Here is a 57,671-nt window from a genome sequence, read left to right on the forward strand (position 1 = left end):
CGCCCATCACAAATTGTTGCCTCACATCATCGGGTCATCCTATGATTTCCGGGTGACAGCAACTCTCTCGGAAACCCCCACGCGCACCGAAATCGCCACCTCCCGCCTCGACCACACCCCGGTCGAGGCACCTTTCGACGTGCGCAGACGGGGGCTGGTCGAGGGTCGGTTGCTCGTTCTGCTCGCGATCGTCATGTCGGCGCTCACGCTGCGCGTCGCGGTCACCGCCTTCAGTCCGCTGGCCGAGCGGATCGGCGACGACATCGGCTACTCGACCGCCGTCATCGGCGTCTTCGGCATGATCCCGGCCGCGATGTTCGCGCTGTCCGGCCTGCTCACCCCGATCATGGTGCGCCGCCTCGGGCTGGAGCGCACCGTGCTCGCCGCGATGGTGCTGGCCGGCGGCGGCATGCTGATCCGCGCCGTCGTCCCGAACACCGGCGAACTCCTGGTTTTCTCCGCGCTGGCCCTGGCCGGCATGGGTATCGGCAACGTGGTGATCCCGCCGCTGGTGAAGCGCTACTTCTCCGATCGGCTCGCGATCGTCAGCTCGCTGTACATCACCATGGTGCAGCTGGGCACGGTGATCCCGGCGCTGATCGCGGTGCCGGTGGCCAACGCGCACGGCTGGCGGATCTCGATCGGCCTGTGGGCCGCGATCGGGTTCGCCGCGGCGCTGCCGTGGATCTGGGTGCTGCGGATCCGGCGCGGCCACGATCTGGCCGACACCACCGCGCTCCCGGCCGACGAGGAGCCCGCGGGCCAGGTCTGGCGTTCGCCGCTGGCCTGGGGCATGGCCGCCATGTTCGGCGTGACCTCGCTGATCACCTACGCCATGTTCGCCTGGCTACCGCGCATCCTGGAGGACGCGGGCGCCAGTGACGCCTTCGGCGGCACCATGGTCGGGCTGTTCGCGCTGGTCGGTCTGTCGGCGGCGTTCACCGCGCCGACGCTGGTGGCCAAGGTGCGCAACCCGTTCCCGTTCGTGCTGGCCTTCGCCGCCTGCTTCTTCGTCTCCTTCGCGGGTCTGCTGATCGCGCCGATGAGCGTGCCGCTGCTCTGGGTGGTGCTGCTGGGCCTGGGCCCGAGCACCTTCCCGATGGTGCTCACGCTGATCAACATGCGCACCCGCAGCCCGCGCGGTTCGGCCGCGCTGTCGGGCTTCGCGCAGGGCGTCGGTTACGCCATCGCGTGCTCGGGCCCGCTGCTGTTCGGCATGCTGCACACCGCCACCGGCGGGTGGGGCGCCCCGTTCGCGATGCTCGTCGTCGCGGTGCTGGTGCTGCTGGCCGGAGCGTGGAAGGCGTGCAAGCCGCAAATGCTCGAGGACACCTGGAACTGATTCGAGTTGCGGCCCGTGTGGCGTGACCGCATGATGGTGCGCGTCACACCTCACGGGTCTTTCTCGTCGATGTCGGGTCTTGTTCACCCACGGAAATCGTTGTGACACACAGCGGAAACATTCGAGCGGAACTCACCCGGCCCGTCGGGCACACGTGAGCAACCGTTGATTTAGCGGCAATTCAGGGCAGCATTTCGGCAATACCAATTTCCTACCGTTGGGCCTAACCGAAATTGGGAGGGCCCTTGTTGAGCACGCTGACGCGTAACCGCAACATCGAGCACTGGGATGCCGAGGATGTCACCGCCTGGGAAGCCGGCGGCAAGCACATCGCCAAGCGCAACCTGATCTGGTCCGTGGTGGCCGAGCACGTCGGATTCTCGGTGTGGTCGATCTGGTCGGTGATGGTGCTGTTCATGCCCACCGACAAGTACGGCATCGACGCGGCGGGCAAGTTCTTCCTGATGGCGGTGCCGACGCTGACCGGCGCGGTGCTGCGCATCCCCTACACCGTGGCCACCGCCCGGTTCGGCGGGCGCAACTGGACCGTCTTCTCCGCGCTGCTGCTGCTCATCCCGACGCTGCTCACGCTGTACTTCGTCAATCAGCCGGGCACCTCGTACACCACCTTCCTGATCGTGGCGGCGTTCGCCGGCTTCGGCGGCGGCAACTTCGCCTCCTCGATGACCAATATCAACGCCTTCTACCCGCAGCGGCTCAAGGGCTGGGCACTCGGCCTGAACGCGGGCGGCGGCAATATCGGCGTGCCGGTCATCCAGCTGATCGGCCTGCTGGTCATCGCCACCCTCGGCAACGGCTACGCCTCGCTGATCTGCGCGATCTACCTGGTCGCGGTGGCGGTCGCCGGCCTGGGCGCCGCGCTGTTCATGGACAACCTGACCAACCAGCAGGCCGACCTGTCCTTCATGGTCTCGGCGCTGAAGGTGCCGCAGTCCTGGGCGATCGCGTTCCTCTACATCGGTACCTTCGGGTCGTTCATCGGCTTCAGCTTCGCCTTCGGCCAGGTGCTGCAACTGAGCTTCAAGGCCGGTGGCGATACGGCGGTGCAGGCCACCCTGCATGCCGCGCAGATCGCCTTCATCGGCCCGCTGCTCGGTTCGCTGGCCCGCCCCTACGGCGGCAAGTGGGCCGACCGGATCGGCGGCTCCAAGGTCAGCCTCTATGTCTTCGGCGCCATGATGGCGGCCGCGGTGCTGGTGGTGGCGGCCAGCTCGCTCGGTGACCGCAACGGCGGCGTCCCCTCCGGCGGCGCGATGGTCGCGCTGGTCATCGGTTTCATCGCGCTGTTCGTGCTCTCGGGCCTCGGCAACGGCGCGGTCACCAAGATCATCCCGTCGGTCTTCGAGGCCAAGTCCCGCGGCCTGGACCTGTCCGAGAACGCCCGGGCCGCCTGGTCGCAGAACTGCTCCGGCGCGCTGATCGGGTTCGTCGGCGCCATCGGCGCGCTGGGCGGCGTCGGCATCAACCTGGTGCTGCGCTCCTCCTACGCCTCGACCAACTCCGCGACCACCGCGTTCGTGGTGTTCATGGGCTTCTACGTGGCCTGCGCCGCGGTGGTCTGGCTGGTCTTCCTGCGCCGCCCGGTCGCCCCCGATCTCGAAAAAGACCCAGCCGACATCGTCGCCGAGGCCGAAGCACTGGTCCTCGCGGCCGAAACCACCACCTCGTCGGCTCGCGCCTGACACCCGACCCCCTCCAGGGAGGACATCTCATGAACAACGAATCCCGCAAGACCGCGGTGGTCGTCGGCCATGGCATGGTCGGGCACCGCTTCGTCGAAGCCCTGCGTGCCCGCGACGAGGCCGCGCAGTGGCAGGTCATCGTGCTCAGCGAGGAGGCCCAGCCCGCCTACGACCGGGTCGGCCTGTCCTCCTACGTGGGCACCTGGGACCCGAACGGCCTTGCCCTGCAAGGCAACACCTACGACGGCGACGAGCTGGTCGACCTGCGCCTCGGCGTGCGGGCCGACACCATCGACCGGGCCACCCGCAAGGTCACCACGTCGGCCGGCGAGGTGCTCGCCTACGACGCGCTGGTGCTGGCGACCGGGTCCTACGCCTTCGTGCCGCCGGTGCCCGGCCACGACTCGGCGGGCTGCTACGTCTACCGCACCCTGGCGGACCTGGACGGCATCCGGGCCGCGGCCGAGGCGGCCGGTCCGGGCGCGGTCGGCATCGTGGTCGGCGGCGGCCTGCTCGGCCTGGAGGCGGCCAACGCGCTGCGCCTGCTCGGCATGACCCCGCACGTGGTGGAGTTCGCGCCGCGGCTGATGCCGGTGCAGGTCGACGAGGGCGGCGGCGCCATCCTGAAGAAGCTGGTCACCGATCTGGGCCTGCACGTGCACACCGGCGTCGGCACCTCGGCGATCGCGGTGCTGCCGGACGCCCCGGCCGCGGAACGGCTCGAGGTCACCCTGTCCAACGAGACCGCGGTCCGCGCCGCGGTGGTGGTCTTCGCCGCCGGTATCCGCCCGCGGGACCAGATCGCCCGCGACGCCGGCCTGGAAGTGGGCCCGCGCGGCGGTGTGATCACCGACCTGGGGCTGCGGACCTCCGATCCGAACATCTACGCCGTCGGCGAGGTCGCCGCGATCGAGGGCGTCTGCTACGGCCTGGTCGCCCCGGGCTACACCACCGCCGAGATCGTGGCGGACCGATTGCTCGGCGGCGCGGGCGAATTCCCGGGCGCGGACCTGTCGACCAAGCTGAAACTGCTCGGCGTGGACGTGGCCAGCTTCGGTGACGCCTTCGGCAGCACCGAGGGCGCGCTGTCGGTGGTGCTGCACGACGCCGCCAAGGGCACCTACGCGAAACTCGTTGTCTCCGACGACGCGCAGACCCTGCTCGGTGGCATCCTGGTCGGCGACGCGTCGGCCTACGCGGCGCTGCGCCCGCTGGTCGGGTCGCCGCTGCCGGCCGATCCGGCCACGCTGATCTCTCCGGCCGGCGCGGAACTCAGCGCGGACGCGCTGCCCGACGACGCTCAGATCTGCTCCTGCAACAACGTTTCCAAGGGTTCGATCTGCGGCGCCATCGCCGAGGGCGCCTGCGACGTGCCGGGCATCAAGAGCTGCACCAACGCCGGAACCTCGTGCGGCGGTTGCGTTCCCATGCTCAAGAAGCTGCTGGAGCAGTCCGGTGTCGCGGTCTCCAAGTCGCTGTGTGAGCACTTCTCCCAGTCCCGCGCCGAGCTGTTCCACACCGTGCAGTCCACCGGCATCCGCACCTTCTCCGAGCTGATCGCCAAGCACGGCAAGGGATCCGGCTGCGATATCTGCAAGCCGACCGTCGCCTCCATCCTGGCCTCCACCTCCAGCGAGCACATCCTGGACGGCGAGCAGGCCGCGCTGCAGGACACCAACGATCACTTCCTGGCCAACCTGCAGAAGAACGGCACCTACTCGGTGGTGCCGCGGATGCCCGGCGGCGAGGTCACCGCCGAGCAGCTCATCACCATCGGCGAGGTGGCCAAGGAATTCGGCCTGTATGTGAAGGTCACCGGCGGTCAGCGGATCGACCTGTTCGGCGCGCGCGTGGAGCAGTTGCCGCCGATCTGGAAGCGGCTGGTCGAGGCGGGCATGGAATCCGGTCACGCCTACGGCAAGTCGCTGCGCACGGTGAAGTCCTGCGTCGGCTCCACCTGGTGCCGCTACGGGCAGCAGGACTCGGTCGGCATGGCGGTGCTGCTCGAAAAGCGTTACCGCGGTTTGCGTTCCCCGCACAAGCTGAAGCTGGCGGTGTCGGGTTGCGCGCGCGAGTGCGCCGAGGCGCGCGGCAAGGACGTCGGCGTGATCGCCACCGAGAACGGCTGGAACCTCTACGTCGGCGGCAACGGCGGCCTGACGCCCAAGCACGCGGTGCTGCTGGCCGGTGAGCTCGACGACGAGACGCTGATCCGCTACATCGACCGCTACCTGATGTTCTACATCCGCACCGCTGATCGTTTGCAGCGCACCGCGCCGTGGCAGGAAGCGCTGGAGAACGGCCTGGATTATCTGAAGCAGGTCGTCTGCGAAGACAGCCTCGGCATCGCCGCGGATCTGGAGGCGGCGATGGCTCAGCATGTCGATGGCTACCGTGACGAGTGGGCCGCGGTGCTCGACGACGAGCAGAAGTTGTCGCGCTTCGTGTCCTTCGTCAACGCCCCCGCGGAGGCCGATCCGACGATCTCCTTCGACGACAGCGGCGAGCGGAAGGTTCCTGTGCTGTTGGGCACACCGCAGTTCCCGGCCGCTACGCCTGGGAAATGACCGCTTAACCGCATAGAAACAGGACGCCGGTACCAATGGGTAAGGCGTTTGGAGGATGACACCGATGACCGTGATCGATACACCCGGCATTGCCCCAGCTACCACCGCTGGGTGGACGCAGGCCTGCCGCTTCGACTACCTGATTCCCGGCCGCGGCGTTGCGGTGTTGCTGAGAGGTGGCCAGCAGGCCGCCCTGTTCCTGCACACCGACGGTGTTCTCTACGCCGTCGGCAATATCGACCCCTTCGGACGCGCGGCGGTGATGTCCCGCGGACTCGTCGGTGACCGCGGCGGTGTGCCCGTCGTGGCCTCACCGCTGCTGAAGCAGGCGTTCTCGCTGCTGGACGGGCGCTGCCTGGACGACGCGAGCGCCGCGCTGCCGGTCTACGCCGTGCGCGTGGACGACGGCATCGTGTCGGTCTCCAACAACCCGGCGGAAGCCCCATGACCGCCCCCGATCAGGGTGCGTGTCTGGCCGGTTTCACCATCGGCATCACCGCGGCCCGGCGCGCCGAGGAATTCGGCACGCTGCTGACCCGCCGCGGCGCGAATATCGTCTCCGCCCCGGCCATCCGGATCATTCCGCTGGCCGACGACACCGAGCTGGAGCGGGTCACTCGCCGGCTCGTCGAGCAGCCGCCGCAGATCACGGTGGCCACCACCGGCATCGGCTTCCGCGGCTGGATGGAAGCCGCCGAAGGCTGGGGGCTGGCCGAGGAACTGCGCGCCACCCTGGCCTCGACCCGGATGCTGGCCCGCGGCCCGAAGGCCAAGGGCGCCATCCGCGCCGCCGAACTGCGCGAGGAGTGGTCGCCGGCCTCGGAGTCCTCCGCCGAGGTGCTCGACCATCTGCTCGCCGAGGGCGTGGAGGGCGTGCGCATCGCCGTCCAATTGCACGGCGCCACCACCGAATGGGAGCCGGTTCCGGACTTCTGTGAGGTATTGCGCTGTGCCGGTGCGGATGTCGTGCCGGTGCCGGTGTACCGGTGGACGCCGCCGGAAGATCAGGGTCCGATGGATCAGCTGATCGAGGCGATCGTCACCGCCAACCTGGACTGCGTGACCTTCACCAGTGCCCCCGCGGTGGCCTCACTTCTGATGCGCGCCAAGGAAACCGGGCTCCTGGAGGGCGTGCTGCACGCCCTGCGCGGGCGGGTGCTGCCCGCCTGCGTCGGCCCGATCACCGCGGCGCCGCTGGAAGAGCTCGGCGTGGCGACCTCGATGCCGGGCCGGGCCCGGCTGGGCGCGCTGGCGCGGCACGTCGCCGAGGAACTTCCCCGGCGCGCCAACCGGATTCAGGCCGCGGGCCATCACCTCAGCGTGCGTGGCGCGTGTGTCGTCGTCGACGGGACGGTGCGCCAGCTGGCGCCCGCGCCGATGGCGCTGATGCGGTCGCTCGCGCGCCAGCCCGGTCGCGTGGTGTCCCGGGAGGACCTGCTGGCCGCACTGCCCGGCGGTGGCGACGACACGCATGCCGTGGAAACCGCGATCGCCCGCCTGCGGGCCGGCCTCGGCACCCCGAAAGCCATTCAGACCGTGGTGAAGCGGGGCTATCGGCTCGCGCTCGACGCGGCCGAATGCGCCGATGACAATGTGCGGCCGGAGGTGCCCGCGCCCCGTGCGCACGGCATCGCCAGTCCGCTGCGCGCGCCGCGCTACGCCCAGACGCTGGGGACCTGGTGAGTACCCCGGCGCTGGTGCTGGTGGCGCACGGTACCCGCAGCGCGCGCGGCGTCGAGATGATCGCCGCGCTCGCCGAGGCGGTGGCCGCCGAATTGGGCGCCGCCACCGCGGTGCGCACGGCGTTCGTCGACGTGCTCGGCCCGTCGCCGGCCGAGGTCCTGCGCGGGCTGGACGCCGACGGGGAAGCCGTTCCCGCCGTGGTAGTTCCGGCGTTCTTGGCCTCGGGTTATCACGTCTATCAGGACGTGCCGCGCGAGGTCGCGGAGAGCTCACATCCGGCCGTGGTCGTCACCCCGGCCATGGGCCCCGATCCGGCGCTGGCCCGGATCATGGCGTTGCGCCTGCGGGCGGCGGGCTGGCGGCGCGGTGACGCGGTCGTCTTCGCGGCCGCGGGCTCCTCGGACGCCCGGGCCCGGCACGACGTCCGGCGGGCCGCCGCCCTGCTCACCGAGCAGCTCGGCGCGCCGGTCCGCATCGGTTATGTCGCCACGGGCGCGCCACGCGTCCCGGAGGTCGTGGCCGAGCTGCGCGCCGCGGGCAGCGGACGCGTGTTCATCGCCTCCTACCTGCTGGCACAGGGCCTGTTCCAGCAGCGCCTGCACGACGCGGGCGCGGACGGCGTCGCCGAACCCATCGGCGTGCACCCGGCCGTCGTCCGGCTGCTCGCCGACCGCTACCGCGCCGCCGCGCGCCACCTGGTCCGGACGCGCTCGGCCTCATGACTTGTCGGTGCCCTGGTCCACACTGAGCTATGGCATACGACGAAGAGCTGGCCGAGCGGATCCGGGAGCTGATCGAGCCCGGCCCGCACCTGGCCGAGAAGAAGATGTTCGGCGGTCTGGCGTTTCTGATCCACGGCAACATGGCCGTCGCCGCCAGCGGCAAGGGCGGCCTCCTGGTCCGCGTCAGCCGTGAAGTCGAAGACGACCTGCTCGAGGCCGACTTCGTCGAGATCATGGTGATGGGCGGCCGTGAGGCGCACGGCTGGCTCCGCGTCACTTCGCAGGGCCTCACCGAGGACACCGCCCTCGCCCAGTGGATCGCCCACGGCGTCGCCTACGCCCGCTCCCTGCCGCCGAAGCAGAAGTAGCGCTTCTTCAGCGGCGCCACTCGTGCACCGTGTTGGGCCCGCCGGCCATGTCGTCGAGCCAGCGCTCCGCATCGCCGGCGGTGCCCATCCGAATGCCGTCGATTCGCATGGCGTCCAGGACGAGCTGCGTCTGGTCGCCGAAGGACAGCTCCAGGCACCGGATCCGGCCGCGCGCGAGGTCGGACTCGCCGTTGGTCCAGTACCGCAGCCCCGTGCACCGGGCCGGCAGCACGCTGCCGAGGAGCTGGGTCTCGATGCTGCACAGGATCAACTCGTTATCGTCCTGTACCCAGTCTTCCTCCGGCACCACCTCGGGGGTGACGCTGAGCAGCAGACTGCCGTGATCGTCGGACATCCGCACCTGTAGATAGCCGAGGTCGGTCGCGAGGTAGGCGGTGAAGAACCACGGCGCGGCCAGCGGGATCGGCCGATCCCGATCGAGATGGCAGGGCAGGAGCAGATCCTCGAACCGGGCCTGCCGCAGGAACGCGAGCATTTCGTCCCAGTCGAATCCTGATGCCACAGGTGAGAGCCTACTTTCAGCGCCGAAAAAAGATTCTTCGAAGATTTCGGGGAGATGTGTCGAAGGCCGGGGATCGGCTCCGACCTATGGGTGACAGCAGGTCGGAAAACACACACCCAAGGAGCACATCATGACCGTCACCACGTTTTTCTGGTTCGAATCCGCCGCCGAGGAGGCCGGGCAGCGGTACGCCGAGATCGTTCCGAACTCGCGGGTGCTGGGCATCACGCGCCAGGCCGACGGGTCCGCGTTCATCGTGGATCTCGAGCTGGACGGGCAGCGCGTCACGCTGATGAACGGCGGGCCGGGGCATCCGCTGACCGACGCGGCCTCGATCCAGCTGATCGTGGACACCCAGGAGGAGCTCGATCGGCTGTGGGACGCGCTGGTCGAGGGCGGCGCGCCGGGGCCGTGCGGCTGGCTGACCGATCGCTTCGGATTGAGCTGGCAGGTGGCGCCGTCGGTGCTGATGCAGCTGATGGCCGGTACGGATCCGGCGAAGACCGCCGCGGTCGCCGCCGCGCTGCGGTCGATGTCGAAGATCGACACGAAGACGCTGCAGGACGCCTACGACCACGCGTGACAAGCGAATACGGAATCCGCCCACACTCCGGCCGGGGTATGGGCGGATCCGCTCGTTACGAGCGCCAGCGTTCCGGGGTGACCGGGGCGTCCCAGGCGCGGGCATAGCGCCGGGTGTCGGGCGCGTTGGATTCCTTGGCGCGGTAGACGATGTAGGGCCGGGTCAGGTAGCCGATGGGCGCGCTGAACATGTGCACCAGGCGGGTGTAGGGCCACATGCCGAGCAGGGCCAGGACGACCAGGCCGTGCGCCTGGAAGGTCCACGGCGTGCCGACCATCAGCTCCGGCTCCGGGTTGAGCGTGAAAAGGCTACGGAACCAGGGGGATACGGTCTCGCGATAGTTGTAGGTGCCCCACAGCAGGTTGCTGCCCCAGGTGTTGAGCAACCCGGTGACCAGGGCGGCGGTCAGCAGCAGGTACATCAGCTTGTCGTTGCCGGTGGTCGCCTTGCGCACCGCGACCGTGGTGACGCGGCGATACAGCAGGATGCCCACGCCGGCCAGCACCGCGAGGCCCGCAACCGATCCCGCGCCGACGGCGATGACGTGATAGGTGTGCTCGGAGATCCCGACGGCCGCGGTCCAGGACTCCGGGATGAGCACACCGAGCACGTGCCCGCCGAACACGCCGACCATGCCGAAGTGGAACAGCGGGCTGCCCAGGCGCAGCAGCCGGCTCTCGTAGATCTGCGAAGACCTGGTGGTCCAGCCGAACTGGTCGTTGCGATAGCGCCAGATGTGGCCGAGCACGAACGAGGTGAACGCCACGTAGGGAAGGATCAGCCACAGCTCCGTGGGCAGGTGCGGGACGAAGTTCATCGACGGCCTCCGGCGGTGTCGAACAGGGCGGGGTCCATGCTGAAGGGGTCGAGGCCGACCTCCTCGTCGGGCGGGCCCTGGGCGGCGAGTTCGGCGATCTTGCGGCGGTCGGCGGTGGTCAGCGGCGGCAGCGTCGCCACGACGGCGCCGAGGATCCCGGCGTAGGGAGATCCGGTGTCGGACAGCGACAGTCGCAGTAGTTCGACGACCGGCAGGTGCTCGCCGAGCAGGCGTTCACCGCCGATCGGATCGACCGTCGCCGCGAATTCCAGCAGCACCGGCAGGTGGTCCGGCAGTTCGTGGTCGCCGAGTTCCACGCCCGCGTGCTTATAGGCGTGCTTGAACCGCAGCAGCGCCATGCCGCGCTTACGGGTGTCACCGTAGGCGTAGTACGTCAGGTGCAGGCTGGCGCGGCGGCGCAGGTCGAAGGTCTCGACGTAGGACGCGGCCAGTTCCAGCGGCGGCGTCGCCCGCAGGTGGTCCAGCAGTCCGGCGAACAGTGGCCGCACATGATCGGGCAAACCCGTTGCCGCACTGTCGAGCTGGTCGAGCATCGCCAGCGCCCGCTCGTCGGGATAGTCCAGCAGCAGCGCCGCCAGCCGCCAGATCAGCCGCCGCTGGTGCTCGGAGACCGGGATCGCCGGCTCGGGCCGGCGCCGCACTTTCAGCAGACTCATTGCGCTACCCCGTTGACAGTGACGGACGGCGACCCCGGCCCGGCGCCGTTGCCGGCCGGGATCGTCGTACCGTTCGCGGCAGCGCCGTTGCTGCCGTTGCTTCCGTTGCCGTTGCCCGACCCCCCTGCGGTCGGCAATAGGCCACTGGTGCTCTTCCCATCCCAATTCAGCAGATTGATCCGCCCCGACTTCTCCTCCGGCGCAGCACCATTGGTGTCGGTGAGATGGAACTTCTCCACCATCTGATCGAACGCGGTCATGCCGGGCCCGCCGTCGGTGTCCAGGCTGCACCCGGTGGCGAGCGCGTCCAGCTGGTGCGCCTCGGAACCGGCCCCGTTCGGAATCACATACCGGTCTTCGTATTTCGCGATCGCCAGCAACCGGTACATGGCCTCGATCTCCTCGGGCTCGAGCCGCACGTTCGGCGCGATCGAGGGATCGGGCTCCACGCCGAGGTTCACCGACCGCATGAACGCGCGCATTCCGGCCAGCCGTTGCAACGCGGCCCGGACCGGGCCCACCTCACCGGCGGTGAAGAGTTCGGCCAGGTATTCCACCGGAATGCGCAGGGCGTCGATGGCGCCGAACAGGTTTCGCGCGTCCTCACCGTCGTGCCCGGTCTCGGAGAGCACGTCGACCACCGGCGACAGCGGCGGCACGTACCAGACCATCGGCATGGTGCGGTATTCCGGATGCAGCGGCAAGGCGATCTGGTAGTCGACGATCAGCTTGTAGCACGGCGAGTTCTGCGCGGCCTCGATCCATTCCGGCGAGATGCCCGCCCGTTCGGCCTCGGCGACGACCCGCGGATCGTGCGGGTTCAGGAACACTCCGAGTTGCGAGGGGTAGAGATCCCGGGTGTCGGTGACCGAGGCCGCTTCCTGCACCTTGTCCGCGTCGTAGAGCATGACGCCGATGTAGCGCAGCCGCCCGACGCAGGTCTCCGAGCACACCGTCGGAATGCCCACTTCCACGCGCGGATAGCAGAACGTGCACTTCTCGGCCTTGCCGGTCTTGTGGTTGAAGTAGATCTTCTTGTACGGGCAGGCGGTGACGCACTGGCGCCAGCCGCGGCACTTGTCCTGGTCCACCAGCACGATGCCGTCCTCGGCGCGCTTGTAGATCGCACCGGAGGGGCAGGCGGCCGCGCACGCGGGGTTCAGGCAGTGCTCGCAGATACGCGGCAGGTAGAACATGAAGGTCTCTTCGAACTCCAGTTTCACCTTGTCCGAGAGCCGCCCGAGCAGCGGGTCCTTGCCCACCTGCTCCGGGCCGGAGCCGAGGTCGTCGTCCCAGTTGGCGCCCCAGGTGATCTGCGTATCCTCGCCGGTGATCAGCGATTTCGGCCGCGCCACCGGCACGGTGTCGGTGGCCGGGCTGGACAGCAGGTTGTCGTAGTCGTAGCTCCAGGGCTCGTAATAGTCCGCCACCGTGGGCATATCGGGGTTGGCGAAGATATTGAGCAGCCGCTTCATCCGCGAGCCCGACTTCAGGGTCAGCTTGCCGCGTTTGGTGAGCGTCCAGCCGCCCTTCCACTTCTCCTGATCCTGGTACTGGCGCGGATAGCCTTGTCCCGGACGGGTTTCCACATTGTTGAACCAGATGTACTCGGTGCCACCGCGATTGGTCCAGGCCTGCTTACAGGTGACACTGCAGGTGTGGCAGCCGATGCACTTGTCGAGGTTCATCACCATGGCCATTTGAGCCATAACACGCATAACTAGTACTCCACCTTCTGCGAGCGTCTACGAATCGTGGTGACCTCGTCGCGTTGATTTCCGGTGGGGCCGTGGTAGTTCAGCGCGAAGGACTGCTGGGCGTACCCGCCGATGAGGTGCGAGGGCTTGATCATGATGCGGGTCAGCGCGTTGTGGATACCGCCGCGTTTGCCCTTGCCGGCCTTGGTATCCGCCGCTCCTTCGATGCGCGGGACGTCCACGGCCCGGTCCTGGGCGTGGTACATGAACACCGTGCCCTCGGGCATGCGGTGCGAGACGATGGCGCGGGCCACGACGATGCCGTTGCGGTTGATCGCCTCGATCCAGTCGTTGTCCGCGACACCGATTTTCGCGGCGTCCTTCTCCGACATCCAGATCGACTGCCCGCCCCGCGACAGCGTGAGCATGTGCAGGTTGTCCTGGTAGGCGGAGTGGATCGACCACTTGGAGTGCGGCGTCAGATACCGCACGGTGACGCCGTTCTCGCCGACAGCGCCCACGCCGGGCTCGCTGAACAGTGCGGTCATGTCCAGCGGCGGCCGGAAGATCGGCAGCTGTTCGCCGAGTTCGATCATCCAGTCATGGTCGAGGTAGAAGTGCTGACGGCCGGTCAGGGTGTGCCAGGGCTTCAACCGCTCGGTGTTGATGGTGAACGGCGAGTAGCGCCGGCCACCGGTCTCGCTGCCGGACCACTCCGGGGAGGTGATCACCGGAACCGGCCGTGCCTGCGTGTCTTTGAAGGTGACCTGTTTGCCCTCGTGCTCGGCGGCCAGGTCCGCCAGCTCGGTCCCGGTGCGCCGTTCCAGCGCTTCGAAACCCGCCACGGCCAGCCGGCCGTTGGTGGTGCCCGACAGCGCCAGGATGGTCTCGGCGGCGTGGGTGTCCTTGGCCAGCGACGGACGGCCCTGTGCCACACCGGAAACCACGGTGCCGTTCACACCGGCGAGGTAGCCGATCTCTTTCTCCGGGTAGGTGGTGATGCCCTTGGTGGTGAGGCCGAGCTTTTCCACCAGCGGCCCGAGCGCCGCCATCTTCTCGGCGATGTTCGGGTAGTCCCGTTCCACCACCACGATCTTCGGCATCGTCTTGCCCGGAATCGGTTCGCACTCACCGGCTTTCCAGTCCAGCACGCGCCCGCCGGCCTGTGCCAGAGCGTCCGGCGAATCGTGCTGCAACGGCACCGCGACGATGTCCTTGCGCTTGCCCAGGTGTTTTTCGGCCATCCAGGAGAAACCGCGCGCGATCCGGTGGAAGGCGTCGAAATCGGTCTTGGCCTCCCAGGGCGGTGAGATCGCGGGGGAGAAGGCGTGCACGAACGGGTGCATGTCGGTGGAGGACAGGTCGTGCTTCTCGTACCAGGTCGCGGCGGGCAGCACGATATCGGAGAACAGCGTGGTGCTGGTCATCCGGAAGTCCAGCGACAGCAGCAGATCCAGCTTGCCGGTGGGTGCTTCCTCGCGCCACACCAGCTCCTGCGGCCGGATGCCGGTGTCGTCGGTGGTCTGCACGTTGGAGTCCGCGCCGAGCAGGTGCTTGTGGAAGTACTCGTTGCCCTTGCCGGAGGAGCCGAGCAGGTTCGCGCGCCACACGGTCAGCACGCGCGGAAAGTTCTCCGGTGCGTCGGGATCCTCACAGGCGAAACGCAATTCCTCGGACTTCAGCCCGTCCACCACGTGGTCGGCCGCGGACTTGCCCGCGGCCTCGGCCTCGTCGGCGAGGTCGAGCGGGTTGCGGTTGAACGTCGGGTAGCTCGGCATCCAGCCGAGCCGGCTGGCCAGCGCGATGTTGTCGGCCGCGGTGCGGCCGGCGAAGACGCCCTTGCCCAGCGGCGAGGCGAACGACTGCGAGGTGAACGGGTCGTAGCGCCACTGGTCGTTGGTCAGATACCAGAACACCGTGCCCTGCATCTGCCGCGGTGGCCGCTGCCAGTCGAGCCCGAAAGCCAGTGTGGCCCAGCCGGTTACCGGGCGGCACTTCTCTTGGCCGACGTAATGCGCCCAGCCGCCGCCGTTCACGCCCTGGCAGCCGGTGAGCAGCGTGAGGGTGAAGAACGCCCGGTAGATCTGATCGGAGTGGAACCAGTGATTGGTGCCCGCGCCCATCAGGATCATCGACCGGCCGCCGGAACGGTCGGCGTTGTCGGCGAATTCGCGCGCGATCCGGATCGCCTGCTGCCGCGGCACGCCGGTGATGGCCTCCTGCCAGGCGGGTGTGTAGGGCTGGGACGCGTCGTCGTAGCCGGTCGCCCAGTCACCGGGCAGGCCCTCGCGGGCCACGCCGTACTGCGCGAGCAGCAGGTCGAACACGGTGGTCACCCGTCGCCCCGCGACCGTGCGCACGGGCACGCCGCGCAGCACGACACCGGCGGTGTCGGTGTCGAAGCGCGGCAGCCGCACCGCGAGGGTTTCCGCGCCTTCGGTGCCGTGCAGCGTCAGCAGCGGGTCGACGCCTTCCAGGTCCAGGTTCCACTTGCCCGCGTCCGCCGCCGTGAACCGGTGTCCCAGTGAGCCGTTGGGCACCACCGGCTGACCGGCCGCGTCGAGCAGTACCGGCTTGTGCGCGGCGGTCTCGTCGGTGGCGCCCAGATCCGCGGCGGTCAGGAACTTTCCGGCCAGCGCGCCGTCGTGGTGGTAGTTGCCCTCGGCGTCCCAGCCCTGCGGATCGTCCAGGCAGACCAGGTAGGGCAGGTCGGTGTACTGCTTGATGTACTCCAGGAATCGCGGCGTCTGCCGCTCGACGAAGAACTCGCGCAGGATCACGTGGCCCATCGCCATGGCCAGCGCCGCGTCGGTGCCCGGCCGCGCGGCCACCCACTCGTCGGCGAACTTGGTGTTGTCGGCGTAGTCGGGGGAGACCACCACGACCTTCTGCCCGCGATAGCGCGCCTCGGTCATGTAGTGCGCGTCCGGCGTCCGGGTGACCGGCACGTTCGAACCCCACATGATCAGGTAGCCCGCGTCGAACCAGTCCGCCGACTCCGGCACGTCGGTCTGATCGCCGAAGACCTGCGGCGAGGCCACCGGCAGGTCGGCGTACCAGTCGTAGAACGAGAGCATCGAGCCGCCGAGCAGCGAGATGAATCGGGCGCCGACGGCGTGGCTGACCATCGACATCGCCGGAATGGGGGAGAACCCCGCCACCCGGTCCGGCCCGTACTTCTTGATGGTGTGCACATGTGCGGCGGCGGCGATCTCGGCGGCCTCCCACCATTCGGCCCGCACGAACCCGCCCTTGCCGCGCGCGGACTTGTAGCGCGTGGCCTGCTCCGGGTCCTCGACGATGGATTCCCAGGCCAGCACCGGGTCCTTGAACCGCGCCTTGGCGTCGCGGTAGAGCTCCAGCAGCACGCCGCGCACATACGGATACCGCACGCGCGCAGGCGAATACGTGTACCAGGAGAACGACGCGCCGCGCGGGCAGCCGCGCGGTTCGTACTCGGGCTTGTCCGCGCCGACCGAGGGGTAGTCGGTCTGCTGCGATTCCCAGGTGATCACGCCGTCCTTGACGTAGATCTTCCAGGAGCAGGATCCGGTGCAGTTGACGCCGTGGGTGGAGCGCACCACCTTGTCGTGCGCCCAGCGATCGCGATAGAACTCGTCGGCGCCGCGACCGCCGACCTGGTGCAGGCTGCGGTGATCCGCGGAGATCTCGCCGCGCTGAAAATATCTACCCAGCTTGAGCAAGGCATCACCGGCGGCGGCGGAGGGCAGGCTTGCAGAATTAACCACGACGCCCCTTCGGGTGAGTGAATCGGGCTGTTGGCACCGACTGTAAGGAGGCTTGGGCGCGCGGCCAAATGATTCTCTCACAGCTCGCGGGGGCGGTCTGTGCGTTGTGAGCACGGCGCAACACACCGGTCACTGCGCGGTTGCGGCGAAACTCGCCAGACATCGATGCGACCAGGCTATACGCATGCTGACCGGGTCAAACGCGGCGTCCGGCAGCTGTTTCGGGGGCTTGGCGGTGAAACTTTGGAAACCGGGGGTTCTCCACCGCTTAATATTTGTTAACACAACCGCGAGGTCGGTTCGGGCGCATCGGCGGCATGCCGGGGGCGTGGTAATCGCCCGGCCCGGAGGGCGAGTTTATCGATCTTCTATCTATTAGCTCCAGGTTTGCCGAATATTCGAGCCGGGCAGATTATTCTGCATTCATGCATCGGTTCGAAGCGACGATCGAGGCGGGTGCGGGCGGTGGTGCGTACGTGCCCGTCCCGGCCGGGATCCTCGCTGCGCTCGGCGGCGGTGGCCGGATCAAGGTCCGGTCCACCTTCGACGGCATCGAGTACCGCGGCTCCATCGTGACCATGGGGGCCGGCCCGTGCCTGGGCATGCGTAAGGACATCCGCGCCGAACTCGGCAAGGAGCCCGGCGATGTCGTCGTCGTCACCGTCGCGCCCGACACCGCCGAACGCACGGTCGAGATCCCGGACGACCTGGGCGCCGCCCTGCAAGCCGCCGGCGTCCGCGCCGGTTTCGACCAGCTGTCCTATACCGACCGGCGCCAACTGGTCGCCGCGATCACCGAGGCCAAACGGCCGGACACCCGGGTCCGCCGGATCGAGAAAGCTGTCGCCGCGTCTAGCTGAAGGAGCCAGTGCTGTGCCACGCAAAACGACCGACACCGCCGACGAACACCTACTACGGCCGCCGAGTTTCGGCGGCCTGCTCCGCAAGCTGCGGGACGAGCGGCACATGTCCCGGGAGAAACTGGCCTTCGCCGCAGGGGTGAGCGCCAGCTACATCACCCACCTCGAAGGCGGCGACCGCGAACATCCCACCCGCGCCGTGGTGGACGCGCTCATCGGCTACCTGGACGGCATCCGGCCGTTGTTACCCGTCGAGCGCAGACATCTCTACGATCTCGCCGGCCTGGTCGAAGACGCGTTCCCCAGCGTCGAGAAACTGCGCTCCGATATCGGCGCGGACATGCGCCACGGCCTGCTGGTGCACCGGCCCAACGCCGCCAGCTACATCGATACCCGCTGGAATGTGCTGTCCTGCAACGATGTCTACGCCGACATGTTCCCCGGCCTGGTCGAGGACGTGAACGTGCTGCGCTGGTTCTTCGGCAACGAGATGTCCAAGCGGGTCATGGTCGAGTGGGAGCGCGAGGCCGGGCTCACCGTGAACTGGCTGCGCGGCCTGATCGGCCAGACCGGCGATACCGCCTGGTCCACCTCGCTGCTCGAGGAACTCGGCGGCTACGCCGACTTCCGCAGCATGTGGGCCGCCGGCGGTACTGCCTACGGCCGGGAGACCCCCGACATGCAGCTGCGCAACCCGAACACGGGGGAGACCTACAAGCTGTCGGTGCAGATGTTCCGCGTGGATTCCACCAACCATCCCAACCGGATGCAGTTCTTCCTCGGGGTTCGCCAGCCCGGCATGTCGCCCACGGCCTAGAACCCGCCGCCACCCCGCCTGGGATCAGGCGGGGTGGACGTCCGCGAACGTATCGACCCAGTGATGCGGCGGCCGCGCCGGGTTGGGCTCGCCCGCCCGGTGCACGCCGATCGCCGACCAGCCCGCCGCCACCGCGGCGTCGAGTTCGTCCGGGTGGTCGGACAGGAACAGGATCGAGGCCGGTTCGACGCCGATCGCGCCGGCGATCTTGTCGTAGGACCCGGCCTCGCGCTTCGGGCCCGCGGTGGACAGGTCGAAATACCCGCTGATCAGCGGGCTCAGCGTCGCGCCGCGGGCGAATTCGAACCAATCCTGTTGATTGCGAACCGATCCCGACGAATAGACGTAGAGGCGCAGCCCGGCGGCGTGCCAGCGCGCGAGCGCGGGCGCGACATCCGGGAAGAACTCCCCGTGCAGCGCCCCGGCGCGGAAGCCTTCCGCGCAGATGAAGCCCTGCGCGGTCTTCAGCGCTTCGGCCTTCACGTCGGAATCCAGCCAGCCACGCAGGATTTCGGCGACCTCCGCCGGATCCGCGCCGGGCCGTCCGGCCTGCGCGCGGGTGCCCGCGATCACCGGGGCCGCCGCGCCTTCGGCGTTGCCGGCCAGCCACTCCGGCAGCCGGGCGCGGGTATACCCGTACAGGTCCTCGCGCACTGAGCTGGTCGGACTGGTCGTGCCCTCGATATCGACGACAAGGGCCTTCATCGAGCCGCCAGCAACTCGTCGAGCGTCGGGAACCCGGAGCTGATCTTGTCGCCGGTGAAGTCGCCGACCCAGCCGTCCTCCTCCTCGAAGAACCGCACCGCGACGAAATCGGGCCGGGTGCCCATGTCGAACCAGTGCAGCGTGCCCGCCGGCACCGAGACCAGGTCGCCCGCCTCACACACCGTGGCCAGCACCTCGTCACCGATGTGCAGGTAGAAGCAGCCGCGGCCGGCGGCGAAGAAGCGGACCTCGTCCTCGGCGTGGCGGTGCTCGTCGAGGAACTTCGCGCGGGCGCCCGCGGCGATGGCCGGCCACTCCGGGTTGGACTCGTCGGGGTGGATGCGGGCGATATCGATGTGGCGGTAGCGGCCCGAGGCGTTCAGGGCCGCGATGCGCTCGGCGTATTCGGCCAGCAGTTCGTCCGAGGGGATGGTGGAGACGTTCTCCAGCGTCGGCCAGTGCTCGAAAGTGATGCCGCGCTTGCCCAATTCGGCGGCGATCACGGCGTCGTCGGTGGTGCGGACCTTGACGTCGGCGGCGTCGGTGGCGGCCATTACCTGTAGCAAAGTCATTGTCTTATCCAATCTCTGGGAGCGAGGCGGGCGGGTCGTACGCGTGCTGCCTGCCGGTCCGGGTCACCAGCTCACACAGCGCCTCCAAGCATTCGGCGCGATCGCGGGCCCTGGAAAGATTGTCCCCCCATGTGGTGATGCCGTGGCCCGCGATGCCCAAGACCGGCGGGGCATCCGGGTGTGCGGCCAGGTAGCGCTGGATGTCCGCGCCGATGCGGGGGACATCGGCCCAGTTCGGGAACACGGGGATGTCGATGGTGTCGGTACCGCCGAGCCCCTTGATCAGCTCGAAGTCGCTGATCCGCAACATGATCAGCTGATCGCGCGCACCCACCTGCGTGGAAAGCGTTGTCGCGTACGGGGGATGGATGTGTACCACGGCGCGCGCGTCGGTGCTGCAGTAGATCGCGGTGTGGATGGTGGTCTCCGCGGAGGGGGTGCGCCGCTGTCCGGCGCGCGGCCGGGAGGTCGCGATCGCGACGGTCACCATGTCGTCCGCGGTGAGTTCGCCCTTGGCCAGCCCGCTGCCGGTGACCACGGCCGAATCTCCGGTGCGGACCGAGATGTTGCCGGCCGTGCCCGGCATCCAGCCGCGCTGGTGGAGCTCGCGCGCGATACTCGCGATCGCGGCGCCCTCGGCGGCCGTCTCGCCGCCGTAGACGATGCCCGACTCGGTGACCACGGCCGTGACCAGCGGCGCGGGCGTCACGTCGAAGGCGGGATTGAACACCTCGGTGCCCGCGGGCGCGGTGGCGACGCCGCCGAATCCGGTGACCTCCGCGGCGGCCCGCTGCTCGACGACGATCTCGGCGCCGGTCGCCATCCGCGGATCCCGCGTCGACTCGGGCGCGACCACGACGAACGGAATCCCGTGGTGGCGCGCCGCGAGGGCGAGCGCGTAGGTCCCGATCTTGTTGGCGACGTCGCCGTTGGCGGTGATCCGGTCCGCGCCGACGACCACGCAGTCGACCTGGCCGGTGGCCATCGCCCAGGCCGCGGCGGAATCCATGGTGAGCCGGTGCGGTATCCCCGCCTCGGCCAGCTCCCAGGTGGTCAGGCGCGCGCCCTGGAGCAGCGGCCGGGTCTCGTCCACGATCACGTCCGCGATCCGGCCGCGCTCGTGCAGCACCCGCAGCGCGCCGATCGCCGTGCCGAACGCGCTGGTCGCCAGTCGGCCGGTGTTGCAGTGCGTGAGCAGGCGCAGCGGCCGGTCCGGCAGCAGGCGCTCGATCAGGTCGGCGGCGTGCGTCGCGGCCGCCCGGTTGACCCGGCCGTCCTCGGCGAGCAACTCCAGGGTCTCGGCGAGCACCGCGTCCGCGCCCGCGGGCACCTTGGTGACCACCCGGCGCACCGCCCAGGCCAGGTTCACCGCGGTGGGCCGGGCCGCGGCGATCCGCGCCGCCTCGGCCTCGGCCCCGGCCACGTCGACGACACCGTCGCGGGTGTGCGCCGCGGTGCCCAGGACCACGCCGAACGCGCCCGCGATCCCGATCGCCGGGGCGCCCCGAATCGCCAGCGTCTGGATCGCGTCGATGACCTGATCGACGGTCGACAGCCGGAGCTCGCGCACCTCGTGCGGCAGCCCACGCTGGTCGATGGTGACCAGCACGCCGTCGTCCCAGATCAGAGAACTGTCAGTCGTCAAGCGTCATCCCTTACCACGAAAAGCTCGCATAATGCCTGGTAAACGGTATCCGACCGGATCGCTGCGGCCGAATCCGGCTCATTCCGCGACGTACTCGGCCTCCCGCTCCACGGCCTCGATGGTGGCCTGCGAGACCTGGATCGGGCCCGGGGTGTAGGTCACCGCGCGCAGCTCGCCGGTGTAGCGGAACGGGCCCCGACGTTCCCGCAGATCCCAGGAGACCGGGCCGCGGGCGTCGACGCCGACGGAAATGCCGGTCCACGGGGCCATGCCGACCAGTTGCACCTGATCGCGCAGCTCGGCGGTGTGCGCGCCCGCTTCGAGGCGGAAGTCCCAGCGCAGACGCGGGCGCACGGCCGCGGTCACGGTGACGCGCTCGAGTCCCTCGGTCAGTTCCACCGAGGCGGTACCGTAGACGCCGTAGCTGTTGACGCCCAGCACGAGCCGGCCGTCCTCGACGTAGAGCAGATAGCCGCCGAGCGGATCGCCGTGCGCGACCAGAATGCCTTCCTCGCCGGGGCGATAGCCGCGCAGCTCCGCCTCGATGGTGAAGTCGCGGAAGGCGATCAGGCGCTGGGAGCGGTAGCGCTCCAGGGTCGAGGTGCCGGGCAGCAACCGCAGCGGCGCGGCGAACCGGGCTTCCTCGGGGCGCCGCCGGGCCAGGTCCTGCCGGGTGAGCAGCGGGAAAACCGTGTTGTTCCAAGCGGATTCGTCCCAGGCGGCGGCGAGTTCGGCGGCCTTGTCCGGATGTCGCGCCGAAAGGTCGTGCAGCTCGGTGGGATCGGCGCGCACATCGAACAGCTGCCAATTCGGGTCGTCGACGTCGCGTCCGGGCTCGTGCAGGGACAGCAGCTTCCAGCCGTCCCGGTAGAAGCCGCGATGCCCGGTCATCTCCGAGTACTGCTCGGTGTGCGCGGCGGCCGCCCGCGGGTCCCGCAGCAGATCGGCGGCGGAGATCCCGTCGAAATCCTTGGCGGGCAGTCCGTTTCGCACGCTCGGTCGTTGCAGGCCGGCCAGCTCGAGCAGGGTGGGCGCGAGATCGGTGACGTAGGCGTACTGCTGCCGGATGCCGTTGTCGTCGTCGGTGCGCGGTAGACCCTTGGGCCAGGACACGAGCAGCGGGACCCGCACGCCGCCGGCGAAGGTCTGGCCCTTGTAGAACCGGAACGGGGTGTTGGAGGCCTGCCCCCAGCCGCGCGGATAGTGCACGCCGAGCCGGTCGGTCCCGATCAGCTCCTCGTCGTGCGGGACGTCCCCGACCCAGGCCGGGTCGTCGATGTGCGCGAACTCGGCGAAGTAGGTGCGGGTGCCCTCCGGTCCGCCCTCGGCGGTGCCGCCGTTGTCGGAGGTGAACACCACGATGGTGTTGTCGAGCTCGCCGAACTCCTCGACCGTGTCGAGCAGTCGCCCCAGGCTCTGGTCGATGCTGTCGACCATCGCCGCGTACACCTCCATGTACCGGGCGAAGCGGCGCTGCTCGTCCGCGCCGAGCGAATCCCATTCCGCCGCTTCGTAACCGGGCTCGGTGTTGCGCGGCTTCTGCTGCGTGCCCTCGGGAAAGAGCCCGGCGGCGAGCTGCGCGGCGAACCGGCTCTGGCGCAGCTTGTCCCAGCCCTCGGCGTAGCGGCCGCGGTACTTGGCCAGGTCGACCGGCTTGGCCTGCAACGGGCCGTGCATGGCGACGTGCGCGAAGTACAGGAAGAACGGCTTGTCCGCGTCGTGCGCGCGCAGGTCCTTCAGGTAGGAGATCGCCTTGTCGGTCAGATCGTCGGTGAGGTAGTAGCCCTGCGGGTATTCCTCGACGTCGACCACCGAGGAGTCCGACACCAGCTGATTGGGGTAGTAGAAGGAGTTCAGCCCCTCCAGTGACCCGTAGTAGCGGTCGAAGCCGCGCTGGGTCGGCCAGGAGTCGCGGTGCGCCGCGGGGTTCATCGTGGCATCGCGCACCAGATGCCATTTACCGACCGCGTAGGTGGCATACCCGTTGCCGCGCAGGATTTCCGGCAGCGTCAGCACGTCGTCGGCCAGTTCCAGCCGTAGTCCCGGGTAGCCGGGGTCGGCGTTGGCCACGAACCCGAAACCCGCGCGGTGCGCGTTGATTCCGGTCAGCAAGGAAGCGCGCGAGGGGGAGCACAGCGGGGTGGTGTGATAGTTCGAGAGCCGGACGCCGTTGGCGGCCAGGCGATTCAGCGTGGGAGTGTCGATCTCCGAGCCGAACGGGCCGATATCGCTGTAACCCATGTCGTCGACCAGCACCACGATGATGTTCGGTGCGCCCGCCGGTGCGGTGGGCGGATAGGTCCACTCGGGTGTCGATTCCGCGGTGGTGCGGCCGGCGGCGCCGCCGAAGGACTCGTAGCCACGGGCGTGGGGTGGAACAGGCATTGGATCAGTAGAAACCGGGAAATCGGCAGGTCACCATGGTTTGACGCACGGTGCGCCGAACCGGTGCCGGGTGCTTGCCCGCGGTGTTAGCGTCACCGCCATGCTCCCGGAACAACTCTGCGCACCGCACACCGCGGGTGTTCGCGGCTGCTGTTCGTGCCGGGTTCGCGGCTGCCGTCCCTGACGGCCCCTGCGCGCCCGGAATCTGTTCCCGCGCTGCTCTCACCGGCATCAGCCAGCGTCCGCCCGGTCCCCGCGGCGCACTATCTCCCGAGGAAAAATTCACCATGAGCTCTACCCAGGGCGCGCCTCTCGGCCGCCGGAACTTCCTGCGCAACACCGGTATCGCCGCTTTCGCGATCCTCGGCACCGGTGCGCTGGCGGCCTGCACCTCCGCGGTCAACCAGCAGCGCGGAGGTGACGACAACGCCGCTCCGGTGCGCGGTGGCACGCTGAAGTACGGCGTGCTGCTGGATCTGGTGCCCGCCAACATCCTCACCAACACCGGTACCACGCCCTACGTGGTCGGCCTGGTCTTCGAGAGCCTGGTGCGCTACCCGCACGACAAGCTGGAGCCGCAGCCGCTGCTGGCCGAGAAGTGGACACTGGCCCCGGACGGCGCCTCGATCGCCCTGGACCTGCGCAAGGACGTGAAGTTCCACAGCGGTCGCGCCTTCACCTCCAAGGACGTCGAGTTCTCGCTGCGCACCTACGCCGACGCGAAGTGGTCGGCGCAGCTGAAGAGCACCGCCGCCGCCATCACCGGCTTCGACACCACCGACCCGCACAAGATCGTGCTGACCTTCGCCCATCCGCTCGGCAATATCTTCGACCTGCTCGACACCGTGCCGATCCTGGACAGCGAGTCCATCGCCCAGCTGGGCACCGGCGAGCAGATCGTCGGCACCGGCCCGTTCCGCTTCGTGCAGCGCATCCCGAACTCGCAGTTGATCTTCGAAAAGAACGCGAACTACTGGGTGCCGGAGCGGCCGTACCTGGACCGGGTGGAGCTGTCGGTCATCCCGGACAGCCAGGCCCAGCTCAACGCGCTCAAGTCCGGCCAGCTGCACTACGCCGACGGCATCACCTACCGCGACATCGAAAACCTCGCCAAGACCGACGGTTTCGAAACCTTCGCCTTGGAGGGCGCCGAGCTGCAGGTGTATGTCGGTGTGAACGTGCAGGATCCGGTGCTCTCGGAGGTGCGGCTGCGCCAGGCCATCGCCTACGCCATCGACCGGGAGCGGATCGTCAGCGAGGTCTTCCGGGGCGCGGGCTACGCGGTGAACGTGCCGTGGCCCAAGGGGTCCCCGGCCTTCGACGCGACGCGCAACACCCGCTACGCCCGCGATGTGGCCAAGGCCAAGCAGCTGATCGCCGGGTTGCCGAAGCCGCCGAAGATCCCGCTCACCTACACCGGCTCGATCGGGACACACGAGGCTTCCGCCCAGATCGTGCAGGCCAACCTTGCCGAGATCGGCATCGAGGTCGAGCTGGTGCCGGTCGACAACGCCTCCTTCGTGCGCCAGCTGATCGGCGCCCAGTTCCCGGGCCTGTGGCTCACCGATCACTCCTGGGCGCAGTTCGTGCCCTCGACGCTGACCGTGAGCGCCTACCCGTTCAACGCGCGCAAGAACGCCTCGCACTACGAATCGCCCGCCTACGTCGCCGCCGCCGACAGCGCCTGGAAACTGCGGCAGGCCACCGGCGCCGAGGCCACCAAGGCGTACCAGGCGCTCTCCGATCAGCTGCTGGAGGGCCTGTTCCTGATCGAGATCGGCGTGCGCTTCGCACAGGGCGCACAGACCAAGAAGCTGCACGGTTTCGACTGGACCAAGCGCCGGGAGTCCGTCCTCACGGAGGCGTTCCTGGCATGACGGCTTATCTGCTGCGCCGGGTGCCCTCCGCGGTGGCGGTGCTGTTCGGCGCCTCGGTGCTGATCTTCCTGCTGCTGCGCGCGGTGCCCGGTGACCCGGCCAGCACCCTGGCGGGCCCGGACGCCACCCCGGAATCCATTGCCGCCATCCGGCATCAGCTCGGACTGGACCGTTCGGTGCCCGCGCAGTATGTGAGCTGGCTGCACGGCCTGCTCACCGGCGACCTGGGCCGGTCCTACATCATCGGCGGGCAGATCGGCGATCTCATCGCGCGCGGGCTCACCAATACCCTGGTGCTGGCCGGTTCGGCGCTGCTGCTCGCGGTGCTGGTGAGCCTGGCGGTCAGCATCTCGGCGGTGCTGTGGGAGCGGCGCTGGCTCAATGCCATAGTGGCGGCGGCGAATACGGTCGCGGTCGCGATACCCACCTTCGTCACCGGCGTGCTGCTGGTGCTGGTATTCGCCATCGCGATTCCGATCCTGCCCGCCGGCGGCATCCCGCCGGACGGGTTCGCGGCACAGCCCGACATCACCGTGCAGTACCTGCTGCTGCCCTCGATCTGCCTGGCGCTGCCGGTGGCGGCGGCACTGACCCGCTTCCTCACCGAGGCGCTGCGCACCGAACTGGGCAAGCCCTACGTGCTCACCGCGCGGTCGCTGGGTGTGCCGCACCGCGAGATCGTGACGCGCGGCGCGCTGCGCAACGCGCTGCCCACCATGCTCACGGTGCTCGGCATCCAGTCCGGCGCGCTGCTCGGCGGCGCCGTACTGGTGGAGGCCACCTTCGCCTGGCCGGGCATCGGGCAGCTCATCGAACAGGGCATCAACCGGCGCGACTACCCGGTGGTGCAGGCGCTGCTGCTGTTCTCGGTGGCGGTGTTCGTCGCGATCCAGCTGACCACCGACATCGTGCACGCCTATCTCGACCCGCGCATTCGTATCGGAGGCAACCCATGACCGAGACGCTGGTCGCCGAGGTCGAGACCGAGCCGGAGCTGGTAGCCGGGCGGCGCCTGGGCCAGGCCCTGCGGCGGGGGCAGGGCCTGGCCGGCGTGCTGCTGGTCGGCGGCATCGCGCTGCTCGGCCTTGCCGCCGGTCTGCTCGCGAAATACGATCCGCTACAGCAGATTCCGTCGGCGAACCTGCTCGGCGCGAGCGGCGAGCACTGGCTGGGCACCGACAATCTCAATCGCGATCTGTTCGCCCGGGTCCTGCACGGCATCCGGGTCAACCTGTTCGTCGCCTTCGTCGCGGTCCCGATCGGCGCGGTGCTCGGCTCGCTGGCCGGGCTGCTGTCGAGCCTGCACGCCGTCGCCGACGTGATCACCCAGCGGATCTTCGATCTGCTGCTGGCCTTTCCGGCGCTGATCCTGGCGATCGCGCTGGCGGCGGTCACCGGCCCCGGCGCGCACACGGTGATCATCGTGATCGTCGCGGTGGAGATTCCGTTGTTCGGCAGGCAGATTCGCACCGCCATCCTCGCGGTGCGCGAACAGCCGTTCGTGGAGGCCGCCGAGGTCATCGGCGCGGGCTCCTGGTGGACGCTGCGCAAACACGTGCTGCCCAATGTGCTCGAACCGCTCGCGGTGCAGCTGGCCCTGTCGATGTCGCTGGCGGTGTTCGTGGAGGCCGCGATGAGCTTCATCGGCATCGGGGTCCGGCCGCCGGACCCCTCGCTCGGTGGCATCATCGCCGACTCCATCGCCTACCTGGACGCCAACCCGGCGTTCGCGGTCGGACCGCTGCTCGTGGTCTCCGGCCTCACCCTCGGGTTCCTATTGATCGCCCAGGCGCTGGGCCGGGCCAGGAGGATCGCATGAAAACCGCAGTGATCGACCGGGAGTCGGCCGCGTCGACGCCGGGCGCCGCCGAGGCGAAGCCAGTGCTGAGCATCCGAGACCTGCACGTGCGCTTCGGATCCCGGGCCGTCGTGCACGGCGTGGACGTGGACGTCGCGCCCGGCGAGGTGGTGGCGCTGGTCGGGGAATCCGGCTCCGGTAAATCCCTCACCGCCCGCGCCGCGCTCGGTCTGCTGCCCGCCGGTGCCACGGCCACCGGGTCGATCCGGCTGGTGGGCACCGAGGTCGTCGGCGCGGACGAGGCGGAACTGACCGCGCTGCGCGGTATTCGGGCCGCCATGGTGTTCCAGGAGCCGCAGACCGCGCTCAATCCGGTGCAGAAGGTCGGCACGCAGCTGACCCAGGCCTTGCGCGCGCACCAGGCGCGCTCCGGAGCGAAAACGCTGTCCAAGTCCGAAACCCGGGCCCGCGCCGTGGAATTGCTGCGCCTGGTGGAGATCCCGGACCCGGAGCGCCGCTTCGACTGGTACCCGCACCAGCTCTCCGGCGGTCAGAAACAGCGCGTCGTGATCGCGCTGGCGCTGTCCGGCGCGCCCGACTTGCTGATCGCCGACGAGCCGACGACGGCGCTGGACGTCACCGTGCAGGCCGAGATCTTGGATCTCCTGCGTAGCCTGCGCGAATCACAGGGCACCGCCGTCCTTTTCATCACGCACAACCTGGGTGTGGTCGCCGAGATCGCCGACCGCGTCGTAGTACTGCGCGCGGGCCGCGTCGTCGAGGAGCAGCCTGTCCACCAGCTGTTCGCCACACCGGCCGCGCCCTACACCCGGGAGCTGCTGGCCTCGGTGCCGCGCCTGCCGGGGCCCGAGGAGGCCGAGCGGATCGTGGTGGAGACCGCGCCCGACCCCGACGCCGAAACCGTGCTGCGGATCAGCGATTTGAGCGTGGTCTACCGCGGTCGCGGTGGGGACAAGGACTTCCGGGCGCTGAGCGACATCTCGCTCACCCTGGCGCCGGGCGAGGTGATCGGCCTGGTCGGCGAATCCGGTTCGGGCAAGAGCACACTCGGCCGTACGGCGCTCGGGCTCATTCCGGCGCACTCCGGGCAGGTCGAGTTGACCGGGATTCCCCTCGGCGGTCTGCGGCGGCGCGAGCTGCGCGCCCTGCGTAAGCACGTCGCGCTGGTGCATCAGGATGTCACCGCGTCGCTCGATCCGCGCCGCAGCATCGAAGACGCGATCGGGGAGCCCCTGGTCGTGCACCGTGCCGCCTCGGGGGCGCTGCTGCGCGAAAAAGTCGGCGCACTACTGGAATCCGTGCGCCTGCCGCGCGATTACGCCGGCCGTCGCCCCGGCGAGCTGTCCGGCGGGCAGCGCCAGCGCGTGGCCTTGGCGCGCGCCCTGGCCCTGTCGCCGCGACTGCTGGTCGCCGACGAGCCGACCAGCGCCCTCGATGTCTCGGTGCAGGCGCAGGTCCTGGACCTGTTCACCGACCTGCGCGCCGAATACGGCTTCGCCTGCCTGTTCATCAGCCACGATCTCGCGGTGGTGCACCAGGTCGCCGATCGGGTGCTGGTGCTGCGCCGCGGCGAGCTGGTCGAAACCGGCGCTGTCGCGGAGGTTTTCCGTAATCCGGCGCACGAGTACACCCGGGCACTGCTGGCGGCGGTCCCGATTCCGGATCCGGAACTCGCGCGGCGCTAGGCCCTACCCCGCGGGCAGCTCGGCGCGCAGCTCCATGGCGCGCTTGTGCGGGTCGTAGCCGGGTCCGACACCGTCGACGAGCACCAGATCACCGTCGATGTGGTCGGAGCGCAGCCGCAGGATCGCCTGGTAGGCGGGCGAGTGGTACCAGGCGCGGGCCTGCTCCACGTCGGGAAATTCCAGGAGCACCATGCTGCCCGGCCAGCTGCCCTCGAGAATGTCGAGCGGCGGCCCGTGCACCAGGAAGCGACCCTGGAACGGATCGAGGGTGGCCTGGATGCGCTCCAGGTATTCCAGAATGTCGGGGTGCGGGCGGCGGGTGTGCAGATGGGCGAAACCATAGGCGGGCATGGGGTTCCTTCCGGTGGCGGGAGACCGTTCGACCGTAGGTCCGCCGCCGTAAGCCCGGCAATTACCTCGCAGGTAAGACTCAGCCGTGCAGCGGGAGGAACTCGACGTCGGTGCCGTCGACGGCGTGCGCGGGCACGATCACCAGCCCGTCGCGATCGATCAGGCCACCCAGATGCGCGGTGGAGCGGTGCGGTTCGGCCAGAAAACCGCCGAAGGGCGCACGTCGCGCCGGAAGCACGCGGGCGACCGGACCCGCGACGGAATACGCGTTGTGCAGTGGGCCCAGATAGGGCCGGGCCGGATGTGCACCGGTGCGGCCCTCGACGATGGCCGGGGCCAGCGCCATCAGGGTGGCGATGGCCGCGAACGGATTGCCGGGAAGGCCGAGAAGTGTGGTGTGGTCCGGTAATTCGGCGACCAGCGTGGAGCCGCCCGGGCGCAGTTCCAGGCGCGGTACCAGCACCTCGGCCTCGGCCCGGGTGACCGCGCCGCGTAACTGATCGGCGGCTCCGCCTCCGGTCGCGCCCACGATCACCAGCAGATCCACATCGCCGACGGTGGTGAGGACATCGTCGAAGCCGGTCGGCGTATCGCGCAGATGCACCCGATCCACGGTGTGAATTCCGTACCAGGACAGCACTTCCGGGAGAATCGGGCCGATCGAGTCGCGGGTCTGACCGGCCTGCAGCGGTCCGTCGCTGCGAATCTCGTCGCCGGTCATGACGATTCGGGCGCGCACCGGCCCCCGGATCAGCGCCTGGGTCACCTCGACGCTCGCCGCGGCCGAGATCAGTCCGGAGGTGACGGGGGTGGCCTCGGCGGCCACCAGATCGCCGGGGCGGCGGTCCTCGCCGCGCCGCCGGATATCGTCGCGCTCCGGGGTGCCGGGGATCCGGGTCAGCACGTTTTCCGGTGTGACATCGGCGAATTCGTCCCGCAGCACGATGCTGGTGCCGTCCGGGACATGGGCGCCGGTGGCGATGCGCACCGCCTCGCCGGGCAGCAGGCCGACCGGGCGCTGCCCGCCCGCGAAGCCGATATCGCGGCGCAGCCGCCAGGGCCCGTCCCCGGCGGCGGCGTAGCCGTCCATGGCGGACACATCGAAGCGGGGCAGCCCGCCGGCGGCGATGATCGGCCCCGCGAGGGCCGCGCCGCGCACCGCGCGCAGCTCGGTCTCGTACGCGGTGAGCTTGGAAAGCCTGGCGCGCAGCACATTCCGGGCCTCGTCGAGCGGAAGCGGCCGGGGCGCGGCCGCCTGATCCGCCGCCTCGCGCGCGGCCCGCACCTGCTCGGAGGTGTCGCAGTCGTCGACACCGGTGAGGTGCACGGTCACCGTCTCGTCCGGGATCAGCGCCTTCATCGGCTGGTTCACCAGCGAATCGAGTTGCGCCAGTGCGGCAATCAGCGCCGTGCGCCGCCACACCCCGATCAGATACTGCGGCCGCCCCGACCGGTCGGCGGCGAAGACCGCGTCCGCGCCGGTTTCGGTCTCCTGCCGCAGTAATTCACCGATCGCGATGTCGGTCAGGAACGGCATATCCGCGGCCAGCACCACCACCAGCGGTGCCGGGCCCGGTTGCAGGGCGTTCAGACCGGCCTCGATCGCCGCCACCGGGCCCGAACCCGGCGGCACCTCCCGCACCTGGAGGATCTCCGGGGGCAACTCGGGCCGGTAGGGCCCCACCACCACCGTGCGCGCACAGCCGGCCACCGCCGCCAGCGCCGCATCCAGCATGGAACGCCCGCCGATGACGATCGCCGGTTTGTCCACACCGCCCATCCGGCTGGCCCGCCCGCCGGCGAGCACAATCGCATCGGCGGCGGTCACGATAGGGGCGCCGAGGCTGAAGACAACATGGCCGACATGCTAATTCGTCGGTCCGCCGCACTTCGCGCACCCACCCGCCGACCGGCCAGCCGCCCCAGGTCACCGGGTGATTCGTCGGCGGGTCGGCGGCCGGATCGGGCCGGGCTGCGGGAAGTGCGGCGGCTCACACCGGGGTGAAGTCGGAATAGGTTGTCAGCACGTTGAATTCGTTGGTCTCGGGGTCCGCGAGGGTAAACGCGTCGGTGGCGAAGTCGGGTTCGGCGGTGATCAGGGGCGTGGCCCCGGCGGCGCGCAGGCGCCGGACGTCCTCGGCCGGGTTACCGGCGGGGAGGGACGTGAGGTTGAGCCGTAGTCGGTTGCGCCCGGCCTTTTCGTCGGGCGTCTGGACGAATTCGAGCCAGCAGCCCAGCCCGGTGGCCGAACGCAGACCGGCGACCTGGGGTCCCACGTGGGCGACCGGCCAGCCCGAGGCGGTGGCCCAGAATTCGGAGAGCCGGGCCGGGTCGCGGGTATCGACCACGATGGCGGCCACGGCGCCGGTGTCGACGTAGTGCTCGCGGGGCTCCAGGACGCAGAACTCGTTGCCCTCGGGATCGGCGAGCACCGCCCACGGCACATTGCCCTGGCCGACGTCGATGCGGCGGGCGCCCAGTGCCAGGGCCCGATCGACCTGGACGCGTTGATGATCCAGGGAGCGGCTGGCCAGATCGAGATGGATGCGGTTCTTCCCGGCCTTGAGCCGGGTGGCCGGTAGGAAGGTGAGCGCGATATCCACACCGGCCGGGTCCGGCGCGGCCACGTCCACCTCGTGGGGGCGGTCCAGCGTCACCACCCAGCCGAGCAATTCAGCCCAGAAATCCGCGATGACTCGCGGCCGGTCTACCTCGAACACGACACACGCCAGTCGAGTGGACATCCGCTAACGGTAGCTCGTGCGGGCCGGCTAATCCGGCAGTTCCGGAAACCGGAAACGTGCGTCACGCAAGTCCACTCGACCGTCCCGGATCGGGACGCCCTCCTCGGCCAGCCGTTGCAGCTGGCGGTGCGCGAGGTGGGCCGCGGGCTTGCCACCCGCGCCGAGCACGCGGTGCCAGGGGAGATCGGCGGAGTCGGTGCGCATGATCCAGCCGACGGTGCGCGGGGTGGACAGGCCGGCGGCGGCCGCGATATCGCCGTAGGTGGCGACCCGGCCGCGCGGAATCCGCGCCACCAGCGCGCGCACCGCCTCGATCTGGGCGTCGGTGGTCGGCATCGCTACAGCGCCGCTCGGATGAGCGCCGCCGTCTCGGCGGGACGAGCCTGCGGCACCATGTGGTCGCAGTCGAATTCGTGCACCGTGAGCGCAGCGCCCAGGTGCGCGGTGAGGGCCGTCCGGAAGGCCGGCGTCACGAACGGCGGCTGCACTTTCATCGCCTGCACCAGCACCGTCGGCAGGCCCGCGGGCGGCAGGACGAAGGCGCGCGCCAGCTGGCCCCAATAGGAGGTGACCGCGGGCAGGCTCAGACGCCAGGCCACGCGCCCGTCCTCGGTCGGCACCAGGTGCTCGGCGAGTTCGGCGGCCAGCAGCCGGGATTCGACGTCGTGCCAGGCGCTGGCGAGCTTGTCCCGGCGGGCCTGCTCGAGATCGGCGTAATCCGGGTGCGTGATCCCGCGCTGCGCGATGTCGTGCAGCAGACCCGGATCGAGCGCGATCGCGGGATCCAGCAGCACCAGCCCGCGTACCAGCTCCGGGTGCCGGTCGGCCAGGTGCAGCGCCGTCGCGGCGCCGAACGAGTGACCGACCACCAGCACCGGCTCGGTGGTCTCGGCCCGCAGCAGCGCGACCAGGTCGGCGACGACCGTCTCGAAATCCCACGGCGGCAGCGCGGTCGAGCGCCCGTGCCCGCGCAGATCCGGCGCGATGATCCGGACGTCGGTCAGGTGCTCCGCGGCCAGCGCGGCCCAGCGCTGCCCGTGCCCGGTCAGGCCGTGCAGCGCCAAGACCACGGGCCCCGCGGCGGGACCGAAACGATGAACATGCAGAGTCGACACCCCGCCCATTCTGTCGGCTCGCCCGGCCGGCCGCCCGCACGTCCCGGCCCGCGGGCGCCGGGTCAGGCGTCCGGGCCGGTCCCCCAGCTGGCGTGCTGCGCAACCTGGTTGGGCTCGGTCAGGCGGCGGGGGTCGCTGCCGTCGCGGTTCATCACCCAGAGCTCGGCGCCGCTGTCGGGCGTCGTCCGCGGGCGGGTGTAGAGGATCTGCGTGCCGTCGGGGGAGAACGCCGGGTTCACGGTCCATTCGTCGGTGAGCGGGCGGACGTCGTTGCCCTCGGCGTCCATCTCGTACAGTGCCGTGCGTTTCTTCCCGCCCCGGTCGCTGGCGAAGACGATGGCGGTGCCGTCCCGGCTGAAGACCGGGTCGCTGTTGCGGTGCTCGTCGGCGAGCAGCGCCCGCGGCTCGGTACCGTCGGCGGCCATCACCCAGATCTGCGTGCCCCGGGTGAACACGATCTTCGAACCGTCGGGGGAGAACGCGGGACTGCGCGAGGAATCCTGGTTGGGGCCGGTGGTACCGGGCAGATCGCCCAGTTGCCGCAGCTCGCCGCCGTCGGTGTTCATGATGAACAGGGCGCCGCCGCGGGTGAAGACGATGTGGCGGCCGTCGGGCGCGAACGTCGGGTCGTACCCGCCCTCGGCGAGCTTGCGCAGGCCGCTGCCGTCCACGGCCATGGTCGAGATCCAGCCGCCGCCGGTCACCAAGGTCGCGCCGTCGGGGGCGAAATTCGGATCGCTGCCGGCCGCGATCCGGGTGCGGTCGGAGCCGTCGGGATTCATCACGAAGATCGACTTCGAGTCGTCGAACGCGATCTTCGCCGTCCGCGCCGGCTCCACGGTCCGGAACAGTTCACGCTCCGCGGGCTGCCCGTCGTCGGACCCGCAGCCGACGGTAAGTCCCGCCAGCGCAACGGTTATCGCGGCGGCCCGCAGCAGCCGGCTTCGTCTCTGACGCATGCCGCCCAACCTATCCGGTCCCGCCGGACCCGGGCTCGGCGAAACCTGTCCGAGGGGCAGGGCATGATCGCCGGCAGTGGCCGAGGAAGGGCGGCAGGCGCCGGTGCGAAACGCGGCTCGATCGAGAAGGGGCAGGAGGCACCGATCCGCGGGAAATACGAGCCCGACCGGCACCGGCCCGGGCCGCGCGGCCGGTCGGTGAACGCCGGGCGACGGTGATGTTGACTACGTCCGTCCGGAGTGGTCGCCCGGTGTGTCGGTCGTGTCTGTTGCAATAGCCCGCGTGGTGCGATCGGATAGCGCGGTGCGACTTGTTCGCCGGAACGCAGCGGCACCCGGGGCGCGGCTCTGGGGCGCTGAGGTGCGCGCGCTGTTCGAAGCCCACGCCTCGGCCGATCCGGCGCGTCCGGGGTGGCGTCCGTGGCAGTTGCTCGGCGGCCCGGGCACCGGCAAGACCGCGCTGCTGATCGACCTGGCCGCCGAACGGATCGCGGCGGGCGCGGATCCGGAATCGGTGCTGCTCCTGACCCATTCCAAGCAGGCGGCGCGCAGTGTGCGCGATGCCATCACCGCGCGGCTGTCCGGGCCCGACGGCACCGACGGCGGGGTGCCCGGCGCCACCCGCGAGCCGCTGGTGCGGACCCTGCACTCCTACGCGTTCTCGGTGCTGCGCCGGCACGCGCTGGTGCACGGCAACCCGCCGCCGCGTTTGCTGACCGGTGCCGAGCAGGATGCCGTGCTGCGCGAAATGCTGCGCGGGGACTTGACGGACATCGCCGACGGCAACGACGCGCTGTGGCCGCAGCGGCTGCAACCCGCGCTGGCCCTCGGCGGGTTCGCCGAACAGTTGCGCGACCTCATGTTGCGCGCCACCGAACGCGGCATCGGTCCCGAGGATCTGATCAAGCTCGGCCGCGAGCACGGCAAGTCCGAGTGGGTCGCCGCGGGCCGCTTCGCCGTGCGCTACGAGCAGTCCATGCTGTTGCGCTGGTCGGTCGGCGTGGAGGCGCCCGAGGCCACCGCGCCGGCGCTGGACGCCGCCGAGCTGATCGGCGCGGCCCTGGACGCGCTCGCCGCCGACCCGAACCTGCTTGCCGCCGAACGCGACCGCATCCGGTACCTGCTGGTCGACGACGCCCAGCACCTGGACCCGCAGGCCGCCCTGCTGGTCCGGGTGATCGGCACCGCCGCGCACGCCGCCGTCGTCGCGGGCGATCCGGATCAGGCCATCTTCACCTTCCGCGGCGCGGACTCCAGCTTCGTCGCCGACCTCGACGTGCCCGCCGAACGGCGGATCGTGCTGCGGCGCAACCAGCGCTCCGGCGCCGCGGTGCACCTCGCGCTCGCCCGGGTCGCCGCCAAGTTGCCCGCCAGCGCGCCGCACCGCTTCACGCTGCCCAGCCGGGCCGACGAACCCGACGCCGACGGCGCCACCGTCCGGGTCCGGGTGCTGGCCACCCCGGCCAAGGAGGCCGCGCTGATCGCTGACCATTTGCGCCGCGCCCATCTCACGCACGGGGTGCCGTGGTCGCGGATGGCGGTGATCGTGCGCTCGGTGCCGCTGTCGCTGGCCCCGCTGCGGCGCGCCCTGCTCGCCGCCGGAGTGCCGGTGCAGCAGCCCGCGCTCGATGTGCCGCTGGCGCGCAGGCGCGGCGCGGCCTGGATGCTGCTCGCCCTGCGGGCGCTGCTCGCCGCGGAGCGGTCTCGGCGCGCCGCCGGGGAGATGTTCACCGCCGATGATGCGCTCGATCTGCTCGGCGGGCCGCTCGGGAGCGCCGACCAGATCACGCTGCGGCGGTTGCGCCGCGGAATCCGGCGTAGCGTGCTCGAGTCGCAGCGGAAGCCGGTTCGCAGTGGAGCTGCCTCGGTGGTGGGCGAAACCGATTCGCCGCCTGTGGATTACGTGGGTCCGCATGCCGAGGAGGGTCGGCTTGTCGATGAATCCGATTGGCTGAGTGCTGATTCCGACGGCGGCGATCTGCCGCCCGAGGAGGAGAGCAACCCTGACTCGGTTGATCCCGCGCAGCGTGCGGATCCGGCGGCCGGGGAAACCACGGCGGACACCGACGATCCCGACTGGGGTTCCTACGATCCCGAACAGTGGGTCAGCGAATCCGATTGGTACGGCGACGATCTGGACTGGGGTCTGGAAGTCGCCGAGCACGCCGACGACAGCCGCCGGGGGCGGCCACCCGTCGTGCCCACCGAACCGGAGCGCCGGGAACCCGGCCCGGCGCCGGACGACGCGGACGAGCAGATCCTCGATCTCGAAGCGCTGATCGAGCTGTCCTCGGCGGATGTCCTGCGCGGCTTGCTGATCGGTGAGATCGATCGCGCCATCATGGACAAGCTCACCGACGTCGAGGCCCGGCCGCTGCGCCGGGTGCTCGATGCCCTGGATCGGGCCCGCGCGGCGCGCAAGGGCGGCTCGGGCCTGGAAGACGTGATGTGGGCGCTGTGGAGTACCTCGCAGCTGGAGCGGCGCTGGGTGTCGCAGTCCGAACGCGGTGGGGCGGTGGGCATGCAGGCCGATCGCGATCTCGACGCCGCCGTCGGGCTGTTCGACGCGGCCGCCGCGTATGTGGACCGACTGCCGCGCGCGAGCATCGACGGATTCGTCGAATACCTGGTGCAGCAGGAGATTCCGCAGGACACCGCGCCGCTGACCGCACCCGGCGAAGCTGTCGCGCTGGTCAGCGCGCACGCCGCGGCCGGCCGGGAATGGGACGTCGTCGCCGTCGCCGCGGTGCAAGAAGGCATCTGGCCGAACACGCGTCCGCGCGGCACGCTGCTGCACACCGAGGACCTCGTCGACCTGACCGCGGGCATCGTTCTCGGCGAGCAGGTGAGCCGGGCCGCTCCGATCCTCGCCGAGGAGCGTCGGCTGCTGCTCGTCGCGTGCAGCCGGGCCCGGCATTCGCTGCTGGTCACCGCGGTCGAATCCGTCTCGGGGGAAAGGGATCTCGTTCCCTCGCGTTTCCTCTCCGAGTTGCTCGGCCACGACGACGAGAGCGAACCCGGCGTGCTGCCCATCGCCGATCCCGGTCGCGCCCTGGTGATGCACTCCCTGGTGGCCGAATTGCGCGGCGTGGTCTGCGATCCCGAGGCCGACCCGGAACGGCGGGGCCGGGCCGCCCATCAGCTGGCCCGCCTCGCGCACGCCGGTGTGCCGGGCACCCATCCCGAAGACTGGTACGGCACCAGCGATCTCAGTTCCGGCGACTCGCTGTGGGCCGATGACGACAGTGCCGTGGCGCTGTCGCCGTCCACCGTGGAACTGCTGCGCACCTGCCCGCTGCGCTGGGCCCTGGAACGGCACGGCGGCACCGACGGCGACAATCCGCACGCGGTCACCGGCAATCTGGTGCACACCCTGGTGCAGGCGCTGGCGGGCCGGGTCCCCGAAACCCAGGTCCGTGCCGCCCTGGACAAAGCCTGGCGCGCCATCGATCCCGGCACCGGCTGGCACTCCCGCCAGGAACTGCGCCGCACCGAGGCGATGCTGGAAACCTTCATGGCCTGGGTGCACAACACCCGTGGTGAACTCACCCAGGCCGGCGTCGAAATCCCGGTCGACTGCGAACTGCCCGCCCGCACCGCCGAGGAACGCGCCGTGCGCATCCGCGGCCGCGTCGACCGCCTGGAACGCGACGCCCTGGGCCGTTTCGTCATCGTCGATGTGAAGACCGGCAAGACCCCCATCACCAAACAGGCCGCCGTCGACCACGCCCAGCTCGCCACCTACCAGGTCGCCGCCGCGATGGGCGCCCTCGACGCCGCGTTCGGCGAAAACGACAGCGCCCCAGCGGATTCCGTCACGGACCTGGATCCCACCGAGGCCGCGGCCGAACCGGACCCGGCCGCCACCCCGGCCGAACCCGGTGGCGCCCGCCTCGTCTACGTCGCCAAACCCAGCACCAAAGAGGGCGCCACCCAACGCCTGCAACCACCCCTGGACGCCGAATCCCTCGACCAGTGGCGCACCACCATCCACGACGCCGCCGCCGCCACCCGCGGCCCCAGCTACCTCGCCATGCGCAACGACGGCTGCCGCCACTGCGCCGTCGCCGGCTCGTGCCCCGTCCAGGACACCGGACGGCAGGTGACCGACGAATGAACCCGCCGATCATTCATACGGCTCATTCCGGGGTGCGGGCATGACCCACGTGTCTCCGCGGCAGCTGGCCGAGGCGCTCGGTCTGCCGCCGCCGACGGACGAGCAGGCCGCGGTCATCGCCGCGCCCGCTGGGCCGACGCTGGTGGTCGCCGGGGCCGGGGCGGGTAAGACCGAGACGATGGCCGCGCGTGTGGTGTGGATGGTGGCCAATCGGCTGGTGCTGCCGGATCAGGTGCTCGGGCTGACGTTCACGCGAAAAGCCGCGCAGCAGTTGACCTCCCGCATCCGGACGCGGCTCGCGCGGCTGGCGGGCGCGCCGCTGCTGCGGGAGCTCGACTCGACCGGCGGCCTGCGGGCGCAGCTGGCCGGTGCGGAACCGGAGATCAGCACCTATCACTCCTACGCGGGCCGGCTGCTGACCGAGCACGGCCTGTTGCTGCCCGTGGAACCGTCGGCGACGCTGCTCACCCAGACCCAGCTGTGGCAGCTGGCCCACCAGGTCGTGCGCAACTGGGACGGTGATCTGGACACCGACCGCACCCCGGTCTCGGTCACCGAGGCGGTGCTCGCGCTCTCCGGCCAGCTGGCCGAGCACCTGGTCGAGGCCGAGCAACTCGCCGAGGCGCACACCGAACTCGAGAAGCTGGTCTACACGCTGCCCGCCGGCCCGCGCCAGCGCGGCGGCCCCAGCCAAACCCTGCGCGGCCTGCTCGAAGTACAACAGGAACGGGTAGCGCTCCTGCCTCTGGTCCAGCAACTCGCCGAAGCCCTCCGCCGCCGCGGCGCCCTGGACTTCGGCGCCCAAATGTCGCTCGCGGCCCGCCTCGCCGCCGAACACCACGAGGTCGCCACCGCCGAACGCGCCCGCTTCCGCCTGGTCCTGCTCGACGAATACCAAGACACCGGCCACGCCCAACGAGTACTCCTCGCCTCCCTCTTCGGCGGAACCACCCCACAACCCGCACCCCCCAAACAATCAACACGCCGCAGCACGACCACCCACGTCGAACACGACCTCGACGGCACTCCAGGCCGCGCGCCATCCGACGAATCCAGCCCTGCCGCAGGGATTTCCGGCGATCGCAATGCGGAGCTGCCCGGTGACCATACGGCGGGCGCATCCGCCGATCGTGGGGCCGAGGTGCCCGATGACCGTGGTGCAGGGGCGTCCGGCGGCCCCCACGCGGCGGCACCCGATGACCGCGCCGGAGTAGCACTCGGCGATCGTGCCGAGGAGAGGTCGGGCGATCGTGTTGCGGCGGGAGGATCTGGTGGTCGTGGGCCGGGCGATCGAACTGTTTCGGCGGAAATGGGCGGCGGCATACCGCGGCTGGCGGTTACAGCTGTTGGTGATCCGATGCAGTCCATTTACGGCTGGCGTGGTGCGTCCGCTGCGAATCTGCCGCGATTCGCTACCGACTTCCCCAGTGCGCCGGGGGTTCCCGCGCCGACGCTGCCCCTGCTGACCAGTTGGCGTAATCCGCCCGAGGCGCTGGCGGTGGCGAATCTGGTCGCGGATCCGCTGCGTCGCAGTGCTATCGACAAGGGTGGCGTCACCGTTGACGCGTTGCGGGCGAAGCCGGATGCGGGGGAGGGGATCGTCGAACTGGCGCTCACTGAAACCGTTGCCGAGGAACGGGATTGGATTGCCGAGCGGATCGCGGAGGAGTGGGCGGCCCGGCGGGCGGCCGAGGAGCCGCCGCCGACGTCCGCGGTCTTGGTGCGCCGAAACGCCGACGCCTCGCCGCTCGCGGAGGCTCTGCGCGCACGTGGTCTGCCGGTGGAGATCGTCGGCCTCGGTGGCCTGCTCGCAACTCCGGAGGTCGCCGATATCGTCGCGACCCTGCGCCTGATCGCCGAACCGGCCGCGGGCAGTGCCGCGATGCGCATCCTTACCGGCGCCCGCTGGCGTATCGGCGTCGCGGATATCGCCGCGCTTGCCCGCCGCGCGCGCGACCTGTCGATCAGCCGGCTTTCCGGCGGCGATTCGGGCGAGATCACCGACAGCGTCACCCTCGCTGCGGCATTGCGCGAGGTGGCGCCGGAGCCCGCCGAGCAGGCCGGTCTCGCCGACGCGATCGCGGATCCCGGTGACGCGGAACACTATTCGGACGCCGGTTTCGTGCGTATCGAGGCGCTCGGCCGGGAGCTGAGCGCCCTGCGCGAACGCAGCGGCCAGCCACTGGCCGAACTCGTCGCCGATGTGGAGCGCACCATCGGCGTCGGCGTGGAAACCCAGGCTCGCCGCGCGATGGCCGGAACCGGCGCGGGCCGGGAACATTTGGACGCCTTCGCCGAGGTGGTCGCCGGGTACGCCGCCGACACCGGCGCCTCGCTGAGCGGCCTGCTCGCCTTCTTCGCCGCCGCCGAATCCGTCGAGAACGGTTTGGAGCCGGGCGAAATCGAGGTGGCGAAGGATCGCGTGCAGGTGCTGACGGTGCACGCCGCCAAGGGCCTGGAGTGGGAGATCGTCGCCGTACCGCACGTGGTGCGCGGCGTGTTCCCCTCCGGAACCGCCTCCGGCACCTGGCTCGGCGCACTAGCCGAACTCCCCACCACCCTGCGCGGCGACCGCATCCAGGAGGACGCCGCCGAGGGCGTCCCGGTGCTCGAACTCTCCGACCTCTACGACCGCGCCGACCTGGAGCGCGCCATCAAGGCGCACAAGGAAGCGCTGGAACGCCGGCGCATCGACGAAGAACGCCGCCTCTTCTACGTCGCACTCACCCGCACCGAACGCGTGCTGATGGTGACGTCGCACCACTGGGCCGAAACCGGTTCGTCCCCCAAAGGCCCCTCCGACTTCCTACTGGAGCTGAAGAACGCCGCCGACACCGGCGCCACCATCGACATCCCCCGCTGGGACGACCCGCCCGAACCCGACGCCGTCAACCCCTTCACCGACAACCCCGCCACCGCGGAGTGGCCGCGCGACCCCCTCGGCAACCGCCGCGACCCCATCGAACAGGGCGCCGCCATGGTCCGCGCCGCCTTGGCCGAACTCCGCGCCGAAGCCGCCCGCCCACCACGCGACACCACTCCCGAATCCCCCACAATCAACGAATCACGCCCTGAACCAGTAGATCTCGATGCCGTAGACGATCCCGCCGAGCTCAGTAGTTCTGCCGGGCTCGCTGATTCTGCGGGACTCGGCGATCCTGCTGGCCGCGATGATCCTGCTGGAGATAGTGATCCGGCGGGCCTCGGCGACTCTGCTGGGCTCGGCGATCCTGCTGGAAGTCGCGACTCTGCTGGCCGTGACGATCCCGCTGGACATGGTGATCCTGCCGAACGAGACGACCTCGCCGAGCGCAGTGATCCTGCCGGACTCGGCGACTCCGCTGAACATGACGCCCCCGCACAACACGACGGTTCCGCGGGTGCACAGCCCCCTGGCGTCCGCAGGAGCCAGCGCCCCAGCCCACCGACCCCCTGGGAACGCGGACAGCTGACCGCTGTCTCGGTCCCCCTGCCACCGGGTTACGTCCGCCCCGAAACCCAGGCCGTCGCACCGGACGACCTGCCACCGACCCTGCCGTGGGACGACGTACCCCCGCCTACCGACGAACACGCCCCGCCACCAGACGATTTCGCCCACCCGCCCGCCGACGAAGGCATGCCCTCGCCGGAGGATTTCGCGCGCGCGGACGCCGACCATCTCTCCTCACCACCGGACGATTTCGCGCCCAGCGACCACCTCCCAGACGATTTCGCTCACCCGCTGGTCGAATTCTCCGCCCCTGACGACTTCCCACCCCTCCTCGACGAATTCGCCCCCCTACCAGATGATTTCATCCCCCCACCGGACGACTACGCCCCACCCGCCGACCCGGCGGACCCGGACGGCTGGGCCTCCGACGTCGACGCCCTCCTGGCCGAGTTCGAGGCCGATCAGGCGGCGGCGCGGGAAGTCGAACTGCCGGGCCAGATTCCGGCGACCGCGCTGGTGGAGATGCGCGCCGATCCGGCGAAACTCGCACGGCGCCTGCGCCGCCCGCTGCCGTTCCCGCCGAACCCGCTGGCCCGCCGCGGCACCGCGTTCCACGCCTGGGTGCAGCGCTGGTTCAACGACAGCCGTCTGGTGGGGCTGGATCAACTGCCCGGTGTCGGCGACCTGGAGACCGCCGACGCGGGCGGCGTGGACGCCGAGCTCACCCGCATGCAGGACGCGTTCCTCAACTCGCCGTGGGCGAATCGCAGTCCGGTGGAGGTGGAGATCCCGTTCGAGACCTCGATCGCGGGCACCGTCATCCGCGGCCGCATGGACGCGGTCTTCGCCACGCCCGGCGGCGGCTGGGTCGTCGTCGACTGGAAGACCGGCGCCGTGCCGACCCCGGCCGACGAACCGGCCGTCGCCATGCAGCTGGCGATCTACCGGCTGGCCTGGGCCCGCCTGATGGCCGCCCGCACCGGCGCGACCGAGGCCGCGATGCTCGAAAAGATCAGTGCGGCTTTCCATTACGTCCGCACCGGCCGCACCGTCGCGCCCGCCGAACTGCCGGGCCCGGCCGAACTCGCCGAGCTCATCCGGACCGCGGCGCCGCCGCCTATCGGGCCTGGCGGCTCACCTTCAACGCCTGGGTGATCAGCGGGAGCTGCAACGGCAACCGCAGGACGGCACCGGCTTTCACGACCGGCGACGCCTTCTTGCTGCGCAGCTTGTCGACGGTGAACTGAATGTTGGCCGGGAACACCGCGATGAACAGCAGCGCGGCCAGCCGTCCGCCGAAGCCGCGGGTGCGCGGCACCGCGAGCGCGGCGGCCACGCCGAGTTCGGCGACCCCGGAGGCGTAGGTGTAGGTGCGGGCCGGTCCGGGCAGCGCGGGCGGCACGATGGAGTCCCAGGGTTTCGGCATGGCGAAGTGCAGCACCCCGCTCCCGAATAGCAATGCGGCAAGGGCCAGCGCGGGCCGGCGGCCGTTGTCGTTTTCGATCTGAGCCATGGCTCACCGTACCGCTCGGCCTGTTATGTACGGCCCGTGCTGACCGGGTGGTGCGCCTCGACCGGGCATCACGCGGATTGCGCGGTAGGCTCCCGTGTCGTGCCGGAGCGAGATGTCATGCCGGAGTTCGTCGAGAGCCGCGACAGGGGTGGTGAGACCGGTGTTGAGTGAGTTCGAGGAGAACGCCAACAAGCGGGGCGTCTCGGCCCGCCCGCACTTCGCGCTGGTCGGCGTGCTGCGGATCCCGGAGGTGCAGAACAGTCCGTGGACGCAGCTGGTGCGTCGGGTGCTGTTCGCGGTCGGGTTGCTTTTCACCGCGGCGCTGGTGGTCTACATCGGGCGCGACGGCTATCGCGATGTGTCCGAGGACGAGCTGTCCTTCCTGGACGCGTTCTACTACGCGACGGTGTCGCTGTCGACCACCGGTTACGGCGATATCTCCCCGGTGTCGCCGGCGGCGCGGCTGGCCAACATCATCGTCATCACGCCGTTGCGCGTGCTGTTCCTCATCGTGCTCGTCGGTACCACCCTCGGCGTGCTCACCGAACGTTCCCGGCAGGCATTCAAGATTCAGCGTTGGAGGCGCAGCGTGCGTAATCACACCGTGGTCGTCGGATACGGCACCAAGGGTCGTACCGCGATCGACGCCATGCTCGGCGACGGCGTGCAGCCCGCCGACATCGTGGTGGTCGACACCAATCTGGTGGCGCTGGAAGCCGCCGCGAACTCGGGCCTGGTGACCGTGCACGGCTCGGCGACCCAGTCCGACGTGCTGCGGCTGGCGGGCGTGCAGAACGCCTCCTCGGTGGTGGTCGCCGCCAACCGCGACGACACCGCGGTCCTGATCACGCTGACCGCCCGCGAACTGAACAAGGCCGCGAAGATCGTGGTCGCGGTCCGCGAGGCCGAGAACACCCATCTGCTGCGGCAATCCGGCGCGGACTCGGTGGTGGTCTCCTCCGAGACCGCGGGCCGGTTGCTCGGCGTCGCCACCACCACGCCGAACGTCGTGGAGATCATGGAGGACCTGCTCACCCCCGAGCAGGGTTTCGCGGTCGCCGAACGCGAGATCGAGCCGTCCGAAATCGGCGGTTCGCCAAGGCATCTCAGCGATATCGTGCTGGGTGTGGTGCGCGGCGGCGTGCTGATCCGGGTGGGCGAGCCCGCGGTGGACGCGATCGAGGCGGGCGACAAGCTGCTCTACATTCGCCGCACGCAGAAGTGATTTCCGCGGGGTCTACTCTCGAAGCGTGTCATTTCAGCTGAATGGTGTCCCGCTGCTCTCCCGTTCCGTCTTCGACCGGGCCGAGGAGGTCCGAGCCGATGAGCAAGCGCTGAAGGAAGGCTGGGCGCAGGCCCGGTTGCTGCGCGTGAACAAGCGCGGCCAGGTGCGCTTCGAGGGCACCGCGCTGGTGCTCGACGCGGCCACCGAGCTGTCCGCCGAGCCGAATCCGGCCGCGGTGTTCCTCGGTCTCGGCGCGGACCAGCACGTGTGGGCGGTGCGCGACAACGAGATCACCGGCACGCTGATGGACCTGCGGGTGGCCGCGAACGTGGTCGACGATTACACCGCGGGCCTGCTCTCCACCGCGATCGCCCTGCTGAACTGGCACGACAAGGCCGGTTTCCACGCCGCCGACGGCAGCGTGACGGTCGCCTCGAAGGGCGGCTGGTCGCGGGTCACCGAGAGCGGCTACGAGGAGTTCCCGCGCATCGATCCCGCGGTGATCTGCCTGATCCACGACGGCGGCGACCGGGTGCTGCTCGGCCGCCAGCACACCTGGCCCGAGACGCTGTTCTCGCTGCTGGCCGGGTTCGTGGAGGCGGGGGAATCGCTGGAACGCTGCGTGGAGCGCGAGATCAAGGAGGAGGTCGGCGTCGATCTGCGCGACATCCACTATCTCGGCAGCCAGCCGTGGCCGTTCCCGCGGTCGCTGATGCTCGGGTTCGAAGCCGTGGCCGATCCGGAACAGCCGCTGGTCTTCTCCGACGGCGAGATCGCCGAGGCGCACTGGTTCACCCGCGCCGAGGTGCGCGAAGCGCTGGCGCTGGGCGATTGGTCCGCGCAGCAGCAGGGCAATCGCCTGCTGCTGCCCGGCTCGATCTCGATCGCCCGCACCATCGTCGAATCCTGGGCGGAGCTCGACGCCTAGGTCAGCGTCGCGAGGTGCTCTTTGACGGCGACCAGCGACGGGTTCGTCGCGGTGGAGCCGTCGGCGAACTTCACCGTCGGCACCACATGGTTGCCGTTGTTGACGCTGCCGACGAACTCGGCCGAGGCCGGGTCCTGCTCGATATCGATCTCGACATAGCTGATGCCGGACTCGTCCAGCTGCTTCTTCAGCCGCCGGCAGTAGCCACACCAGGTGGTCGAGTACATCGTCAGATCAACCTTTGCGTCAGTCACGGTCGGTTCAACGCGCATCGCCACCATCCTGTTCCTTGTCCACCGCCGCTTGCCGCAGCCGCCGCTCGGTGCGGTATTCCCACAGCACCGGCCACAGGATCAGGGCGGCCAGCCCACCGACCGCGCCCAGCGCGCCGAGGTGCGGGGCGAAGATACCCAGCGTCACCGCGAGCACCGCGCACGGCACCGGCCAGCTCAGACTCCACCGCCAGCCCGGCGGTGACCAGAGGCCGACGAAGGCGTTGATCGCGAAGTAGGCCGCCGCGCCGCCGCACAGGGTCCAGCCGATGCCGGCCGTCAGATGCCCGGAGGCGTGGCCGATGGCCAGCCCCAGCCCGGCCGCGATGGTGGCGATCGCGCCGGTGAGGAAGCAGTGCATGACCATCACGTGCTGGCGCGAGAGCACCGTCTCGGGCACCGAGCCGCCGAGCAGCCGGGCGACCACGCCGCCGTAGATCAGCGTCAGCGCCCACAGCCCGGCCAGGATCACGAAGGCCCCGAAGCCCAGTACCAGGATCTGGGCGGTCCAGGCCTCCGCGCCGACCGCGGAGATCACCGCGATCACGCCTTCGCCGAGCACGATGAGCACGTACAGGCCGAGGCGTTCGCCCAGGTGCGCCGGATCGGCGTGCAGCGCTTCGATCTTCGGCACCTGTGTCTCGTCGATCTCGCGAACCCGGCGGATCCGGTTCAGCCGCCGCTCGAACTGCTCCTGCATCCCGGCCAGGAGGCGATCACCGCGGACGAAGAACATGATCAGCATGTCCATCGCCAGGCCCAGCGCCCAGCACCAGTACTTCCACGGCTCGGGCACCCACAGCGACACCACCCACGGCAACGTCCCGGCGCCCATTTCGACGATCGGCCAGTCCACCACGACCTTGCCCCGCCCCCAGAGCCCGCCGGAGGCGATGCGCAGCACCACATAGACCGCGGCGAACGCGGTCGCGTGCCGTTCCGGCAATCCGGCCACCGCGGCCGCCAGCACCCCCAGCCCGAGCATGGCGGCCAGCATGAGCGGCACGTTGGTGCGATCCCGGGCGATGTTGCCGTACAGCATGATCACCGCCCAGACCATCCAGAAGGCCAGATAGAGCAGCACATACAGGCCGAAATCGCCGAGCGTCGGGCCGTCGTGCAGCAGATGGGTGAGTTGCAGGACGCCCGCGACGGCGACCAGGTCGAAGAACAGCTCCATCCAGGAGGCGTGCCGCTCGTGCGTGGGCGCCGGCTGCTGCGAGGTTTCCGTGGTCACGATGATCAGTAAAGTCCGGGTCGGCCGCATGCGCGCGTTCGGCCCCGGGCCGCCGCGGGTGCGGCACCGGCAGGTCCGTGGTGACCCGTCGGCCTGTCGGACCCGGCTGTCATGATGGTGCGCGTGCCCCTCGACCTCGCTGCCCTGGATCCCGAGCAGGCCGCCGCCGTGAAGGCGCCGCGGGGGCCGGTGTGCGTGCTAGCCGGGGCCGGGACGGGCAAGACCAGGACGATCACCCATCGGATCGGCCATCTGGTCTCCGCCGGGCATGTGAAGTCCGATCAGGTGCTGGCGGTGACGTTCACCGCGCGGGCGGCGGGCGAGATGCGCAGCCGGCTGCGCGAGCTGGGCCTCGGTGGTGACGCGAACCAGGTGCAGGCCAGGACATTTCACGCGGCCGCCCTGCGGCAGCTCAAATACTTCTGGCCGCAGATCGTCGGCGATGTGCCGTGGCGGCTGCTCGACAAGAAGTTCCCGATCGTGGCGCAGGCCGCGCACCGGGCCGGTCTGTCCTCGGCCACCGAGAGCGTGCGGGATCTGCTCAGCGAGATCGAGTGGGCCAAGGGCACGCTGATCGCGCCGGAGGATTACCCCGCGGCGGTCGCCAAGCACCGGCGCGAGACGCCCTACGACCCGGCGCGAATCGCCGAGGCCTATACCGCCTACGAGAGCCTGAAGACCACACCGGACGGCCTGCTGCTCGACTTCGACGATCTGCTGCTGCACACCGCCGCCGCCCTGGAGGATTATCCAGCCGTCGCCGACGAATTCCGCAGTCGCTATCGCAGTTTCGTCGTCGACGAATATCAGGACGTCACCCCGCTGCAGCAGCGGGTGCTCGACGCCTGGCTGGGCGATCGCGACGATCTGACCGTGGTCGGCGACGCCAACCAGACCATCTACTCCTTCACCGGCGCGACACCGGCCTTCCTGCTGGATTTCTCCCGCCGCTTCCCGGAGGCGACGGTGGTCCGGCTGGAACGCGACTACCGCTCGACCCCGCAGGTGGTGTCGCTGGCCAACCGGGTGATCGGCGCCGCGCGCGGCCGGATCGCCGGAACCCGGCTGCAATTGATCGGGCAGCGCGCCGACGGCCCGGAGCCGGTCTTCGCCGAATACGACGACGCCCCGGCCGAGGCGGCCGCGGTGGCGGCACAGATCAAAGCGCTGATCAAGGCGGGTGTCGCGGCGGCGGAGATCGCGGTGCTGTACCGGATCAACGCCCAGTCCGATGCCTACGAACAAGCGCTCACCGAGCTGGGCATCCCGTATCAGGTGCGCGGTGGTGAGGGGTTCTTCCACCGCGCCGAGGTCCGGCAGGCGATGAGCGTGCTGCGCCAGGCCGCGTCCCGCGATGACCTGCCCGACGAAGCGCGCAGCGGGAACGAGCTGGTCACGCTGGTGAAGGCGGTGCTGGCCCCGGTCGGGCTCACCACCGCCGAGCCGGTGGGCGCGCAGGCCAGGGAGAAGTGGGAGTCGCTGGTCGCCCTGGTCCGGCTCACCGAGGAACTCACCGCGACCGAGGAAGACCTCGACCTCGACGGCCTGCTGCGCGAACTGGGCGCGCGGGCCGAGGCCCGGCACCCTCCGACGGTCCAGGGCGTCACCCTGGCCTCGCTGCACGCCGCCAAGGGCCTGGAATGGGACGCGGTGTTCCTGGTCGGCCTGGTCGACGGCACCCTGCCGATCCAGCACGTGCTGTCCGGCGACGGCACGGTCTCCGACCCGGCCGCCCTCGAGGAGGAGCGCCGGCTGTTCTACGTGGGCGTCACCCGGGCCCGCGAGCACCTGCGGCTGTCCTGGGCGCTGTCCCGTAACCAGGGCAGCCGGCGGACCCGGCGGCGGTCCCGGTTCCTGAACGGGCTCGTCCCCGACGACTCGCCGGCCTCGCGCATTGCCGCGCCGGTCAAGGAGAAGAAGGGCGGCGGGATCCGGCCGTCCTGCCGGGTCTGCGCGAAACCGCTGATCGGGACCTACGCCACCATGCTCGGCCGGTGCCGGCGCTGCCCGGCCGAGATGGACGCCCTCCTGCTGGAGGCGCTGCGGGAGTGGCGGGCGGAGAAGGCCGAGGCGCTGCGCGTGCGGGAGTTCGTCATCTTCACCGACACCACGCTGACCGCGATAGCCGAGCAATTGCCTGCCGACGACCGGGCGCTGGAGGCCATCCCGGGCATCGGCGGCAAGAAGATCACCGAGTACGGGGCGGATGTGCTCGCGATCGTCGCCTCGCGGGTGCGCGCCCGCGCGCAGTGACCCACACCACGGGCGGCCGAAACCCGCTGAGCCCGAAGATCGCTCGGAGAAACCCACAAAACCGCAGGTAGAAAATAGGTTGTCGGTTTCTCCGGCATTGCATATGGTGGGAACACGCACCGGGAGGTAATCCCAGCGCGCACAGTTGACGGATCGACAGAGAGAAGGAGGGAGGCAGACCAATGAGCAACACAATCGCAGTCAGAAGCTTCAGCGCTCACAGCGTTGCGGCTGGTGCGGCCATGTCGGCCTCCCGGGGGATCTCCGCTTTGCAGGGGATCGGTCTGTCCGGCGTCAGCGCACTCGAGTCCAACGTCAACCTGTCGGCGAAAGCCGGCTCGTTCACGTACCCGATTTGCGTCCAGCGACAGACGGACAAGCCCGCCGGCGGTGCTTGGCATCTGGCCGCCGCACACGCGGCAGTCGGCGTCTTCGCCATCGATTCCGGTTATGAGCCGGTGGGTATCAACCCCGCCGCCGACGGAATGGCGAACCGCCTCCGCACCGCAGAAGACCCAGCGACCGTGATCAGAAATCGACAGAGATGTCGAACTAGGTAGGGGACACCTCCCAGACCTTCTGGCCACGGCTCGCAACCCGCGAAACCGTGGCCATTGTTTTTAAGCGGCTCTTCAGCCGTTTGGAAGCGGTTTCGTGGAAAAAGTAAACGAACCGCTGCAAACGAACTGAAGGAGAACCGACGTGTTCACCGCTGAGAAGTGGCCTGACGCCGCTACTGACGTGACATGCCGCACCGTGGCACGGTCTACCCGTACTCGGGAGGCCACTGCGACCGTTCCTTGCCGAGCCGGAGATCCCGATCTCTGGTTCGCCGAGAGCCCGGCGCAGTTGGAGGAGGCCAAGACCCTGTGCGCGGCCTGCCCCATCCGGAAGGGCTGCCTCACCGCGGCCATCGATCGGGGCGAGCCCTGGGGTGTGTGGGGCGGTGAGATCTTCGACCAGGGTGTCGTGATCGCCCGCAAGCGTCCCCGTGGTCGTCCGCGTAAGGTCGCGGTCCCGGCATGAGCGGCAATTCCCCGCTCATGCCGTGGCTGACGGCATACCTCCCTCCGGTCCTCGAGGCCCTACGGACTCTGGCGGTCCGCTGGCGCGCCCAGGAACGAGAAAGCATACGAACCGCTCACCGCGTGATCTGGTGGGCGGTTCGTTTGCGTTGTCGGCCGAAACGAGCACAGGTCATTCGGTCCAGCCGTCGGGGTGTCGGCTGGACCGAGGGGCGCGGATCCGCTCACCCGGCGGCGCTGCTCAGCTCGTGAGTTCGCCGCGCTCCTCGCGCAAGCCGGGCAGCCACTGATTGGCCAGGCCCATGAAGGGCAACTCGGCGTCCAGCTGCGCCAGGATGCCCACCGACCCGCCGAGCACCCGGAAGATCATCACGTGCTCGGCCGGAAGCTGCATCGCCCGTGAGGTTTTCATCTCCGCGCTGGTGATGTCGGTGGCCTTGCCGGCCACCCGCTGCATCCACTTGCGGGTGAAGTGGAAGGACTCGGTGCGGATCGGGTCGGTGAACGGGCGCAGGAAGTCGGCGATCTCGCGATGGGTGACGGTGCGGCCCGGGATGATCCAGCCGTTGTCGTAGAGCACCTGGGTGAGCTCGTCGAAGCGCTCCTCGACGGCCAGCCCGATGATCTGCCCGAGGATCTTCGGGTAGCCGTCGGGCAGCGGCGCGCAGGCGCCGAAGTCGATGACCGCGAGCCGGCCGTCGGGCAGCATCATGAAGTTGCCCGGGTGCGGATCGGCGTGCAGCAGGCCGGCGATCTCGGGCGAGGAGAAGTGGAACTCACCCATCAGCCCGGCCACCCGGTTGCGCCGCTCGTAGCTGCCCGCGAGGTCGGCGGCGCCCTCGGAGATGATCGTGGAAACCGCGGTGCCGTCCAGCCATTCGGTGACGATCACCTTCGGCGCGCCCGCGACCACCTTGGGGATCACGATGCGCGGGTGCCCCTCGAAGGCCTTGGCGAAGGCGCGCTGGTTGCGCGCCTCGTTGCGGTAATCCAGCTCCTCCTCGGTGCGCTCGGTGATCTCGGCGAGGATCGGCTTCACATCCGCGCCGGGAATCACCGAGGCGAGCAGACCCGTCATCCGCGACAGCGTCTTGAGATCGGCGCGCAACGCCTCGTCGGCGCCGGGGTACTGCACCTTCACCGCGACGACGCGGCCATCCGACCACACCGCCTTGTGCACCTGCCCGATGCTCGCCGAGGCGGCCGGGGTGTCGTCGAAGGACTGGAACCGCTGGCGCCACTGCGTGCCCAGCTGCGCGTCCAGCACCCGGTGCACCGTGGCGGCGGGCATCGGCGGCGCCGCGGCCTGCAGCTTGGTCAGGGCCTCGCGGTAGTGCTCGCCGAATTCCTCCGGGATCGCGGCTTCCATCACGCTCAGCGCCTGGCCGAATTTCATTGCGCCGCCCTTGAGTTCGCCGAGGACGGTGAACAACTGCGCGGCGGCCTTCTGGTTGAGCTGGGCGCTGATCTCGGATTTGTCGCCACCGGCCAGCCGCTTGCCGAACCCGACGGCCGCCCGACCGGCGATCCCCAGCGGAATCTTGGCTAACTTGGCATTTCGGGATGAGCCACGGCGCACAATCTCAGACACGTACCCATCATGGCCGACGGACCCCGGAGTTTGCCATGGCAAACTCGAGACTCGTGCGTCACTCATCTTGCCCACCTGCGCAAACATCGTGGCAACCGCAGGCGGGATGTGGCGCCCAATCGCGGCGCTGGATCCGGTGTGAGCCCAGATCCAGCTCCAGGGTGCCGTCGAGCGTGCCCAAGGTGCGCGTGGCCGAGCAGGTCAAGATCGACTCCAACTCGCCGAGCGCTAGCGCTGCGGTTGCCGCCACGGCGGCGGGGGAGGCCTGCCCGACCCGGCCGAGCAATTGCGCCGCCAGATGCGGCCAGGCCGGGTCGAGATCGGTGCGGGTCAGGTCGGCGCAGCGCAGGCAGCTGCTGCGGCCGGGCAGTACCAGCGGACCCACCACGCCCTTGCCATCGCGAATGCGGACCGCGAGATGGGGAATGCGATGCAGGACAAGGTCGTTGGCGAGGCGCGGATCGATGACCGCGGTATCGGTGAGCAGCACCAAGCCGTCGCGCCAGGCGCCGACCTCGGTGCCAACCGGGTAGCCGCGCGAGCGGACCGGCCGAATGCCCAGGCGGCGCACGCCGAGCCCGATCGCGTCGGCGAGCGGCCCGAAGCCGTGCACCCGGACCGACCGGATCCGGCTCTCCGGCGGATCGGGCTGTAGCAGCAACCCGGCATCGTCGATCGCGCCCAGCAGCGCCAATGCCTGGGCGGGCAGCACCCCGGATTCCTCGGCGAGCCAGAGGATCTGGGGGCGGGTGCGCATCCCGTCGAGCAGGCGCAGGAAGCTGAGCACACTCGCGGTGTCCAGATCGTCCGGGTCGAGCACGACCGCGGTGTCGGGATCCCAGCCCAGCTGTACCGCGCCGGACGGGCGCACCAGGATCATCACCCGGGGGTGCAGCATCGGGCCGCTGTGGCCGGTGGCGGCGAGAGGTGTCGATGTCATGGGCCGAGTATGGGCGGACGCGGCGCACCCGAAAATGACGGAAACCCCTGTTACACACAGGGGTTTCCGATTTTCACAGGACGATCGCTAGGACTTGCCGGTGTCCTCGGGCTTGTCGTCCTCGCCCTCCTGCTTGGCCGTCTCGCCCGAATCGCGCTCCCGGGCCTCGGTTTCGGCCAGCTGCGCCAGCGGATCGTCGAAGGCGCCGGTACCGCCGCCGATCACCGAATCGATGAACCCGGCCGGATGGTCCAGATCGTCGGAGTCGGGGAGCAGGTCCGGGTGGGCCCACACGCCGTCGCGCTTCTCCATGCCCGCGTCGTCGGTGAGCCGCTTCCACAGCGCCGCGGCCTCGCGCAGCTTGCGCGGGCGCAGCTCCAGCCCGACCAGGGTGGCGAAGGTCTGCTCGGCCGGGCCGCCGGTGGCCCGGCGGCGGCGCAGCGTCTCGGCCAGGGCGCCCGCACCGGGCAGCCGGTCACCGACCGCCTCGGCGACCACGACCTGCACCCAGCCCTCGATCAGGGCCAGCAGCGTCTCCAGGCGTTCGAGCGCCTGCTTCTGCTCCGGGCTGGTCTGCGGTTCGAACGCGCCCTGCGACAGCAGTTCCTGCAGCTTGGCCGGATCGCCGAGCGCCATCGGGTCGATGCCCTGCGCGGCCTCCTCGATCGAGGAGAAGTCCATCTTGATCCCGCGCGCGTAGCTCTCCACCGCGCCGAGCACCTGCTGCCGCAGCCACGGCACGTGGCCGAACAGGCGCTGGTGCGCGGCCTCGCGCGCGGCGAGGAACACCATGATCTCGCTCTCGGGCTGCTCCAGGCCCGCGCTGAACTCCGAGATCGCGGCGGGCAGCAGGGCAGCGGTGCCGCTCGGGCCCAGCGGCACGCCGATGTCGGTGGAGGTCAGGACCTCCTTGGCGAGCTGACCGAGGGCCTGGCCGAGCTGCGAGCCGAAGGCCAGGCCGCCCATCTGGCTGAGCATGCCCATCATCGGCGCCGCCAGCTCCTGGGCCTCCTCCGGCAGCTGCGCGGTCCACATGCCGTTGACCTGCTGGGCCACCGGATCGCAGAGCCGCTTCCAGGTCGGGACCGTCTCCTCGATCCAGTCGTTCGCGGTCCAGGCGGCCGTCTTGGTCGCGCCCGCGGGCAGCGTGGTCGCGCCGTCGAGCCAGAGCTCGGCCAGGTGCGCGGCATCGGCGATGGCCTTGGCGGTGCTCTCGGTGACCGGGGTGACGTCCGCGCCCAGCTGCTGGCGCGCCAGGCGCTTGGCTACGTCGTAGTTCACCGGCCCGGACTGCGCGCTACCCGGCTGACCCATGCCGCTGAACATCTGGCCCAGCTGGGTCAGCATCTGCCCGAGCTGAGACGGGTCGAAGCCCGCACCGGACCCGCCGAGGCCGAAACCGAACGGGTCGCCGGCCCCGGAGCCTTGCGCTTCGTCACGTTTGCGCGCATCGTCGTCGTCACGGTCCGAGAAGCCGAACGGCAAGTCACTCATGACTCTCACGCTACTCGTTCGGCCCTGGTGGCTGGTGTTCGCGCACCGCGAAACCGGGACCGACGCGCGGGCCTGGAAAAGCTGCCTCTGCCGCCGCCACGCGGGGTCTATCACTATGGTGGGCCTGGTGAATCGTCGGATCTGGACCCTGCTGGCCGCCCTCGTCCCGGTGCTCGTACTCGGGGTGCTCGGCACAGTCATCACTGTGCCCTACGTCGCACTCGGCCCCGGCCCCACCTTCAACACCCTGGGTGAGGTGGACGGCAAGCAGGTGGTGGACGTGGTCGGCACCGAGGTCGATCCGACGACCGGCCATCTCAATATGACCACCGTCTCGGTGCGCGACGGCCTGAACCTTTTCGAGGCGTTCGGCTTCTGGGCCAGCGGCGAGCACGGCCTGGTGCCGCGCGCCGAGGTGTACCCGCCCGGGGTGCCGCGCGAGGAGATCGACAAGTCCAACCAGCAGGATTTCAAGGATTCCGAGGGCAACGCCGAGGTCGCCGCGCTGCACTACCTGAAGCTGCCGACCGTGGTGCTGGTGCGCAAGGTCGGCGAGGACGGCCCCGCGCACGACGTGCTGCAGCCGGGCGACGAGATCGTCAGCATCAACGGCGCGCCGATCGCCGCCCCCAAGGACGTGGTGACCGCGGTGTCCGCGCAGCCGCCGGGCAGCAAACTGAGCATCGTCCTGCGCCGGGACAACACCGAGCAGACCGTCGAGATCACCCTGGCGGCCCGTCCCGACGACCCGGCCAAGGGCTACCTCGGCGTCACCCCGGCCGAGGGCGCCCGCCCGCCGATGCAGGTCACCTTCAACCTCGCCGATATCGGCGGCCCGTCCGCGGGCCTGATGTTCAGCCTCGCGCTGATCGACAAGCTGTCCCCGGGCGAACTCGACGGCGGCAAGTTCGTCGCGGGCACCGGCACCATCGAGCAGGACGGCAAGGTCGGCCCGATCGGCGGCATCCAGTACAAGATGATGGCCGCGCGCGATGCCGGCGCGGAGACCTTCCTGGTGCCCGCCGCGAACTGCAACGAGGCCCGGGCCCGCACGCCCGACGGGCTGCGCCTGGTCAAGGTCGACACCCTCGACACCGCGGTGAAATCGCTCGAGGACATCAACGCGGGTCGCGAGCCGGTCAGCTGCGGGTGAGCGGGTGCCGGACTAGTCGTCGGGATCCTGCTCGAAGGTGTGGTGCAGCGCCTCGACCACGTTCGGGGCCAGGTTCGGGTAGGTCCGCAGGTCCAGCGCCGGAAAGCTCTCGTCCTCGTCGGGCTTGATCTGCAACAGCGCCAGCGACATTCCATCGCGCAGCACCCCGGTGAACAGCCGCGCGGCGCGCCGGTCCGGATGCGCGTGCGCGGCGGCCCGGGCGGCGGCGTCGGCGGCCTCGTGGTCGGCGAGCAGGGGCGTGAGGGCGTCGTCCAGGGTGCTCTCGGCGTCCGGCGGTAGCACCACGATCTCCTGCACCAGCACGCAACCGCGCACCGCGGGCGGCCAGGTGGTGGTGGCGAGGAATTCGTCGAGGGCGATGGAGCCGCCGGTGATGTCGTCGGGAAACAGCTCCTGGGCGATCGGAGTCAGTTCGTTGCCCTGGTCCAGTTGGTCGAGCAAACCGGGTTCGGCGGCGACCAGGTCGGCGGTGGGCACCAGCGCGAACATCTGCGGCGGGCGCCCCCAGCCCTCGCTGTCGGCGAATTCCGCTACTTCGCGCACGGCGCGGGACAAGACGAGTTCGGCGTGCAGGTCTGCGGTCACCGAAACATCCTCGCATCACATCCGAAACCGCGGACACAGACACCGCATGAGACCACCAGGCACCTTTCGGTGTCCGTTTCCGTAGAGTGGGCGCGAGACGGTCGACACGTGTGGACCGCTGGAACATTCGGACTGCGGCGCCCACCGGTGACGGTGCGGGCGCCGCCGGATCTTGGAGCGTGGCATCGTGGGCATGCGGCCCCCCACCGGCTTGTCGTTGTCCCGCCGCAGCCGAGTGCTGCTGGTGGCGGCCATTGTTCTGGCGGCGCTACTGCTGCTCGGACCACGGCTGACCGATACCTACACCAATTGGCTGTGGTTCGGCGAAGTCGGCTTTCGTGACGTCTACCTGACCGTATTGCGTTCGCGCATCATCCTTTTCGTGGCGGTCGGCCTGTTCGTCGGTCTGGTCGTCTGGCTGGCATTGCTGCTGGCCTACCGCACCCGGCCGGTCTTCGTGCCGGTCGCCGGCCCCAACGATCCGATCGCCCGCTACCGCACCACGGTGATGAGCCGGCTGCGGCTGTTCGGCATCGGCATCCCGGTGCTGCTCGGCCTGCTGTCCGGCCTGGTGGCGCAGTCGAATTGGGTGACGTTGCAGCTGTTCCTCAACGGCGGCGACTTCGGCCAGGTCGACCCGCAGTTCCAGCTCGACGTCGGCTTCTACGCCTTCGACCTGCCGTTCTACCGCATGGTGCTGAACTGGCTGTTCGTCGCGATCGTGATCGCGTTCTTCGCCAGCCTGGTCACCCACTACATCTTCGGCGGCCTGCGGCTCAGCGGCCGCGAGGGCGTGCTCACCCGGCCCGCGCGCGTTCAGCTCGCGGTCATCGCCGGACTCTTCGTGCTGCTCAAGGCCGTTGCCTACTGGTTCGACCGCTACGAGCTGCTCTCCAGCGCGCGCAAGGCACCGACCTTCGAGGGCGGTTCGTTCACCGATATCAACGCGGTGCTGCCCGGCAAGCTGATCCTGCTCGCCATCGCGGTGATCTGCGCGATCGCGTTCTTCGCCGGCATCGTGCTGCGCGATCTGCGGGTGCCCGCCATGGCGGCGGCGCTGCTGGTGCTCTCCTCGATCCTGGTCGGGGCGGTGTATCCGCTGATCGTGGAACAGTTCTCGGTGCGCCCGAACGCGGCGGACAAGGAAGCCGAGTACATCGAGCGCAATATCGCGGCTACCCGGCAGGCCTACGGCATCACGCCGGACAAGATCGAGTACAAGGACTACAAGGGCGAGAGCCGCAAGAGCCCGCTGGAGGTCCCGGTCGACCGGGTCACCATCGGCAACGCCCGGCTGCTGGACCCGAACATCCTCTCGCCCACGTTCACTCAGCTGCAGCAGCTGAAGAACTTCTACGGCTTCCCCGAGTCGCTGGACATCGATCGCTACAACATCAACGGCGACGTGCAGGACTTCATCGTCGCGGCACGCGAACTGGATCCGCGCGCGCTCAGCGGCGGCCAGACCAACTGGATCAACCAGCACACCGTCTACACCCACGGCAACGGCTTCGTCGCCGCGCCGGCCAACCGGGTGAACAAGCCGCAGTCGGAGAATCCGAGCGCGACCACTGGCGGCTCCAGCGACAGCGGCTACCCGATCTTCATGGTCAGCGATCTGTTCACCGCTCCGGACAAGCAGCGCTTCAAGGTGGAGCAGCCGCGCGTCTACTTCGGTGAGCTGATCTCGCAGTCCAACGCCGACTACGCCATCGTCGGCGGCACCGAGGGCCAGGCGCCGCGCGAGTACGACTCCGACACCGCCTCCTACACCTACACGGGTGCGGGCGGCGTGCCGATCGGCAACTGGTTCAACCGCCTGGCCTTCGCGGCCAAGTACGCCGAGCGCAATCTCCTGTTCTCCTCGGCCATCGGCAGCGACTCGAAGATCATCTTCAATCGCAGCCCGAAGGACCGGGTGC

45 protein-coding genes (1 of these 45 only partly in view) are annotated in these 57,671 nt (G+C 69.7%); 23 read left to right on the forward strand and 22 right to left on the reverse strand.

Annotated features, from left to right (window positions below):
* The first annotated feature begins 193 nt into the window (after positions 1-193).
* From AB0H76_RS02400 to AB0H76_RS02430, 7 genes are all read left to right on the forward strand, one after another.
* On the forward strand, positions 194-1,342 hold the full coding sequence (locus tag AB0H76_RS02400; protein WP_357320329.1) for an MFS transporter: 1,149 nt from the start codon (positions 194-196) through the stop codon (positions 1,340-1,342).
* A gap of 245 nt (positions 1,343-1,587) precedes the next feature.
* Complete coding sequence (locus AB0H76_RS02405; RefSeq protein WP_357316230.1) at positions 1,588-3,045, forward strand: nitrate/nitrite transporter; 1,458 nt, start codon at positions 1,588-1,590, stop codon at positions 3,043-3,045.
* A 29-nt stretch (positions 3,046-3,074) separates the two neighbouring features.
* The gene (gene nirB / locus AB0H76_RS02410) at positions 3,075-5,612 is read left to right on the forward strand and encodes a nitrite reductase large subunit NirB (RefSeq protein WP_357316233.1); all 2,538 of its coding nucleotides are present in this window, start codon (positions 3,075-3,077) and stop codon (positions 5,610-5,612) included.
* 64 nt (positions 5,613-5,676) lie between these two features.
* Positions 5,677-6,060, forward strand: coding sequence for a nitrite reductase small subunit NirD (nirD, locus tag AB0H76_RS02415; protein WP_357316236.1), 384 nt, complete (start codon positions 5,677-5,679; stop codon positions 6,058-6,060).
* Entirely contained in the window at positions 6,057-7,295 is a 1,239-nt protein-coding gene (locus AB0H76_RS02420) for a uroporphyrinogen-III synthase (RefSeq protein WP_357316239.1), read from the forward strand. Before nirD ends, AB0H76_RS02420 begins: the two co-directional genes overlap by 4 nt.
* Entirely contained in the window at positions 7,292-8,017 is a 726-nt protein-coding gene (locus tag AB0H76_RS02425) for a sirohydrochlorin chelatase (RefSeq protein WP_357316241.1), read from the forward strand. Before AB0H76_RS02420 ends, AB0H76_RS02425 begins: the two co-directional genes overlap by 4 nt.
* Before the next feature lie 29 nt (positions 8,018-8,046).
* Complete coding sequence (locus AB0H76_RS02430) at positions 8,047-8,385, forward strand: TfoX/Sxy family protein (protein WP_357316243.1); 339 nt, start codon at positions 8,047-8,049, stop codon at positions 8,383-8,385.
* Positions 8,386-8,392: 7 nt separating this feature from the next.
* Here the strand turns inward: AB0H76_RS02430 and AB0H76_RS02435 are convergent, their stop codons facing one another.
* Positions 8,393-8,908: a hypothetical protein gene (locus AB0H76_RS02435; protein WP_357316246.1), complete on the reverse strand. Its 516-nt coding sequence runs from the start codon at positions 8,906-8,908 to the stop codon at positions 8,393-8,395.
* A 130-nt stretch (positions 8,909-9,038) separates the two neighbouring features.
* Here AB0H76_RS02435 and AB0H76_RS02440 point away from each other — a divergent pair, with 130 nt between their 5' ends.
* Entirely contained in the window at positions 9,039-9,491 is a 453-nt protein-coding gene (locus AB0H76_RS02440; RefSeq protein ID WP_357316249.1) for a VOC family protein, read from the forward strand.
* Positions 9,492-9,546: 55 nt separating this feature from the next.
* Here the strand turns inward: AB0H76_RS02440 and narI are convergent, their stop codons facing one another.
* The 4 genes from narI to AB0H76_RS02460 are packed head-to-tail and all read right to left on the reverse strand — an operon-like array spanning position 9,547 to position 16,431.
* Positions 9,547-10,308 (reverse strand): respiratory nitrate reductase subunit gamma, encoded by a 762-nt coding sequence (gene narI / locus AB0H76_RS02445; RefSeq protein WP_357316252.1) that lies wholly within the window; start codon positions 10,306-10,308, stop codon positions 9,547-9,549.
* Positions 10,305-10,985 (reverse strand): nitrate reductase molybdenum cofactor assembly chaperone, encoded by a 681-nt coding sequence (gene narJ, locus AB0H76_RS02450; protein WP_357316255.1) that lies wholly within the window; start codon positions 10,983-10,985, stop codon positions 10,305-10,307. Before narJ ends, narI begins: the two co-directional genes overlap by 4 nt.
* The gene (narH, locus tag AB0H76_RS02455; protein WP_357320332.1) at positions 10,982-12,694 is read right to left on the reverse strand and encodes a nitrate reductase subunit beta; all 1,713 of its coding nucleotides are present in this window, start codon (positions 12,692-12,694) and stop codon (positions 10,982-10,984) included. The genes narJ and narH overlap by 4 nt, the downstream gene beginning before the upstream one ends.
* Positions 12,695-12,705: 11 nt before the next feature.
* On the reverse strand, positions 12,706-16,431 hold the full coding sequence (locus AB0H76_RS02460; protein ID WP_357316257.1) for a nitrate reductase subunit alpha: 3,726 nt from the start codon (positions 16,429-16,431) through the stop codon (positions 12,706-12,708).
* Positions 16,432-16,856: 425 nt separating this feature from the next.
* Here AB0H76_RS02460 and AB0H76_RS02465 point away from each other — a divergent pair, with 425 nt between their 5' ends.
* Both AB0H76_RS02465 and AB0H76_RS02470 read left to right on the forward strand, forming a co-directional pair.
* Positions 16,857-17,291 carry a YdeI/OmpD-associated family protein gene (locus AB0H76_RS02465; protein WP_357316260.1) on the forward strand — a complete coding sequence of 145 codons (435 nt, stop codon included), beginning with the start codon at positions 16,857-16,859 and terminating at the stop codon, positions 17,289-17,291.
* A 13-nt stretch (positions 17,292-17,304) separates the two neighbouring features.
* Positions 17,305-18,108 (forward strand): helix-turn-helix domain-containing protein, encoded by an 804-nt coding sequence (locus AB0H76_RS02470; RefSeq protein ID WP_357316263.1) that lies wholly within the window; start codon positions 17,305-17,307, stop codon positions 18,106-18,108.
* A gap of 24 nt (positions 18,109-18,132) precedes the next feature.
* On the opposite strand, the gene mtnC is transcribed toward AB0H76_RS02470, so the two are convergent.
* The 4 genes from mtnC to AB0H76_RS02490 all read right to left on the reverse strand — a co-directional run bounded on the left by mtnC (position 18,133) and on the right by AB0H76_RS02490 (position 23,415).
* Positions 18,133-18,813 (reverse strand): acireductone synthase, encoded by a 681-nt coding sequence (mtnC, locus tag AB0H76_RS02475; RefSeq protein WP_357316264.1) that lies wholly within the window; start codon positions 18,811-18,813, stop codon positions 18,133-18,135.
* The gene (locus tag AB0H76_RS02480) at positions 18,810-19,385 is read right to left on the reverse strand and encodes a cupin (RefSeq protein ID WP_357316267.1); all 576 of its coding nucleotides are present in this window, start codon (positions 19,383-19,385) and stop codon (positions 18,810-18,812) included. The genes mtnC and AB0H76_RS02480 overlap by 4 nt, the downstream gene beginning before the upstream one ends.
* A 4-nt stretch (positions 19,386-19,389) precedes the next feature.
* Positions 19,390-21,030, reverse strand: a complete 1,641-nt coding sequence (gene mtnA / locus AB0H76_RS02485) for an S-methyl-5-thioribose-1-phosphate isomerase (protein WP_357316270.1) — start codon at positions 21,028-21,030, stop codon at positions 19,390-19,392.
* Between the two features lie 78 nt (positions 21,031-21,108).
* The gene (locus AB0H76_RS02490) at positions 21,109-23,415 is read right to left on the reverse strand and encodes an arylsulfatase (RefSeq protein WP_357316271.1); all 2,307 of its coding nucleotides are present in this window, start codon (positions 23,413-23,415) and stop codon (positions 21,109-21,111) included.
* Between the two features lie 287 nt (positions 23,416-23,702).
* Between AB0H76_RS02490 and AB0H76_RS02495 the strand changes: the two genes are divergently transcribed.
* From AB0H76_RS02495 to AB0H76_RS02510, 4 genes are read left to right on the forward strand one after another with little or no spacing between them, the layout of a single operon-like run.
* Positions 23,703-25,292 (forward strand): ABC transporter substrate-binding protein, encoded by a 1,590-nt coding sequence (locus AB0H76_RS02495; RefSeq protein ID WP_357316274.1) that lies wholly within the window; start codon positions 23,703-23,705, stop codon positions 25,290-25,292.
* Complete coding sequence (locus AB0H76_RS02500; protein WP_357316277.1) at positions 25,289-26,248, forward strand: ABC transporter permease; 960 nt, start codon at positions 25,289-25,291, stop codon at positions 26,246-26,248. Before AB0H76_RS02495 ends, AB0H76_RS02500 begins: the two co-directional genes overlap by 4 nt.
* On the forward strand, positions 26,245-27,111 hold the full coding sequence (locus AB0H76_RS02505; protein WP_357316280.1) for an ABC transporter permease: 867 nt from the start codon (positions 26,245-26,247) through the stop codon (positions 27,109-27,111). The genes AB0H76_RS02500 and AB0H76_RS02505 overlap by 4 nt, the downstream gene beginning before the upstream one ends.
* Positions 27,108-28,796, forward strand: coding sequence for an ABC transporter ATP-binding protein (locus tag AB0H76_RS02510; RefSeq protein WP_357316283.1), 1,689 nt, complete (start codon positions 27,108-27,110; stop codon positions 28,794-28,796). The genes AB0H76_RS02505 and AB0H76_RS02510 overlap by 4 nt, the downstream gene beginning before the upstream one ends.
* 3 nt (positions 28,797-28,799) lie before the next feature.
* Here AB0H76_RS02510 and AB0H76_RS02515 read toward each other — a convergent pair whose 3' ends face one another.
* From AB0H76_RS02515 to AB0H76_RS02540, 6 genes are all read right to left on the reverse strand, one after another.
* Positions 28,800-29,147 (reverse strand): DUF1330 domain-containing protein, encoded by a 348-nt coding sequence (locus tag AB0H76_RS02515; RefSeq protein WP_357316285.1) that lies wholly within the window; start codon positions 29,145-29,147, stop codon positions 28,800-28,802.
* A 79-nt stretch (positions 29,148-29,226) separates the two neighbouring features.
* The gene (locus tag AB0H76_RS02520) at positions 29,227-30,975 is read right to left on the reverse strand and encodes an NTP transferase domain-containing protein (RefSeq protein WP_357316288.1); all 1,749 of its coding nucleotides are present in this window, start codon (positions 30,973-30,975) and stop codon (positions 29,227-29,229) included.
* A gap of 163 nt (positions 30,976-31,138) precedes the next feature.
* Positions 31,139-31,891 (reverse strand): VOC family protein, encoded by a 753-nt coding sequence (locus AB0H76_RS02525; RefSeq protein ID WP_357316290.1) that lies wholly within the window; start codon positions 31,889-31,891, stop codon positions 31,139-31,141.
* A gap of 27 nt (positions 31,892-31,918) precedes the next feature.
* A complete protein-coding gene (locus AB0H76_RS02530; RefSeq protein ID WP_357316293.1) occupies positions 31,919-32,227 on the reverse strand; it encodes an MGMT family protein in 309 nt (102 codons plus the stop codon).
* 2 nt (positions 32,228-32,229) lie between these two features.
* On the reverse strand, positions 32,230-33,015 hold the full coding sequence (locus tag AB0H76_RS02535) for an alpha/beta hydrolase (protein WP_357316296.1): 786 nt from the start codon (positions 33,013-33,015) through the stop codon (positions 32,230-32,232).
* 53 nt (positions 33,016-33,068) lie between these two features.
* Complete coding sequence (locus tag AB0H76_RS02540) at positions 33,069-33,965, reverse strand: hypothetical protein (RefSeq protein ID WP_357316299.1); 897 nt, start codon at positions 33,963-33,965, stop codon at positions 33,069-33,071.
* Positions 33,966-34,326: 361 nt separating this feature from the next.
* Between AB0H76_RS02540 and AB0H76_RS02545 the strand changes: the two genes are divergently transcribed.
* Both AB0H76_RS02545 and AB0H76_RS02550 read left to right on the forward strand, forming a co-directional pair.
* Positions 34,327-38,082: an ATP-dependent DNA helicase gene (locus tag AB0H76_RS02545; protein ID WP_357316302.1), complete on the forward strand. Its 3,756-nt coding sequence runs from the start codon at positions 34,327-34,329 to the stop codon at positions 38,080-38,082.
* Between the two features lie 40 nt (positions 38,083-38,122).
* Positions 38,123-42,667, forward strand: coding sequence for a UvrD-helicase domain-containing protein (locus AB0H76_RS02550; protein ID WP_357316305.1), 4,545 nt, complete (start codon positions 38,123-38,125; stop codon positions 42,665-42,667).
* Here the strand turns inward: AB0H76_RS02550 and AB0H76_RS02555 are convergent.
* Positions 42,630-43,025: a hypothetical protein gene (locus AB0H76_RS02555; RefSeq protein ID WP_357316308.1), complete on the reverse strand. Its 396-nt coding sequence runs from the start codon at positions 43,023-43,025 to the stop codon at positions 42,630-42,632. The two genes, AB0H76_RS02550 and AB0H76_RS02555, sit on opposite strands and share 38 nt — an antisense overlap.
* Positions 43,026-43,185: 160 nt before the next feature.
* On the opposite strand from AB0H76_RS02555, the gene AB0H76_RS02560 reads away from it, so the two are divergent.
* Positions 43,186-44,250: a potassium channel family protein gene (locus tag AB0H76_RS02560; protein WP_357316311.1), complete on the forward strand. Its 1,065-nt coding sequence runs from the start codon at positions 43,186-43,188 to the stop codon at positions 44,248-44,250.
* Positions 44,251-44,275: 25 nt separating this feature from the next.
* Entirely contained in the window at positions 44,276-45,178 is a 903-nt protein-coding gene (nudC, locus tag AB0H76_RS02565; RefSeq protein ID WP_357316314.1) for an NAD(+) diphosphatase, read from the forward strand.
* On the opposite strand, the gene AB0H76_RS02570 is transcribed toward nudC, so the two are convergent.
* A complete protein-coding gene (locus AB0H76_RS02570; protein ID WP_357320335.1) occupies positions 45,175-45,450 on the reverse strand; it encodes a mycoredoxin in 276 nt (91 codons plus the stop codon). The two genes, nudC and AB0H76_RS02570, sit on opposite strands and share 4 nt — an antisense overlap.
* On the reverse strand, positions 45,440-46,687 hold the full coding sequence (locus AB0H76_RS02575; RefSeq protein WP_357316316.1) for a low temperature requirement protein A: 1,248 nt from the start codon (positions 46,685-46,687) through the stop codon (positions 45,440-45,442). Before AB0H76_RS02575 ends, AB0H76_RS02570 begins: the two co-directional genes overlap by 11 nt.
* A 111-nt stretch (positions 46,688-46,798) precedes the next feature.
* On the opposite strand from AB0H76_RS02575, the gene AB0H76_RS02580 reads away from it, so the two are divergent.
* The 3 genes from AB0H76_RS02580 to AB0H76_RS02590 all read left to right on the forward strand — a co-directional run bounded on the left by AB0H76_RS02580 (position 46,799) and on the right by AB0H76_RS02590 (position 49,966).
* Entirely contained in the window at positions 46,799-48,940 is a 2,142-nt protein-coding gene (locus AB0H76_RS02580; RefSeq protein ID WP_357316318.1) for an ATP-dependent DNA helicase UvrD2, read from the forward strand.
* Positions 48,941-49,122: 182 nt separating this feature from the next.
* A complete protein-coding gene (locus AB0H76_RS02585) occupies positions 49,123-49,500 on the forward strand; it encodes a hypothetical protein (protein WP_357316321.1) in 378 nt (125 codons plus the stop codon).
* 181 nt (positions 49,501-49,681) lie between these two features.
* Entirely contained in the window at positions 49,682-49,966 is a 285-nt protein-coding gene (locus AB0H76_RS02590) for a WhiB family transcriptional regulator (protein ID WP_357316324.1), read from the forward strand.
* 240 nt (positions 49,967-50,206) lie between these two features.
* On the opposite strand, the gene AB0H76_RS02595 is transcribed toward AB0H76_RS02590, so the two are convergent.
* The 3 genes from AB0H76_RS02595 to AB0H76_RS02605 form a co-directional block, all read right to left on the reverse strand.
* Positions 50,207-51,556, reverse strand: coding sequence for an AarF/UbiB family protein (locus AB0H76_RS02595; protein ID WP_357316326.1), 1,350 nt, complete (start codon positions 51,554-51,556; stop codon positions 50,207-50,209).
* Between the two features lie 58 nt (positions 51,557-51,614).
* Positions 51,615-52,496 carry a TOMM precursor leader peptide-binding protein gene (locus AB0H76_RS02600; RefSeq protein WP_357316329.1) on the reverse strand — a complete coding sequence of 294 codons (882 nt, stop codon included), beginning with the start codon at positions 52,494-52,496 and terminating at the stop codon, positions 51,615-51,617.
* An 87-nt stretch (positions 52,497-52,583) separates the two neighbouring features.
* Complete coding sequence (locus AB0H76_RS02605) at positions 52,584-53,990, reverse strand: zinc-dependent metalloprotease (protein ID WP_357316333.1); 1,407 nt, start codon at positions 53,988-53,990, stop codon at positions 52,584-52,586.
* A 127-nt stretch (positions 53,991-54,117) separates the two neighbouring features.
* Here AB0H76_RS02605 and AB0H76_RS02610 point away from each other — a divergent pair, with 127 nt between their 5' ends.
* A complete protein-coding gene (locus AB0H76_RS02610; protein ID WP_357316336.1) occupies positions 54,118-55,143 on the forward strand; it encodes a PDZ domain-containing protein in 1,026 nt (341 codons plus the stop codon).
* A gap of 12 nt (positions 55,144-55,155) precedes the next feature.
* Here AB0H76_RS02610 and AB0H76_RS02615 read toward each other — a convergent pair whose 3' ends face one another.
* On the reverse strand, positions 55,156-55,749 hold the full coding sequence (locus AB0H76_RS02615; RefSeq protein WP_357316339.1) for a PPA1309 family protein: 594 nt from the start codon (positions 55,747-55,749) through the stop codon (positions 55,156-55,158).
* A gap of 187 nt (positions 55,750-55,936) precedes the next feature.
* On the opposite strand from AB0H76_RS02615, the gene AB0H76_RS02620 reads away from it, so the two are divergent.
* Positions 55,937-57,671: the 5' portion of a UPF0182 family protein gene (locus tag AB0H76_RS02620; RefSeq protein ID WP_357316342.1), read on the forward strand. The gene runs 1,262 nt beyond the window's last position; 1,735 of the gene's 2,997 nt are visible here — the first part of the coding sequence; the start codon lies at positions 55,937-55,939; its stop codon lies off the right edge, out of view.

It is taken from the genome of Nocardia sp. NPDC050712 (assembly GCF_040654295.1).
In the GTDB taxonomy this organism is placed as follows: domain Bacteria; phylum Actinomycetota; class Actinomycetes; order Mycobacteriales; family Mycobacteriaceae; genus Nocardia.

Excerpts from the sequence above, each read along its gene's own strand:
- AB0H76_RS02400 (WP_357320329.1), top strand. The coding sequence starts at position 194 with ATGTCGGCGCTCACGCTGCGCGTCGCGGTCACCGCCTTCAGTCCGCTG.
- nirB (WP_357316233.1), top strand. The coding sequence starts at position 3,075 with ATGAACAACGAATCCCGCAAGACCGCGGTGGTCGTCGGCCATGGCATG.
- nirD (WP_357316236.1), top strand. The coding sequence starts at position 5,677 with ATGACCGTGATCGATACACCCGGCATTGCCCCAGCTACCACCGCTGGG.
- AB0H76_RS02420 (WP_357316239.1), top strand. The coding sequence starts at position 6,057 with ATGACCGCCCCCGATCAGGGTGCGTGTCTGGCCGGTTTCACCATCGGC.
- AB0H76_RS02430 (WP_357316243.1), top strand. The coding sequence starts at position 8,047 with ATGGCATACGACGAAGAGCTGGCCGAGCGGATCCGGGAGCTGATCGAG.
- AB0H76_RS02440 (WP_357316249.1), top strand. The coding sequence starts at position 9,039 with ATGACCGTCACCACGTTTTTCTGGTTCGAATCCGCCGCCGAGGAGGCC.
- narI (WP_357316252.1), bottom strand. The coding sequence starts at position 10,308 with ATGAACTTCGTCCCGCACCTGCCCACGGAGCTGTGGCTGATCCTTCCC.
- narJ (WP_357316255.1), bottom strand. The coding sequence starts at position 10,985 with ATGAGTCTGCTGAAAGTGCGGCGCCGGCCCGAGCCGGCGATCCCGGTC.
- narH (WP_357320332.1), bottom strand. The coding sequence starts at position 12,694 with ATGGCTCAAATGGCCATGGTGATGAACCTCGACAAGTGCATCGGCTGC.
- AB0H76_RS02465 (WP_357316260.1), top strand. The coding sequence starts at position 16,857 with ATGCATCGGTTCGAAGCGACGATCGAGGCGGGTGCGGGCGGTGGTGCG.
- mtnC (WP_357316264.1), bottom strand. The coding sequence starts at position 18,813 with ATGAAGGCCCTTGTCGTCGATATCGAGGGCACGACCAGTCCGACCAGC.
- AB0H76_RS02480 (WP_357316267.1), bottom strand. The coding sequence starts at position 19,385 with ATGACTTTGCTACAGGTAATGGCCGCCACCGACGCCGCCGACGTCAAG.
- AB0H76_RS02490 (WP_357316271.1), bottom strand. The coding sequence starts at position 23,415 with ATGCCTGTTCCACCCCACGCCCGTGGCTACGAGTCCTTCGGCGGCGCC.
- AB0H76_RS02495 (WP_357316274.1), top strand. The coding sequence starts at position 23,703 with ATGAGCTCTACCCAGGGCGCGCCTCTCGGCCGCCGGAACTTCCTGCGC.
- AB0H76_RS02500 (WP_357316277.1), top strand. The coding sequence starts at position 25,289 with ATGACGGCTTATCTGCTGCGCCGGGTGCCCTCCGCGGTGGCGGTGCTG.
- AB0H76_RS02505 (WP_357316280.1), top strand. The coding sequence starts at position 26,245 with ATGACCGAGACGCTGGTCGCCGAGGTCGAGACCGAGCCGGAGCTGGTA.
- AB0H76_RS02510 (WP_357316283.1), top strand. The coding sequence starts at position 27,108 with ATGAAAACCGCAGTGATCGACCGGGAGTCGGCCGCGTCGACGCCGGGC.
- AB0H76_RS02515 (WP_357316285.1), bottom strand. The coding sequence starts at position 29,147 with ATGCCCGCCTATGGTTTCGCCCATCTGCACACCCGCCGCCCGCACCCC.
- AB0H76_RS02525 (WP_357316290.1), bottom strand. The coding sequence starts at position 31,891 with ATGTCCACTCGACTGGCGTGTGTCGTGTTCGAGGTAGACCGGCCGCGA.
- AB0H76_RS02530 (WP_357316293.1), bottom strand. The coding sequence starts at position 32,227 with ATGCCGACCACCGACGCCCAGATCGAGGCGGTGCGCGCGCTGGTGGCG.
- AB0H76_RS02535 (WP_357316296.1), bottom strand. The coding sequence starts at position 33,015 with ATGGGCGGGGTGTCGACTCTGCATGTTCATCGTTTCGGTCCCGCCGCG.
- AB0H76_RS02540 (WP_357316299.1), bottom strand. The coding sequence starts at position 33,965 with ATGCGTCAGAGACGAAGCCGGCTGCTGCGGGCCGCCGCGATAACCGTT.
- AB0H76_RS02550 (WP_357316305.1), top strand. The coding sequence starts at position 38,123 with ATGACCCACGTGTCTCCGCGGCAGCTGGCCGAGGCGCTCGGTCTGCCG.
- AB0H76_RS02555 (WP_357316308.1), bottom strand. The coding sequence starts at position 43,025 with ATGGCTCAGATCGAAAACGACAACGGCCGCCGGCCCGCGCTGGCCCTT.
- AB0H76_RS02570 (WP_357320335.1), bottom strand. The coding sequence starts at position 45,450 with ATGCGCGTTGAACCGACCGTGACTGACGCAAAGGTTGATCTGACGATG.
- AB0H76_RS02580 (WP_357316318.1), top strand. The coding sequence starts at position 46,799 with ATGATGGTGCGCGTGCCCCTCGACCTCGCTGCCCTGGATCCCGAGCAG.
- AB0H76_RS02585 (WP_357316321.1), top strand. The coding sequence starts at position 49,123 with ATGAGCAACACAATCGCAGTCAGAAGCTTCAGCGCTCACAGCGTTGCG.
- AB0H76_RS02600 (WP_357316329.1), bottom strand. The coding sequence starts at position 52,496 with ATGACATCGACACCTCTCGCCGCCACCGGCCACAGCGGCCCGATGCTG.
- AB0H76_RS02605 (WP_357316333.1), bottom strand. The coding sequence starts at position 53,990 with ATGAGTGACTTGCCGTTCGGCTTCTCGGACCGTGACGACGACGATGCG.